The sequence below is a fragment of the Nocardia yamanashiensis NBRC 100130 genome (assembly GCF_001613325.1).
Lineage (GTDB): Bacteria > Actinomycetota > Actinomycetes > Mycobacteriales > Mycobacteriaceae > Nocardia > Nocardia yamanashiensis.
Genome location: NZ_BDCD01000008.1, coordinates 115,343 through 173,013, shown reverse-complemented (window position 1 = coordinate 173,013; position 57,671 = coordinate 115,343). Strand labels below are relative to the sequence as shown.

46 protein-coding genes (2 of these 46 running past the window's edge) are annotated in these 57,671 nt (G+C 69.1%); 19 read left to right on the top strand and 27 right to left on the bottom strand.

What is annotated here, in order from left to right; translation table 11 throughout:
• The 5 genes from NY1_RS42710 to sucC form a co-directional block, all read right to left on the bottom strand.
• On the bottom strand, nt 1-1,511 hold the 5' portion of the coding sequence (locus NY1_RS42710; protein ID WP_067710381.1) for a cell division protein PerM. The gene continues 85 nt to the left of window position 1, outside the view; only the first 1,511 of its 1,596 coding nucleotides appear in the window; the start codon lies at nt 1,509-1,511; its stop codon lies beyond the left edge, outside the window.
• Nucleotides 1,512-1,669: 158 nt separating this feature from the next.
• Nucleotides 1,670-2,632, bottom strand: a complete 963-nt coding sequence (locus NY1_RS43615; RefSeq protein ID WP_067710379.1) for a DUF5336 domain-containing protein — start codon at nt 2,630-2,632, stop codon at nt 1,670-1,672.
• 25 nt (nt 2,633-2,657) lie between these two features.
• The gene (locus NY1_RS08980; protein WP_067710377.1) at nt 2,658-3,644 is read right to left on the bottom strand and encodes a DUF5336 domain-containing protein; all 987 of its coding nucleotides are present in this window, start codon (nt 3,642-3,644) and stop codon (nt 2,658-2,660) included.
• Between the two features lie 295 nt (nt 3,645-3,939).
• The gene (gene sucD, locus NY1_RS08975) at nt 3,940-4,854 is read right to left on the bottom strand and encodes a succinate--CoA ligase subunit alpha (protein ID WP_067710376.1); all 915 of its coding nucleotides are present in this window, start codon (nt 4,852-4,854) and stop codon (nt 3,940-3,942) included.
• Nucleotides 4,855-4,869: 15 nt separating this feature from the next.
• Complete coding sequence (gene sucC, locus NY1_RS08970; protein WP_067710374.1) at nt 4,870-6,036, bottom strand: ADP-forming succinate--CoA ligase subunit beta; 1,167 nt, start codon at nt 6,034-6,036, stop codon at nt 4,870-4,872.
• 509 nt (nt 6,037-6,545) lie between these two features.
• Between sucC and NY1_RS08965 the strand changes: the two genes are divergently transcribed.
• Nucleotides 6,546-7,886 (top strand): M23 family metallopeptidase, encoded by a 1,341-nt coding sequence (locus tag NY1_RS08965; RefSeq protein ID WP_067710372.1) that lies wholly within the window; start codon nt 6,546-6,548, stop codon nt 7,884-7,886.
• Nucleotides 7,887-8,169: 283 nt separating this feature from the next.
• On the opposite strand, the gene NY1_RS08960 is transcribed toward NY1_RS08965, so the two are convergent.
• The 3 genes from NY1_RS08960 to pcrA all read right to left on the bottom strand — a co-directional run bounded on the left by NY1_RS08960 (nt 8,170) and on the right by pcrA (nt 12,307).
• Nucleotides 8,170-9,144: an aldo/keto reductase gene (locus NY1_RS08960; RefSeq protein WP_218028336.1), complete on the bottom strand. Its 975-nt coding sequence runs from the start codon at nt 9,142-9,144 to the stop codon at nt 8,170-8,172.
• 71 nt (nt 9,145-9,215) lie between these two features.
• Nucleotides 9,216-9,563, bottom strand: coding sequence for a hypothetical protein (locus tag NY1_RS08955; protein WP_067710370.1), 348 nt, complete (start codon nt 9,561-9,563; stop codon nt 9,216-9,218).
• Nucleotides 9,564-9,883: 320 nt separating this feature from the next.
• The gene (gene pcrA, locus NY1_RS08950) at nt 9,884-12,307 is read right to left on the bottom strand and encodes a DNA helicase PcrA (RefSeq protein WP_067710368.1); all 2,424 of its coding nucleotides are present in this window, start codon (nt 12,305-12,307) and stop codon (nt 9,884-9,886) included.
• A gap of 319 nt (nt 12,308-12,626) precedes the next feature.
• Between pcrA and NY1_RS08945 the strand changes: the two genes are divergently transcribed.
• Nucleotides 12,627-12,932 carry a chorismate mutase gene (locus NY1_RS08945; protein WP_067710366.1) on the top strand — a complete coding sequence of 102 codons (306 nt, stop codon included), beginning with the start codon at nt 12,627-12,629 and terminating at the stop codon, nt 12,930-12,932.
• Nucleotides 12,933-13,077: 145 nt separating this feature from the next.
• Here NY1_RS08945 and NY1_RS08940 read toward each other — a convergent pair whose 3' ends face one another.
• Nucleotides 13,078-14,529 carry an NAD-dependent succinate-semialdehyde dehydrogenase gene (locus tag NY1_RS08940; protein ID WP_067710364.1) on the bottom strand — a complete coding sequence of 484 codons (1,452 nt, stop codon included), beginning with the start codon at nt 14,527-14,529 and terminating at the stop codon, nt 13,078-13,080.
• Between the two features lie 226 nt (nt 14,530-14,755).
• Between NY1_RS08940 and pgi the strand changes: the two genes are divergently transcribed.
• Entirely contained in the window at nt 14,756-16,396 is a 1,641-nt protein-coding gene (gene pgi, locus NY1_RS08935) for a glucose-6-phosphate isomerase (protein WP_067710362.1), read from the top strand.
• Here the strand turns inward: pgi and NY1_RS08930 are convergent, their stop codons facing one another.
• Nucleotides 16,397-17,485: a hypothetical protein gene (locus tag NY1_RS08930; protein ID WP_067710360.1), complete on the bottom strand. Its 1,089-nt coding sequence runs from the start codon at nt 17,483-17,485 to the stop codon at nt 16,397-16,399.
• Between the two features lie 119 nt (nt 17,486-17,604).
• Nucleotides 17,605-20,286 (bottom strand): helix-turn-helix transcriptional regulator, encoded by a 2,682-nt coding sequence (locus tag NY1_RS08925; protein ID WP_084534790.1) that lies wholly within the window; start codon nt 20,284-20,286, stop codon nt 17,605-17,607.
• A 406-nt stretch (nt 20,287-20,692) separates the two neighbouring features.
• Between NY1_RS08925 and NY1_RS08920 the strand changes: the two genes are divergently transcribed.
• Nucleotides 20,693-23,794, top strand: a complete 3,102-nt coding sequence (locus NY1_RS08920) for a helix-turn-helix transcriptional regulator (protein ID WP_067710358.1) — start codon at nt 20,693-20,695, stop codon at nt 23,792-23,794.
• 3 nt (nt 23,795-23,797) lie between these two features.
• Complete coding sequence (locus tag NY1_RS08915; protein ID WP_084534789.1) at nt 23,798-26,485, top strand: helix-turn-helix transcriptional regulator; 2,688 nt, start codon at nt 23,798-23,800, stop codon at nt 26,483-26,485.
• Between the two features lie 16 nt (nt 26,486-26,501).
• Here the strand turns inward: NY1_RS08915 and NY1_RS08910 are convergent, their stop codons facing one another.
• From NY1_RS08910 to NY1_RS08885, 6 genes are all read right to left on the bottom strand, one after another.
• Nucleotides 26,502-27,698, bottom strand: a complete 1,197-nt coding sequence (locus NY1_RS08910) for an NAD(P)/FAD-dependent oxidoreductase (protein ID WP_067710416.1) — start codon at nt 27,696-27,698, stop codon at nt 26,502-26,504.
• A 90-nt stretch (nt 27,699-27,788) separates the two neighbouring features.
• On the bottom strand, nt 27,789-28,139 hold the full coding sequence (locus NY1_RS08905; RefSeq protein ID WP_067710356.1) for a DoxX family protein: 351 nt from the start codon (nt 28,137-28,139) through the stop codon (nt 27,789-27,791).
• A gap of 69 nt (nt 28,140-28,208) precedes the next feature.
• Nucleotides 28,209-29,591 carry a DUF1731 domain-containing protein gene (locus NY1_RS08900; RefSeq protein ID WP_067710354.1) on the bottom strand — a complete coding sequence of 461 codons (1,383 nt, stop codon included), beginning with the start codon at nt 29,589-29,591 and terminating at the stop codon, nt 28,209-28,211.
• Between the two features lie 61 nt (nt 29,592-29,652).
• Entirely contained in the window at nt 29,653-30,738 is a 1,086-nt protein-coding gene (locus NY1_RS08895) for a CaiB/BaiF CoA transferase family protein (RefSeq protein ID WP_067710352.1), read from the bottom strand.
• A 137-nt stretch (nt 30,739-30,875) separates the two neighbouring features.
• Nucleotides 30,876-32,498 carry an acyl-CoA dehydrogenase family protein gene (locus NY1_RS08890; protein ID WP_067710350.1) on the bottom strand — a complete coding sequence of 541 codons (1,623 nt, stop codon included), beginning with the start codon at nt 32,496-32,498 and terminating at the stop codon, nt 30,876-30,878.
• Between the two features lie 8 nt (nt 32,499-32,506).
• Nucleotides 32,507-33,232 carry a TetR/AcrR family transcriptional regulator gene (locus tag NY1_RS08885; RefSeq protein ID WP_067710348.1) on the bottom strand — a complete coding sequence of 242 codons (726 nt, stop codon included), beginning with the start codon at nt 33,230-33,232 and terminating at the stop codon, nt 32,507-32,509.
• 119 nt (nt 33,233-33,351) lie between these two features.
• On the opposite strand from NY1_RS08885, the gene NY1_RS08880 reads away from it, so the two are divergent.
• Nucleotides 33,352-34,113: a crotonase/enoyl-CoA hydratase family protein gene (locus tag NY1_RS08880; RefSeq protein ID WP_067710346.1), complete on the top strand. Its 762-nt coding sequence runs from the start codon at nt 33,352-33,354 to the stop codon at nt 34,111-34,113.
• A gap of 63 nt (nt 34,114-34,176) precedes the next feature.
• The gene (locus NY1_RS08875) at nt 34,177-35,475 is read left to right on the top strand and encodes a condensation domain-containing protein (protein WP_067710344.1); all 1,299 of its coding nucleotides are present in this window, start codon (nt 34,177-34,179) and stop codon (nt 35,473-35,475) included.
• Here the strand turns inward: NY1_RS08875 and NY1_RS08870 are convergent, their stop codons facing one another.
• The 3 genes from NY1_RS08870 to pdxR all read right to left on the bottom strand — a co-directional run bounded on the left by NY1_RS08870 (nt 35,476) and on the right by pdxR (nt 38,935).
• A complete protein-coding gene (locus NY1_RS08870) occupies nt 35,476-37,089 on the bottom strand; it encodes a carboxylesterase/lipase family protein (RefSeq protein WP_067710342.1) in 1,614 nt (537 codons plus the stop codon).
• A gap of 140 nt (nt 37,090-37,229) precedes the next feature.
• Complete coding sequence (locus tag NY1_RS08865; RefSeq protein WP_067710340.1) at nt 37,230-37,475, bottom strand: DUF2630 family protein; 246 nt, start codon at nt 37,473-37,475, stop codon at nt 37,230-37,232.
• Nucleotides 37,476-37,531: 56 nt separating this feature from the next.
• Nucleotides 37,532-38,935 carry a MocR-like pyridoxine biosynthesis transcription factor PdxR gene (pdxR, locus tag NY1_RS08860; protein WP_084534788.1) on the bottom strand — a complete coding sequence of 468 codons (1,404 nt, stop codon included), beginning with the start codon at nt 38,933-38,935 and terminating at the stop codon, nt 37,532-37,534.
• 135 nt (nt 38,936-39,070) lie between these two features.
• Here pdxR and NY1_RS08855 point away from each other — a divergent pair, with 135 nt between their 5' ends.
• Entirely contained in the window at nt 39,071-39,754 is a 684-nt protein-coding gene (locus NY1_RS08855; RefSeq protein ID WP_067710338.1) for a pyridoxamine 5'-phosphate oxidase family protein, read from the top strand.
• A gap of 2 nt (nt 39,755-39,756) precedes the next feature.
• On the opposite strand, the gene NY1_RS08850 is transcribed toward NY1_RS08855, so the two are convergent.
• Nucleotides 39,757-40,623, bottom strand: a complete 867-nt coding sequence (locus NY1_RS08850; RefSeq protein WP_067710336.1) for an Fpg/Nei family DNA glycosylase — start codon at nt 40,621-40,623, stop codon at nt 39,757-39,759.
• Nucleotides 40,624-40,694: 71 nt separating this feature from the next.
• Nucleotides 40,695-42,275 (bottom strand): CocE/NonD family hydrolase, encoded by a 1,581-nt coding sequence (locus NY1_RS08845; RefSeq protein ID WP_169815323.1) that lies wholly within the window; start codon nt 42,273-42,275, stop codon nt 40,695-40,697.
• Between the two features lie 277 nt (nt 42,276-42,552).
• Between NY1_RS08845 and NY1_RS08840 the strand changes: the two genes are divergently transcribed.
• Entirely contained in the window at nt 42,553-43,368 is an 816-nt protein-coding gene (locus NY1_RS08840) for an NAD(P)H-binding protein (RefSeq protein WP_067710412.1), read from the top strand.
• A gap of 3 nt (nt 43,369-43,371) precedes the next feature.
• On the opposite strand, the gene NY1_RS08835 is transcribed toward NY1_RS08840, so the two are convergent.
• Entirely contained in the window at nt 43,372-44,994 is a 1,623-nt protein-coding gene (locus tag NY1_RS08835) for an AMP-binding protein (protein WP_067710332.1), read from the bottom strand.
• A gap of 108 nt (nt 44,995-45,102) precedes the next feature.
• Nucleotides 45,103-45,867 carry a precorrin-6A synthase (deacetylating) gene (gene cobF, locus NY1_RS08830; protein ID WP_067710330.1) on the bottom strand — a complete coding sequence of 255 codons (765 nt, stop codon included), beginning with the start codon at nt 45,865-45,867 and terminating at the stop codon, nt 45,103-45,105.
• Between the two features lie 20 nt (nt 45,868-45,887).
• Here cobF and NY1_RS08825 point away from each other — a divergent pair, with 20 nt between their 5' ends.
• The 6 genes from NY1_RS08825 (at nt 45,888) to NY1_RS08800 (ending at nt 50,146) form a co-directional block, all read left to right on the top strand.
• Complete coding sequence (locus NY1_RS08825; protein WP_067710328.1) at nt 45,888-46,694, top strand: thymidylate synthase; 807 nt, start codon at nt 45,888-45,890, stop codon at nt 46,692-46,694.
• On the top strand, nt 46,691-47,185 hold the full coding sequence (locus NY1_RS08820) for a dihydrofolate reductase (protein ID WP_067710326.1): 495 nt from the start codon (nt 46,691-46,693) through the stop codon (nt 47,183-47,185). The genes NY1_RS08825 and NY1_RS08820 overlap by 4 nt, the downstream gene beginning before the upstream one ends.
• A 106-nt stretch (nt 47,186-47,291) precedes the next feature.
• A complete protein-coding gene (locus tag NY1_RS08815; RefSeq protein WP_067710324.1) occupies nt 47,292-47,618 on the top strand; it encodes a cupin domain-containing protein in 327 nt (108 codons plus the stop codon).
• Between the two features lie 128 nt (nt 47,619-47,746).
• Nucleotides 47,747-48,760 carry a Dyp-type peroxidase gene (locus tag NY1_RS08810; protein WP_067710322.1) on the top strand — a complete coding sequence of 338 codons (1,014 nt, stop codon included), beginning with the start codon at nt 47,747-47,749 and terminating at the stop codon, nt 48,758-48,760.
• Nucleotides 48,761-48,763: 3 nt separating this feature from the next.
• The gene (locus NY1_RS08805) at nt 48,764-49,561 is read left to right on the top strand and encodes a family 1 encapsulin nanocompartment shell protein (protein ID WP_067710320.1); all 798 of its coding nucleotides are present in this window, start codon (nt 48,764-48,766) and stop codon (nt 49,559-49,561) included.
• 57 nt (nt 49,562-49,618) lie between these two features.
• The gene (locus tag NY1_RS08800) at nt 49,619-50,146 is read left to right on the top strand and encodes a hypothetical protein (protein ID WP_067710318.1); all 528 of its coding nucleotides are present in this window, start codon (nt 49,619-49,621) and stop codon (nt 50,144-50,146) included.
• Here the strand turns inward: NY1_RS08800 and NY1_RS08795 are convergent.
• Nucleotides 50,143-50,754 (bottom strand): TetR/AcrR family transcriptional regulator, encoded by a 612-nt coding sequence (locus tag NY1_RS08795; RefSeq protein WP_067710410.1) that lies wholly within the window; start codon nt 50,752-50,754, stop codon nt 50,143-50,145. The genes NY1_RS08800 and NY1_RS08795 overlap by 4 nt on opposite strands.
• Nucleotides 50,755-50,904: 150 nt before the next feature.
• Between NY1_RS08795 and NY1_RS08790 the strand changes: the two genes are divergently transcribed.
• The 3 genes from NY1_RS08790 to NY1_RS08780 are packed head-to-tail and all read left to right on the top strand — an operon-like array spanning nt 50,905 to nt 53,334.
• Nucleotides 50,905-51,846, top strand: coding sequence for a metal-dependent hydrolase (locus tag NY1_RS08790; RefSeq protein ID WP_067710316.1), 942 nt, complete (start codon nt 50,905-50,907; stop codon nt 51,844-51,846).
• Entirely contained in the window at nt 51,843-53,006 is a 1,164-nt protein-coding gene (locus NY1_RS08785) for a hypothetical protein (RefSeq protein WP_067710314.1), read from the top strand. The genes NY1_RS08790 and NY1_RS08785 overlap by 4 nt, the downstream gene beginning before the upstream one ends.
• On the top strand, nt 52,939-53,334 hold the full coding sequence (locus tag NY1_RS08780; protein WP_084534786.1) for an NUDIX hydrolase: 396 nt from the start codon (nt 52,939-52,941) through the stop codon (nt 53,332-53,334). The genes NY1_RS08785 and NY1_RS08780 overlap by 68 nt, the downstream gene beginning before the upstream one ends.
• A 42-nt stretch (nt 53,335-53,376) precedes the next feature.
• On the opposite strand, the gene NY1_RS08775 is transcribed toward NY1_RS08780, so the two are convergent.
• Nucleotides 53,377-54,345 carry an alpha/beta hydrolase gene (locus NY1_RS08775; protein ID WP_067710408.1) on the bottom strand — a complete coding sequence of 323 codons (969 nt, stop codon included), beginning with the start codon at nt 54,343-54,345 and terminating at the stop codon, nt 53,377-53,379.
• 74 nt (nt 54,346-54,419) lie between these two features.
• Nucleotides 54,420-56,081 (bottom strand): MFS transporter, encoded by a 1,662-nt coding sequence (locus tag NY1_RS08770; protein ID WP_067710310.1) that lies wholly within the window; start codon nt 56,079-56,081, stop codon nt 54,420-54,422.
• Between the two features lie 159 nt (nt 56,082-56,240).
• Between NY1_RS08770 and NY1_RS08765 the strand changes: the two genes are divergently transcribed.
• Nucleotides 56,241-57,671, top strand: the 5' portion of a protein-coding gene (locus NY1_RS08765; protein WP_067710308.1) for a thiamine pyrophosphate-dependent enzyme. The gene runs 303 nt beyond the window's last position; only the first 1,431 of its 1,734 coding nucleotides appear in the window; its start codon is at nt 56,241-56,243; its stop codon lies off the right edge, out of view.

Here is a 57,671-nt window from a genome sequence, read left to right as displayed (position 1 = left end):
ACGGGCTCGTCGTCATCGTCGAGGAGTTCGCCGTCGAGTTCGATCATGCCGGAGCGATTCGTGTCGGCGTCGTCGTAATCGGCTCGGTCGTCGTAGTCGGTGGCAGCATCGTCGTAATCGTCATCCGCATAGTCGTCGTCCGCGTACTCGTCATCGGCGTAGTCGTCGTACTCGTCCTCGTAGCCGTCGTCGTAATCGTCGTAGGCGTCATCGGTGTCGTCGTAGCCGTCTTCGGAAGGGACGGTGCGGGTGGACTTCCGGCCGAGCAGGCCCAGCGCGCCGCCCGCGGCGGGGAGCAGGAACCAGCGGCCGCCGAGCATGCCGATGTAGCCGGCGACGGCCAGCCAGACGAAGGCCGCGGCGGTGGTGAGCAGGACGTCGGGGCCGATCCAGCCGAAGGTGCCGAGGTCGCCGCCGGCCAGCACGCCCAGTGCGGCGAGGAGGACGGCCGCGACGCCGGCCGCGGTCAGGGTCGCCCAGGGGGCGGTGGGCCGATCATCGCTCGCGCGAGCGCAATCCAGGCCGGTCAGGACGCCGACCGCGGCGGGCACGATGAGCAGGGCCAACCACCAGATCGCGACCGGGCCGGACGGGACGGCGGCGACCAGGGGGACGGCGGGCACGGGGGCGCCGTCGATGGCGAAGAGGCTGAGCGAGCCGGAACCGATGTGGACCTGGCCGCCGACCAGGACGCTGATCGCGTCGATCAGGACATTGGGCAGGTAGGCCAGGGACAGCAGGATCAGGCCGATGACACCGACGAAGTCGCCGGACGCGTGGAAGGTGTCGCCGATGCGCGACCAGTGCGCGAGGAACGAGACCACGGTGAGCACGCCCGCCGCGGCCAGCAGCCGGCCGATCGCGCGGACGCCCGCCTGCGCGCCGGGAATCACCCAGCGCGGCAAGGGCATCGGCAGCAGATAGGTGAATTCGCGCCAGTGCCGGGAGCCGATGCCCGCCACCGCGGCCGCCAGGTGCAGGGCGATCACCCAGGCGAAGGCGGACAGCGTATCGGGGGCTTGCAGCGGCGTGACCCCGGAGGCGTCGTCGGCCACCGCCAGGCAGACCGCGGTGATCAGCAGCGGGCCGCCCACCGCCGCGCCCGCGATCCAGCCCAGATCCGTACGCGTGCAATCCGGTTCGGCGGCGCGGGCGCAATCCCGCGCCACCAGCCAGAGGATGAATCCGGTCGGCACCAGCGGCCACAACCCGATGGCGGTCTTGCCGATCACCAGCGGAACCTGGTGCACCGCAAGCCAGCTCGCCGCGATCGCCCCCGAGGCCCCCGTCATGGCGCTGCCCGCCGCGAACAGCGTCCCGAACACCAGCACCACGATCACCAGCAGCGTCACCGCCGAGGCCCGCGCCGCCACGAACATCAGCACCCGGGCCCGATCCGGCGTCAAGGATCCGAACCCGCCCCCGCCCGCGCTCGCCCGCACCGGCTCGCGCGGCCGATCACGCGCATCGCTGTCGCTCAGGCGAACCAGGGACGTTCTGGAGGAGCTCATGGAAAACCAGCGTGGCAGCATCTCACAAACGAAAGGGTCAGGCGCGCCGCACCGGAAGGCGTTCCGCACGGCATCACAGCGGATCGGTCAGTCGAGCGAACCGCCCGGTCCGCTCCCCTGTCCGAGCGTATAGGCAACCCTGGTGCGCGGCGGACGGGCTAGTTGTTGTCCGTACCCGAACCGGATTGCGGCGCGGAGGTATCCGGCGGCGTGGGCGGAGCGTAGGGCGAGGACTGGTCGGGCGCGGCGGGTGCGCCGTAGCCCGGTTGGCCGCCGTAGCCGGGCTGGCCGCCATAACCCGGTTGACCGCCGTAACCGGGCGGGGGCTGGCCGAAATCGTGGCCGGGCTGCGGGTGGGCGCCGCTGTGGCCGTGCGGCTGCGGGGCGTAAGGCTGTGGCTGCGGGGCGGATTCGCCGAATTGCGGGGGCTGGCCGAACGGCGGGGCGGGCTGGCCGTAGGCGGGTTGCGCGTGCGGGCCCGAGGGGCCGCCGGGCTGCGATTGCGGGCCGGTCCAGCCGAAAGGCTGGGGCTGGGCGGGGGTGCCGTAGGGCGGCTGGCCGTAGCTCGGCGCGCCGTAGGCCTGCGGGGCGAAGGTGCGGGCGGGGGATTTGATGATGCCCAGTTCGAACAGCAGCACCACGACGGCCAGTACGGCTTGCACGAAGAGCAGGAAGATCAGCAGCCAGCCGCCCCACTTCATTTCGGTGTCGTCGTCCAGGGACTTCAGCACGTAGCAGAGGAAGCCGAGGAACCCGACCACGGTGAGTACGGCGACCGGTGCGGCCCATTTCTGTTGCGGCAGTATCGACAACGCCGCCAGCAGGCCCGCCGCCAGCGCCAGGCCGAGCAGCGCCGCGCCGCCCGGGGTATCGAGCAGATAGAAGTTGTAGCCGCCGGTGGCGATGCGGCCGCCGATGTCGTACGGCTTGCTCGCCAGATACGGCGCGAAGCCGAGCCCGAAGGCGATGAGCCCGAGGACCGCGACACCGAGGTTCAGTCCGAACGCCGGTCCGCGACCCCCGGCCGGCGGGGCGCCGAGACCAGGCCCCGCCTGCGGTGGAGTGATGCCATACCCGGTTCCCGGAACCGGTGGAGGTGAGCCTGGAACCTGGTACGACATCGGAGCTCCTTACGCGAGTAGGGAATTACTTGTCGTCCTGCCCGGGGCGGAAAGCGCGGGTGGCATCCGCGGCCGGATCGGAGTTCTGCTCGCCGCCGAACGGCTGCGCCGGCCGCTGCTGCGCGCCGAAATGCTGCGTGGCGTCGGCACTGCCGGGCTGCGGCTGCTGGCCGTAGGACTGGCCGCCCTGGCCGTATCCACCCGGCTGCTGACCGTAACCGGGCTGCTGGCCGTAGGTCGGCTGCGAACCGGTGCCGTATCCGGCCGACGGCTGCTGCTGCCCGTACGGCTGCTGCTGCCCGAAACCGCCGGGCTGCTGCTGGCCGTAACCGGGCTGACCACCCGGCTGCGGGGCCTGGCCGAAGGACGGCGCCTGGCCGGGCTGCTGCCCGAAGGCGCCCTGCTGGCCGAAGCCCTGCTGCTGGTAGCCCTGCGGACCGGTCTGGCTGAACGGCTGGCCGTAACCACCCTGCGGCGCGGCCGGTTTCGGCGCGGGCGGCTTGACGATGCCCAGCTCGAACAGCAGCGCGACCACCGCCGCCGCGGCGGTGATGAAGGCGAAGGCCACCAGAACCCAACCGCCACCGGCCAATTCGACATAGCCGGGCAGCGAGAAGGCCTGGAACAGCACGACCAGGAAACCGGTCACCGCAGCGGCGGCCGAGAGCGCGGTGTAGCGCTGCTTGGTCAGCAGCGACAGGCCCGCGATGAGGCCGGCCAGCAGCAGCAGGGCCAGCGGCGTGGTGCCGCCCTGCGAGAACAGGCTGGCACTGAAATCGATGTCGTCGAGGTTCTTCTTCTGCTTGACGAACGGCAGCAGACCCAACAGGAAGGTGATCACGCCCAGCGCGGCCACACCGATGGTCAGGAAGAACGGCAGGCCCTTGCCGGTGTCAGCCGACCCGGTAGCCGCGGTGGAAGCGCTGCTCGCCGGAGGCTGGCCGTAGCCGGAACCTGTGGGCGGCGTCGGCTGGGGCGCGTTGTATCCCGAGCCCCCGGTCGGGTATGACATGTCGTCGTCTCCTATCGAGTCGTTCACGAACCTCCATCGACGCTACTGCACTCGACGCCGCAGGTCACCACCAACCGCCCGCGCGCCGAGCGGCTCGAATGCGCCGAACATCACGGTTTGAACACCGTGCGACACGCCCACTTGATCGTGCGCCACAACGGATTCCGCACACCCGGTTCCGGGAACGAGAAAGGCCGCCTGTCGAAAACGACAGGCGGCCTTGAGCTTTCGCGTGCGAATCAACCCGCACGCAGGTTGTGTCCCGCTGCTGTCAGGCAGCGGGACACGAGAACCATCAAGCGCTGATGGAAGCCTTCTCGAGGATCTCGCGAGCCAGGGCGGCGGTCTCGGACGGGGTCTTGCCGACCTTCACGCCCGCGGCCTCGAGGGCCTCCTTCTTGCCCTGCGCGGTGCCCGCACCATCGGAGACGATGGCGCCGGCGTGGCCCATGGTCTTGCCCTCGGGCGCGGTGAAGCCCGCCACGTAGCCGACGACCGGCTTGGTGACATTGGCCTTGATGTAGGCCGCGGCCCGCTCCTCGGCGTCGCCGCCGATCTCGCCGATCATGACGATGAGCTTGGTCTCGGGGTCCTTCTCGAACGCCTCGATGGCATCGATGTGGGTGGTGCCGATGACCGGGTCGCCGCCGATGCCGATGGCGGTGGAGAAACCGAAGTCCCGCAGCTCGAACATCATCTGGTAGGTCAGGGTGCCCGACTTCGACACCAGGCCGATCGGGCCCTTGCCGGTGATGCTGGCCGGGGTGATGCCGACCAGCGACTCGCCCGGGGTGATGATGCCGGGGCAGTTCGGGCCGATGATGCGGGTCTTCTGACCCTTCTCCACGTTGTAGGCCCAGGCGTAGGCGGTGTCCTGCACCGGGATGCCCTCGGTGATGACCACGAGCAGCGGGATCTCCGCGTCGATGGCCTCGATGATGGCGTCCTTCGAGAAGGCCGGCGGCACGAAGGCGATCGAGGTGTCGGCCCCGGTCTTCTCCATGGCCTCGGCGACCGAAGCGAACACCGGCAGCTCGACGGTGTTGCCGTCCTTGTCGGTGTGGGTGACGGTGGTGCCCGCCTTGCGCGCGTTGACGCCGCCGACCACGTTGGTGCCGGCCTTCAGCATCAGCGCGGTGTGCTTGGTGCCCTCGCCGCCGGTGATGCCCTGGACGATGACCTTGTTGTCCTTGTTCAGGAAGATAGACATGTTGGTTCGTGTCCTTTACTTGGCCGCGGCCAGTTCGGCGGCCTTGTCGGCGCCTTCGTCCATGGTCTGGGCGAGAGTCACCAGCGGGTGGTTGAAGTCGGCGAGGATCTTGCGGCCCTCTTCGACCTTGTTGCCGTCCAGGCGGACGACCAGCGGCTTGGAGGCCGCGTCGCCCAGGGTCTGCAGCGCGCCGACGATGCCGTTCGCGACCGCGTCACAGGCGGTGATGCCGCCGAAGACGTTCACGAACACGGACTTGACCTGGGAGTCGCCCAGGATGACATCCAGGCCGGCGGCCATGACGGCGGCCGAGGCGCCGCCACCGATGTCGAGGAAGTTGGCCGGCTTGACGCCGTTGTGGTTCTCGCCCGCGTAGGCGACCACGTCGAGGGTCGACATGACCAGACCCGCGCCGTTGCCGATGATGCCGACCTCGCCGTCGAGCTTGACGTAGTTGAGGTCGTTCTCCTTGGCCTTGAGCTCGAGCGGATCGGTGGCGTCGATGTCCGCGAACTCGAGGTGGTCGGGGTGACGGAACTCGGCGTTCTCGTCCAGGGTCACCTTGCCGTCGAGGGCCAGGATCTCGTCGTTGGGGGTGCGCACCAACGGGTTGACCTCGACCAGGGTCGCGTCTTCCTTGATGAAAACTTCCCACAGCTTCTGGATGGTGACCGCCGCGGCATCCAGGATGTCGGCCGGCAGGTGGCCCTGCTCGGCAATGCTGCGGGCGAAGGCCAGATCCACGCCCTTGACGGCGTCGACCGGAACCTTGGCCAGGCGGTCGGGCTTGGTGGCCGCGACCTCTTCGATCTCCATGCCGCCCTCGACCGAGCACATGGCCAGGTAGGTGCGGTTGGAACGATCGAGCAGGAAGGAGATGTAGTACTCCGCCGCGATGTCCTTGGCCTCGGCGACCAGGACCTTCTTGGTGATGTGGCCCTTGATGTCAAGGCCCAGGATGTTGGAGGCGTGGGTGAAGGCGTCGTCCGGGGTGGCGGCGTACTTCACGCCACCGGCCTTGCCGCGGCCACCGACTTTGACCTGCGACTTGATCATCACAGGCTTGCCGATTTCTTCCGCGATGGCACGGGCGTCCTCGGCCGAGTCCGTGACGCGGCCCTCCGACGAAGGCACTCCGTGCTTCACGAAGAGTTCCTTCGCCTGATATTCGAAGAGATCCATGTACTCACCGTCTCGTCTGCGTTGTTGTGACAACGTCTTGGTTGGCGGCCCGTCGTCGGAGGCGGGTCGGGTCGGACTCTAATCAGTCACATGGAGCCGAAATCAGCCGCATACAGCCTAAGTGGCGCAGGTCACGGTACTGTCTCCGCTGCTGGTAGAGACCGCGTTTTTGCTACTCGCGAGTAGCTTGTTGGCCACGCGCCAGGTAGGACACACGAATCCCGGAGAGTGATACGGGGTACTACGGTTTGTAGTGGAACCGGCTCACTTGGTTACCCGGAGCACAGTGAGGAAATTCGTGCGCGCAAGGTGATGAATGTCACAGCAGCGTGTCGAACCGGGTCCATCGCTTGCTGACCCGCAATCGTTTCGTTACCGTCGATGCGGTCGATGTCACAACCCGGTCACGACAGGAGGACGGCAGGCTTGACGCAGCACAGCGCTCCGCAGGTGAAGAGCAGCTCCGCAGGCGCACCGCCGGCCTCACCGCTCTACTCGGGACAGATCGCATGAACGACGATTCCTTTCCCTCGCCCAATCGCGCCAAACATGGGCACCGTTATCGCGAGGATTCCGAGAACTACGGCGGGGCAACGCATTTCGGCGCTTCCGTGAATCACGGGCAGGGCACCGTGCATCAGTGGGACGCCCGCTCGTGGTCCGCTCCGGCCGATTCCGGCTGGGCAGCCGACGCCGATTGGCAGCAGCAGTCCGACTGGCAGGCGGGGCAATCCGACTACCAGGCCGCCCAGTCCGGCTGGGATGCGCAGGGGCAGTGGGACAACGCCGCCGCCGAATGGGACAACTCGGGCGCCGCCGCCGAGACCGGTTGGGACGATTCGCAGTCCGACTGGCAGGCCACCGAGACCTTCGCCGCGCCGACCGCCAATGGCTGGGCCGCGCCGAACCCGAACGCCTGGGCCTCCCAATCGCGTTCCAACTGGGACCCTTCCGCGGATCCCAGCCCCTCCGGCGATTACCGGCCGGTCTACAGCTTCCGCACCGCCTCCGGGGAAGAGCTCCGGTTCTCCGGTGACGGTGCGCGTCTCGATCACAGCGAGCCGGAAGCGGATGCCGACGAGGCCGCGCCGCGTTCCGGTGGCCGCCGCCGCGCCGCCGGTGGCGCGCACCGCCTGCCCGCTCCGCCGACCGCGCTCAAGGGCCGTGCCGCGGTGGTCGCCGTGGCCGCCGGTGCGGTGGTCGCGGCCGGGCACACCGGACTCGAATCCGCCGCATCGCCTTCCGACACCGTCGAATTCCAGGCCGCCGCGCAGGTCAAGGAGATCGCCTCGGCGGAGACCATCGGTCTCACCGAGAACGCTCCGGCCGGTGCGCCCCAGGTGCTGAATGTCGGCGCGCCCGTGGACCTCAATCAGTTCAACGACATTCTGCGCAAGGGTCAGCAGTACGCCGCCGACCTGGCCGCGCAGGAGGCCGCCAAGCTGCGCCCGCTGTTCATGAAGTTCACCAGCGGCAACTACACCTCCGGGTACGGCATCCGCTGGGGCGTGCAGCATCTCGGCGTCGACGTCGCGGCCCCCATCGGCACCCCGATCTACGCGGTCGCCGACGGCACCGTCCTGGAAGCCGGCCCGGCCTCCGGCTTCGGCATGTGGGTCCGGCTTCTACACGACGACGGCACCGTCACCATCTACGGCCACATCGACACCGCCACCGTCTCCCAGGGCCAGCGCGTCATGGCGGGCGACCAGATCGCCACCGTAGGCAACCGCGGCTTCTCCACCGGCCCGCACTGCCACTTCGAAGTCTGGCTCAACGGCGTAGACAAGATCGACCCCCTCCCCTGGCTGGCCTCCCGAGGCATCTCCCTCGGCGTACAGCGCGACTAGGCCCCTGAACACCCGAATTGCCCCGGACTCCATTGGAGTCCGGGGCAATTCACATTGTGTGGAAAAAGAAGTGCGGGCGCGCCGCAGTAGCGGCGCGCCCGCACAACGCCACGGAGAGGGGTGTCCGCGCGCGACAAGATGCGGCCGGGCGTCGCACACGCAGCACCAGATGGCCAGGTGTCGCACGACGGCACCACATGGCCGGGAGTCCCGGCCACGGGCACCACATGGCGGGGTGTCCCGCGCGCGGCACGATGCGGCCGGGAGTCGCACGCGGTTCGGGTCAGCGGCGGGGGTCTACGCGGTTGACCGTGTCGCCGTAGATGCGAGGGGAAGTGTCGCAGCCGGTTACGAAGTCGTAGGGGAAGCCGGGTTCGAAGGGGGCGGCGGCTTCCAGGGTGGCGACGGCTTCGGCGGGGAGGGTCAGGGCGGCTGCGCCGAGGCTTTCGGTGAGTTGGGTGGCGTTGCGGACGCCGATGATGGGGAGCACCGCGTGGGAGCGGTGGCGGGTCCAGGCGATCGCGACATGGGCTGGGGGGACGCCCAATTCGGCGGCTACCTTGTCGACGGCGGCGACGGCGGCTTGCTGGCGCGGGGTGCGCTGCGCGGGGTCGGTTCTGCGGCCTATATGGCCCGAGAGGGTGCCCTGGGCCAGCGGAGCCCAGGTGGTCACGCTCATGCCGAAAGCCTCGGCCATGGGCAGCAATTCGCGTTCGATATCGCGCCACAACAGGTTGTACGGGACCTGGAGTCCGGCGAACGGAGTCTGATTGCGGTACTGCGCAAGGGTATTCGCCTGCGCGACCACCCACGACGGTGCGTCCGAGATGCCGATGTGCAGCACCTTGCCCGCCCGCACCATATCGTCGAGCGCCCGCATGGTCTCCTCGATATGCGTGTGCCGATCCCAGATGTGCACCCAGTACACGTCGATGTAGTCGGTCCGCAGCCGACGCAGGCTCTGCTCGAGCGTCAGCACCAGGTTCTTGCGCTGGTTCCCACCGGCATTCGGATCCGCCGCATCCCGGGTCGGCGTGTACTTGGTCCCGATCACGAACCGGTCCCGATCCGTCAGCACCGACCCGAGCAGTTCCTCACTACGCCCGTACGACGCCGCGGTATCGATGAAATTCCCGCCCGCGTCCGCGAAAGCACCCAGCACCCGCCGATATTCGTCGGCCTCGTCCAGCACCATGGTCCCCAGCACCAGCTCGGAAACCCGCAACCCGGTCCGGCCGAACAGTCGGTATCGCATCATGCGATCCACTCTGCCGACCGCCCGCCGCGGGAGGGAGACCGCGACAGGGCCACCCTCGACGCGGGCGTGAATCAGGCGATTCTGCGCAATCCCGCCAGCATCCGCTTAACGTCGGCGGCGGATACGGCATAGTCCTGCTCGTCCTCGGCAATTCCCTCGTCGACCCAACTTCGTACCAGCGAAGCCAGATCGGTTCCACGCTTGGCCGCGATCTCTTCGGCCCGTCGACGCTGCCTCACGGTGAGCCGGACTGTCGTGACCACGAGGGTGTCCTCGGCGGTGTCCCGCACTGCGGCACGCGGAGGAAGAGCCGAATCCGCGTCGACGGACTCACCGAAGACAAGCTCGCCGGCCGCGGCAGCGGCAGCCAGCTCCTCGGCATCCGCTAGTTCGCGGAACTCGTTGTTTCGTGCGCTCATTGGTTCGCCTCCCAATCCTCGAACGCGGTCACCTGCTCAGGCGTCATTGGTGCAACGTAGACGATCTGATGATCGAATCCGCCCAACGGCCGAAGCACCACCAGTATCGGTAGTCCTTTGGGTGTACGGGTCCACACGGCTAGCCCGGTAGCGCCGTTTTTGGTCGAGACGGTTTGCACCCAGCGCCGCCGTCCGTCCAGAAGCGCCCTGATTACCGCATCGGTAGTCAAGCCACCGTCTAGGTTCATCGCTGCCGATTGCAGCCACTCTTAACCCATACACAGAGAATACAACTAGCATCTCCGCATGTCAGCGGCTTGTCAGAGTTTGGCGAGGGGGGCGTGCTGGGGCATCAGGCGGATGGTGCCGGCGGTGCCGAAATCGATGGTGGCGGTGGTGAGGGCGCCGATGCCGTCGGTGGCTATGACGCGGCCGAGGCCGTATTTGTCGTGGGTGACGCGGTCACCGACGGCCAGCACGATGTCGTTGTTGCGTTTGGCCGCACCGAAACCCGAGGGGGCGGGGCGGCGGTCACCGCGGACACCCGGGCGGGGTTCGTTCCAGCTTTCGCCGCGGGTCCAGTCGCGTTCCAGGCCGTCGCCCTCGCCGCGGCGGCGGAAACCGCGGCCGCCGGACTGCGACGGGGTGGGCTCCAGACGGCGCCAGTCCATCAGGTGGCCCGGGATCTCCTGCAGGAAGCGGGATTCGGGGTTGGAGACGGGCTGGCCCCAGCCGGAGCGGATGACCGCGCGGGAGAGGTAGAGGCGTTTGCGGGCGCGGGTGATGCCGACGTAGGCGAGGCGGCGTTCCTCGGCCAGTTCGGTCGGGTCGCCGAGGGCGCGCATGTGCGGGAACTGCCCGTCCTCCCAGCCGGTCACGAAGACCACCGGGAATTCCAGGCCCTTGGCGGTGTGCAGGGTCATCATGGTGACCACGCCGGAGCCCTCTTCGGGGATCTGGTCGGCATCGGCCACCAGCGAGACGCGTTCCAGGAAGGCGGCGAGCGAGCCGGGGTCCGGTTCGCCTTCGGCGGCCTCGGGCAGGATGCCTTCCGCGCGCGCCGCCTCGACATTGTTGCGCGCCTCGGAGCTGAATTCGCGGGCGACGCTGACCAGTTCGTTGAGGTTGTCCAGCCGCGCCCCGTCCTGCGGGTCGTCGGAGGCCTCGAGTTCGGCGCGGTAACCGCTGCGGTCCAGCACGGCCTCGACCACATTGCCCACATCCGGGAAGTCGAGATCCTCCTGCACCCCGGCGGTGCGGATATCGGCCAGGATGTCGAGGAAGTTCGAAATGGCGCGCTGCGAACGGGTATTGAGCAGCGCCACCTTGCCTTCGGCGGCATCGCGCAGCGCCTGGGCGAAGCCGATGCCGCGCTGTTCGGCGTGCACCGCCACGCAGGCTTCGGCACGATCGCCGATACCCCGGCGCGGGGTGTTGAGAATGCGGCGCAGGCTCACCGCGTCGTCCGGGTTCTCCAGCACGCGCAGATAGGCCACGATGTCGCGGACTTCCTTGCGCTCGTAGAACCGCACGCCGCCGACCACCTTGTAGGGCAACCCCATCCGGATGAAGATCTCTTCCAGCGCCCGGGAGTTGTTGTTGGTGCGGTAGAACACGGCCACGTCGGCGTAGTTGGCCTCGCCGGCATCGACCAGCCGGTCGATCTCACGAGCCACGAACGAGGCTTCGTCGTGCTCGTTGTCGGCCACGTACCCGACGATCAGATCGCCGTCGCCCTGATCGGTCCACAGCTTCTTGTCACGCCGGTTCTCATTGCGCGCGATGACCGCGTTGGCGGCGGTGAGGATGCGCTGGGTGGACCGGTAGTTCTGTTCCAGCAGAATCGTTTCCGAATCCGGGAAGTCCCGCTCGAACTCCTCGATATTGCGGATGGTCGCCCCGCGGAACGCGTAGATGGACTGGTCCGCGTCACCCACCACGCACAGCTCGGACGGCGGCACCCGGTCCTCGGAGTCCTTGGGCAGGTGGTACCCGACCAGTTCGCGCACCAGCACGTACTGCGCGTGGTTGGTGTCCTGGTACTCGTCGACCATGACGTGCCGGAACCGCCGCCGGTAGTACTCGGCGACCTGCGGATGCTTCTGCAGCATGGCCACGGTCTCGCCGATCAGGTCGTCGAAGTCCAGGGCGTTGGCCGCGCGCAGCCGGCGCTGGTATTCGCCGTAGACCTTGGCGACCAGGCGCGGCAGTTCGGCTTCCTCGGTCTCGGCGTCGGCGGCGGCCTGGTCCGGGTCGATGAGCTCGTTCTTGAGATTGGAGATGGCGGTGGCCAGCAGCCGGGGCGTGTACTTCTTGGCGTCGATGTCGAAGTCGCGGCTGATCATGCCGAGCAGGCGGCGCGAGTCGTCGGCGTCGTAGATGGAGAAGTTGGTGTTCAGGCCCGGAATCAGCGCGGCCTGGGTTCGCAGAATTCGCACGCAGCTGGAGTGGAAGGTGGAGACCCACATACTCGCTGCTCGCGGCCCCACCAGCCCGGCCACGCGCTCGCGCATTTCGGCCGCGGCCTTGTTGGTGAAGGTGATTGCCAGAATTTCGCCAGGTCGGACATTCCGGGCGGCCAGCAGATAGGCGATGCGACGGGTCAGCACCGCGGTCTTACCCGAGCCGGCGCCTGCGACGATGAGAAGCGGAGACCCCGAATGCACCACCGCCGCGCGCTGTTGCGGGTTCAGCCCTTCGAGCAACTGCTCGGTCTTCTGCGCGTCTGCCACCGTCGTGTTCATCGTCCATCCACGTTACCGACGCGCACCGACAGCCGTCGCAGCGGATCGCACAGGTGTCCGAATAATGCCGGTCTGGCGAACATCGGGTGAATCTGAGCGGGGAAAATACTCAGGAGATTCACAAACGAACACTTTTTGGTTTGACCATCCCACGTGGCAGACTCGTCCTGGTGACCGGCACTCGTGGGGGCGATTCACTCGAGTGCTCATCCGGGGGGAGAATGAAAGACTCAACAGGTCTGTTTCTTGGTGAGGAACCGATCGGTAACGGGTCGGGACTACCGGCCGATCGATGTTCGGGACCACGAGGAGTGAAAGCATGAGCATCTCGACTACGGGACAAACCGAGCCTGCCACCGGGGCGGACGCCGCCCTGCCCTCCGAAGCGGAGATCGACACGCTTCGCAAGGAGATCGACAAGCTCGACGCCGAGATCCTGGCCGCCATCAAACGGCGGACCGAAGTCTCGCGCATCATCGGCCGCACGCGCATGGCCAATGGCGGCCCCAAGCTGGTGCATTCCCGTGAGATGAAGGTGCTCGAGCGCTTCAGCGAACTGGGCCAGGAGGGTCACACCCTCGCCATGCTGTTGCTGCGATTGGGTCGCGGCCGGCTGGGCCACTAACCCCCTAGAACCACGCGGTACCTACGTTGACGCGCGGGTACCCCGCCCCAGGCCGCCCCGGGTGTGTAAACCCCGGGGCGGTTCTTCATTTCCGCCCACCGGCGAACAGGCCCGGGCGCGGCCGACCGGCCGCGCCCGGAAAGCCTCACGGCAGGGCGATGTACTTCGTGTCGAGATATTCCTCGATGCCCTCGAACCCGCCCTCGCGGCCGAACCCGGATTCCTTGACGCCACCGAAGGGCGCGGCCGGGTCGGAGATGACGCCGCGATTGACGCCGACCATGCCGGTCTCCAGGCCCTCGGCGACGCGCAGGGCACGGTCCAGGCTCCGCGTGTAAACGTATGCGACCAGGCCGAATTCGGTGTTGTTGGCGGCGGCCAGGCCCTCTTCCTCGGTATCGAAGCCGACGATGGGGGCGACCGGTCCGAACACTTCCTCGCGCAGAATCCGCGCCGAGGCCGGCAGATCGCTGAGCACGGTGGCCGGATAGAACCAGCCCGGACCGCCCGGAGCCTTACCGCCGAGCTTCACCTCCGCGCCCGCCGCGACCGCGTCGTCGACCAGCTCGGTGACGGTGTTCAGCTGGTCCTCGTTCACCAGCGGCCCGAGCGTGGTGGCGGGGTCGGTGCCGGGGCCGAGTTTGTATTCGCCCATGGCGGCCACCAGCTTCTCGGTGAACTCGGCGCGCACCGAGTTCTGCACGTGGAATCGGTTCGCGGCGGTACAGGCTTCGCCGCCGTTGCGCAGTTTGGCCAGCAGCGCGCCCTGCACGGCGGCATCGAGATCGGCATCGTCGAAGACCACGAAGGGGGCGTTGCCGCCGAGTTCCATGGAGGTGCGCAGCAGGCCGTGCGCGGACGCCTCGACCAGCTTCTTGCCGACGCCGGTCGAGCCGGTGAAGGTGAGCTTGCGCAGGCGCGGATCGGTGAGCAGCGGGGCGGTCACCGCGCTGGAGCGGCTGGTGGTGATGACCGACAGCACGCCGTCGGGCAGACCCGCCTCGCTGCACAGCTTGGCCAGCGCCAGCATGGTCAGCGGGGTTTCGCCGGCGGGCTTGACGATCATGGTGCAGCCGGCGGCCAGGGCGGGGCCGATCTTGCGGGTGCCCATGGCGAGTGGGAAGTTCCACGGGGTGATGGCCAGGCAGGGGCCGACGGGCTGTTTGTGCACCAGGATGCGGCCGGTCCCGGCGGGCGCGTGCTGATAGCGCCCGTGCACGCGCACGGCCTCCTCGCTGAACCAGCGGAAGAACTCCGCGCCGTAGCGGACCTCGTTGCGGCTCTCGGGGAGCGCCTTACCCATCTCGAGGGTCATCAGCAGCGCGAATTCCTCGGCGCGCGCGGTGATGGCCTCGAAGACCGCGCGCAGGATCTCCCCGCGCTCGCGGGCCGGGGTGGCGGCCCATTCGGCCTGCACCGCAGCGGCCGCGTCGAGCGCGCGCACGGCGTCCTCGGGACTGGCGTCGGCGACTTCGACCAGGGTCTCCCCCGTCGCCGGATTGTGCACCGGGAAGGTCTTGCCTCCCGTGGCATCGACCGGCCCGCCGATCCAGAGCTGCGTAGGAATGGACTCGAGTACTTCGCGTTCCGACACCATCCCGCCAGCCTATGCTCTGTCCGATTTCCCTACGCTTCGCTTCGGGAAGGCTCGCGGCCCTCATGTCTCGTTCTTCCCTCCCTCCGCTCCTCCGCTTCGCTCCCCCGCTCCGCTCAGTCCAGAACGAGACGGCCGCGAGCTTTGTGCGTCCTTCCCACCCGAGACAACCCGCGAGTTGGTGGTTGTTACCTGCGGGTCGCAGGAGAGGGTTGTACCCTCGGCGAACGTGAGCAGCGACATCACCGCATCGGCGGCCTGGCGGAAACTGCACGACCATCATGCGTCCATCGCGGGTCGGCATCTGCGTGAGTTCTTCGCCGAGGACACCGAGCGCGGGCGGGAGCTGATCGTTGGGGTGGGCGATCTGCACATCGACTATTCGAAGCATCGAGTGACGCGCGAAACCCTGGACCTGCTGGTCGAATTGGCGGAGACCGCCGGGGTGGCGGAGCGCCGGGACGCCATGTTCGCGGGTGCGCGCATCAATACCTCCGAGGACCGGTCGGTCGGCCATGTCTGGCTGCGGCGGCCCGCCGGGGGCAACCTGGTGGTGGACGGCGAGCAGATCGACGCCGAGGTGCACGAAGTCCTGCGGCGCATGGGCGAATTCACCGATTCGGTGCGTTCCGGCCAGTGGCGCGGCGCGACGGGTGAGCGCATCACGACCGTGGTGAACATCGGTATCGGCGGCTCGGATCTGGGGCCCGCCATGGTGTATCAGGGTCTGCGGCATTACGCCGACGCAGGCATCTCCGCCCGCTTCGTCTCGAATGTCGATCCCGCCGACCTGGTTTCGAAGCTCGACGGCCTGGATCCCGCCACCACCCTGTTCGTGGTGGCGTCCAAGACCTTCTCCACCCTGGAGACGCTCACCAATGCCACGGCGGCCCGGCGCTGGCTGGTGGCCGCGCTCGGCGAGGCGGCGGTGGCCAAGCATTTCGTGGCGGTGTCCACGCACGCGGATCGGGTGGCGGCCTTCGGTATCGACACCGCGAATATGTTCGGCTTCTGGGATTGGGTGGGCGGCCGCTATTCGGTCGATTCCGCCATCGGCCTGTCGGTCATGACGGTGATCGGCAAGGAGCGGTTCGCCGAGTTCCTGGCCGGAATGCACGCCGTGGACGAGCATTTCCGGACCGCGCCGCTGCACGCGAACGCGCCGGTGCTGCTGGGCCTGCTCGGCCTCTGGTACTCGGATTTCTTCGGCGCGGAATCGCGTGTGGTGCTGCCGTATTCGAACGATCTGGCGCGCTTTCCCGCCTATCTGCAGCAGCTCACGATGGAGTCGAACGGCAAATCGGTGCGCGCCGACGGCACCCCGGTCACCTCGTCGACCGGTGAGATCTTCTGGGGCGAGCCGGGCACCAACGGCCAGCACGCCTTCTACCAGCTGCTGCATCAGGGCACCCGGCTGGTGCCGGCCGATTTCATCGGATTCGCCCGTCCCACCGACGATCTGCCCACCATCGACGGCACCGGCAGCATGCACGACATCCTGATGAGCAATCTGTTCGCCCAGACCAAGGTGCTGGCGTTCGGCAAGACCGCCGAGGAGATCGCCGCCGAGGGCACCCCGCCGGAATTGGTGCCGCACAAGGTGATGCCGGGCAACCGCCCCTCCACCGCGATTCTGGCCCCGCAGCTGACGCCGTCGGTGCTGGGACAGCTCATCGCCCTGTACGAGCACCAGGTGTTCGTGGAGGGCGCGATCTGGGGCATCGACAGCTTCGATCAGTGGGGCGTGGAACTCGGCAAGCAGCAGGCGCTGGCGCTGGAGCCGCTGCTCACCTCGGCCGAAGCGCCGGAGCCGCAGGCGGATTCGTCCACCGACGCGCTGATCCGCTGGTACCGCGAGCACCGCGACTGATCACCAGTCGTCGATGGTGTACGGCTCCGGCTCCACCGCGGCGGGCGGGGTGTCCGGAGCCGGCGTCGAATCCGCCTCGGTGACAGCCGGATCCGGGTCCGCCGGCGGATGCGTCAGCACCCGGAACCCGGCGGCCAGCGCGGCGCTCAGCAGCACCCCCGCCAGCACGAACGCGAGACAGCCGGGGCCCAGCCGGACTTCGAGCAGTCCGCGATACAGGTATTCGTGCCGGTCCCGGTAGGTGGCCCAGTCGGCGGCGAGCACGTGCACGGCCGGTCCCAGCCCGACGCCCGCGAACAGCAGTGCGGCGGTGCGCAGTTCGGGCCGGGGCGTGGTCAGCCGGTACTGGCTGCCGATGGCGAGCAGCACGCCGGCCCCGCCCCAGACTCCCAGCCAGGGTAGATACACGTGCAGGCTGGGTAGCAGGTCCAGCGCGGTGAAGGCATCGACCCGGGTCTGGGTCTCGCCGAACGAGAACGGTGTCGGTTCCAGCCGGGTCCGCAGATAGCACTGGGTGAGAAAGGTGCCGGCCACGGCGGCCAGGACCCCGGTCAGCAGCAGCAACGCCAGCAGCCGATCGGATCGGGCCACGCGCGGGCCGACGCCGGAGCGCGCGCCGGTTCCGCGCGGCCGGTCCACCACGGCGGCCAGCACGCCCAGCACCCCCGCCAGCGCCGACACCCCGGCCAGAATCACGCTGACCCAGAAGCGAACCAGCAGTCCGGTCCGGTTCAGCTCCAGGCTCGAATCCAGTACCACCGACAGTTTCAGCCCCGCCCACAGGGCATTGCCGAAGAGCAGCCCGATCGCCACCGCCCCGATGCCGCGCACCAGGGTGGCCCGGAAGCGGCGGCGCCGTACCAGCGGAACCAGCAGCGCCCCCACCAGCAGAATCGCCCCACCGGGCGGCAGATAGATGAGCGCGTCCAGATACCAGGTCTGATACCGATCGCGCGCGTCGCCGAGCAGCATGGCGACCAGTTCGGCCAGCGCCAGGGTCGCGCAGAACACCAGCAGCGCGGCGAAGACCCGATCGACCACGGTTCCGGATTCGCCGGCGCGCCCGGGATCTTGGTGTGCGGTGACCATGGCCTCCCCCGAGGTGGCGATGCGGAACCCCCGTACCTACGGTTACCCGATCATTGTGAATCGAATCCCGCTGCGGTGGTGGCGGTTCCGCACGGCTCGCCAGGCGGCGCGCCCGGCGCTCAGGCCAGCCGCAGCCGCGCCAGCTCCACCCGATTGCTGACGCCGAGCTTGGGAAACGCCCGATACAGGTGGTGGCCCACGGTTTTCGGGCTCAGGAACAGCTGGGCGGCGATCTCCTTGTTGGTGGCGCCCTCCGCGGCCAGCCGCACCACCTGGAGTTCCTGCGGGGTGAGCAGCGCGACCACATTGTTCTCGGGTTCGGGCACGGAACCCTCACCCGCGGCGCGCAATTCCATCCGGGCGTGTTCGGCCCACGGCGTCATACCCAGCCGGTCGAAGGTCTCCAGGGCCTTGCGCAGCTGGGTGCGGGCCTCGGCCATCCGGCGTTCGCGGCGCAGCCATTCGCCGTAGACCAGCGCGGTGCGGGCGTGGTCGTACCAGCGTTCGGCGGTGGCGTGCAGTTCCAGCGCGCGGGCGAACAGCGCGCCGTCCCCGTTCAGCAGGGCCCGCGAGCCGCACACCAGACCGTCGGCCCACGGACTGTCGATGGCCTTGGCCCACTCCGTCATTTCGGCCAGGGCGGCGTCGGCGCGTCCGGGCTGCCGGGCGCGCACGGCCGCTTCGACGAGATCGGACAGCAGATCCAGCCAGTGCCCGCGCGCCTGCGACGGCAACTGGTGTTGCGCCTCGAGCCGTTCGAGGGCTTGTCCGTGCCGTCCCTGGCCGAGGTCGAGCAGCGCCAGCGCCCATTCGCAATGGGTGGCGTCGACGGCGCTGTGATCGCCGGTGGCGCTGCGCAGATTGCGTTCGGCCAGTTCGCGGCAGCGCTGTTCGTCGCCTTGCAGCGCGGCGATGAGCGCCAGGACGGCTTCGGCCCCGGCGACGCGATTGGGATGCCCGATATCGGTCGCGATGCGCACCACTTCGGCGGCGATCACCTCGGCTTCGCGCAGGCGCCCCAGAATGAACTCGGCGGTGGCCAGCGTGCAGCCGATGGTGGGCCACCAGCCGACCATGCCGCGATCACGCACCACATCGGACAGTTCGGTCAATTGCTCACGCGCGCTGACCATATCGCCGATCAGCGCGGCCTGGAGCGCGAAAGCCATGCGCAGCGAGATCATTTCGAGCGGCACCGCCGGCGCGAACGCGACATTGGCCCGGATCAGGGCGACGCCCTCGGCCAGATCGCCCTCCAGAATGGCCATTCCGCCGCGCAGCGCCGACAGCGGTATCGCCACCTGGTCCGCGGGCAGCGCCGCCAGCCGATCGTGCGCCACCACGCAGCTCGCGGCGTCGCCGGCGGTCCAGGCGATGCGCCCGGCCTCCACCAGCAGCCAGGAGGCCCGCGCCGGTTCGGCCTCGGTGACGTACCCGGCGGCGTCGAGCATGAGCTGATGCGCCCGGCGCAGCGAACCGAATTCGAATTCGATGAGTCCCCGCGTGCCCACCACCCGGGCCCGTTCGCTGGGGCCGAGCGGCAGCCGTTCGGCTTCGTCGGCGAGGCGTTGCGCGCGCTCGGTGTGCCCGCCGTACGCGGCGGCCTCGACGGCGAGCACCATGCGCCCGGCGCGGGCGGCCGGATCGGGGGTGAGCCGGGCCGCGCGTTCCAGGGCGACTGCGGCCGAGGCGTGCCCGGTGCGTTCGCGGGCCAGTTCGGCGGCGGCTTCCAGTGCGGCCGCGGCGGATTCGTCGGGTCCGGTGCTGGCGGCGGCGAGATGCCAGGCACGCCGGGCCGGATCGTCGGCGAGCACGGTGGCCAGGGCGGCGTGCACGGCGAGCCGCTGGGTGAAGGAGGCGGCGTGATAGGCGGCCGAGCGCCGCAGTGGATGCCGGAAGGTCACGGCCTGCCCGGTGATCACCACCATGCCGGCCTGTTCGGCGCGGGCGAGCGCGTCGGCGCCGTGCCCGAGCAGTTGCAGGGCGTGCAGCACCAGGCCAAGGTCGCCGCTCTCCTCGGCGGCGACCACCAGCATGGCGATGCGCGCGCCTTCGTTCTCCCGCCCGATCTGCTGTTCGTAACCCGATTGCAGCCGTACCGGCAGCGGCAGCGGTTCGGCGGGTGAGGCGTCCCGGTTCATGTGCGGGAATTCCAGCAGCGCCAACGGGTTTCCGGCGGCCTCGGCGAGCACCCGGTCGCGCTGGTCGGGGGTGAGGCCGGGCCAGCGGTCGTGCAGCAGTTCGGCGGCGGCGGTGGCGTCGAGCGCGCCGAGGCGCAGTTCGGGCAGTCCGCCGCAATCGAATTCGCGGCGCGCGGCGAAGAGCATGACGATGCCTTCCGCGCCGAGCCGGCGGGCGGCGAAGCGCAGCGCGTCTGCGGACGGGCGGTCCAGCCATTGGGCGTCGTCGATCAGGCAGAGCACCGGGCCGTCGGCGGAGAGTTCGGCGAGCAGGGTGAGGGTGGCGACGCCGATCAGGAAGCGGTCGGCGCCGTCCGAAGGGCAGAGCCCGAGCGCGCCGCCGAGCGCGCGATGCTGCGGATCGGGCAGATGGTCGATGCGTTCGAGGGCGGGGCCGAGCAGCATCTGCAGGCCCGCGAAGGGCAGTTCGGATTCGCTCTCGACGCCGGAACAGCGCAGCACCCGCCAATGCGGGCCGGCCAGTTCCCGGGCGTACTGCAGCAGTGCGGATTTGCCTTCGCCGGCTTCGGCGACCAGTGCCGATACGGCGCTGCGGCCCGCGGCGGCGGCATCCAGCAGGGTGCCGAGCTGCTGCATTTCGCGAAACCGACCGTACAGCACATCGACAACCTAAGCCCCTGGCCGGATCGGGAGCAAACGAAGGGAAGCGCGGGGCCCCGGAGGGATGTGCCTCCGAGACCCCGCCCGAGCGCTGCGGGGGTGCCCGCCGGTCCGGCGTCGCGGCGGTTGGGAACCGCGATGGGCCGAACCGGCCGACCAGCACTCAGTTCAGGGAAGCCGCCGCGACTTCCGCATCGGGCGGCCACGGTAGGCATATCCATTCGATGCGGCGTGAATCATCGGCGGCTTCGGTTCATGAGGGGAAGCGCCCCGGCGCGGCGTACTTACCCATATGACGATGCTGCGGGTTGAAACGTGGCGGGTGGTATCGGGCGAATGACCTAAAGTGAGGGACCAGGCAACAGGCGGAGAGCTACCGGGAGACGACCGAAACAGTTTGAGCACCATGCTTTACGGCCGGTCGGCGGAGCTGGGGCGGATCGATGCGCTGATCGCGGCGGCCGCGGACGGCCGGGGCGGGGCGCTGGCGGTGCTGGGCGATCCGGGCGAAGGGAAATCCGCGCTGTTGCGGCGCGCCGCGGAGCTGGTGGACGACTCCTGGCGGGTGCTGCGCTGCTCCGGGATCGAGAGCGAATCCGAATTGCCGTTCGCCGGGCTGCAATTGCTGCTGTACCCGGTGCTGGATCGGGTAGAGCAGCTGCCGGCGGTGCATCGCGACACGTTGCGCGGGGCGCTGGGGTTGAGCGCCGTGACGCCCATCGACCGGTTCATGGTGGGTCGGGCGACGGTGGCGTTGCTGGCGGAACTGGCGGCGGCAGGGCCGCTGCTGTGCCTGATCGACGACGCCCAATGGCTGGATCGGCCCTCGGCGGACGCGCTGCTGTTCGCGGCGCACCGGCTGGGCGGCGACCGGGCCCTGCTGATCTTCGCGGCCCGGCCGCCGTACGCCCCGCGGGTGACGCAGCGGATGCGCCTGTCGCCGTTGGATGCCGAGCAGTCGCGGGCGCTGCTGCGGGATCGCTTTCCCGCGCTGCTGCCGGAGCGGCGCGATCGGGTGCTGGCCGAGGCGGCCGGAAATCCGCTGGCGGTGCTGGAATTGCCGCGCATGGACCTCGACGCCCATCCCATCGGGCCGCTGCCGCTGCCGGATCGGCTCCGGCTCGGTTATCAGGATCAGATTGCCGCGCAATCGGAAACGGCCCGGCTGGCGCTGCTGGTCGCGGCGGCCGAGGAGACCGGCGACGCGCGGGTGGTGCGGGGCGCGCTGCGGCGGCTCGGGCTCGGCGACGAGGCGCTCACGGCGGCCGAGCGCACCTGCATGGTCTCGGTTTCCGGCGACACCGTGTCCTTCCGGCATCCGCTGAAACGGGCGGCGGCCTACCAGCTGGCCCCGTTCACCCAGCGCTTGGCCGTCCACGCCGCGCTGGCCGAAGCTCTGGCCGGCGACCCGGACCGGCAGGCCTGGCATCTGGCCTTCGCCACCGCCGCCCCGGACGAAACCGTCGCCGCCACACTGGAATCCGCCGCGGACCGGGCCTACGATCGCGCCGCCTATGCCGCCGCGGCCTCCGCTTTCGAGCGGGCCGCGAATCTCAGCCCGGATCGAATCCGGCGCGGCGCCCGGCGGATTCGCGCGGTAGAGGCGCTCGCCGACGCGGGCCGTCCGGAACAGGCGCTGGCGCAGGCCGATCGGATCGATGCGACCGCCCTGGATGTCGTCGACCGCGCCACTATGCGAAACCTGCGGGCCCGCATGGCCTTCGAATACGGGTCCATCGCCGCCGCCTACGAACTGTCGCTGGGCGCGGCCGACGAGCTCGCCGCCACCCATCCCGAACAGGCGGCGGTGGCATTGATGGATGCCGCCCGCGCGGCCTGGACCACCGGCGATCTGCCCGCCGCGCAGACGGCGGTGCGGCGCATGCGCGAGCTCCGGCTGGATACGGCGTGGGCACCGCTGCTGGCCGCCGTCGAAGGCCCGAATCTGTTGTTCACCGGGCAATTCGAGGCGGGCGCGGCGGCCATCCGGGCGGCGGTGGCGGCCTGCCGGGACCTGCCCGATCCGGCGCTGCGTTTCCTGCTGGCGCTGCTGGCCGCGCTCACCGGCGATACCGACGACGCCCACGAGCTGCTGCTCGAGGTCGCCGGGGCCTACACCGCGCGCGGCATGATCTGCCGTACGCCCGCCGTGCACGCCTCGCTGGCCACCACGCAATTGCTCCTCGGCCAGTTCGCCGCGGCGGAGGCGTCCTGCCTGCTCGCCGCGCAGACCGCGGAAGCGTCCTGCCTGGACGTCGGCCGGTTCAACGACGGCGGCGAACTCCCGAACCGGGTGCTGCACGCCGAATCGATCCTGGCCGTGCTCAATGCCATTCGGGGCGACGCGGACCGCTGCCGGGAACTGACCGAACGCCAGGCGCGGCGGGCCGAACGCGGCCGCAACACCATCGACGCCGCGCATTGCGAATGGGCGCTGCTGCTCCTGGATCTCGCCCAGGGCAATTTCGAGGCCGCCGTGCATCGCGGCGAAGCGCTCGGCACCGGTCCCCTGCGCCCCCTCGGCCAATGGCCGCACCTGCTCGCCGACCGCGTGGAAGCCGCTGTGCGCCACCGCACCCCGGACCGCGCCGCCGCACCGTATGCCGCTCTCGCCGCGTTCGCCGACGCCACCGGCACCACCTGGATCCGCGCCCTGCGCCTGCGCTGCCAGGCCCTGCTCGACGGTGACCCCGCCCGCTTCGAACAGGCCCTCGCCCTGCACGCCACCGCCGAACGCCGGTTCGATCACGCCCGCACCGAACTGCTCTACGGCGAATGGCTCCGCCGCAATCGCCGCCTCCTCACCGCCCGCACCCATCTGAGCTCCGCCTCGGTCACCTTCGAGCGCCTGCGCGCCCGCCCCTGGGCCGACCGCGCCTACGCCGAACTGTGTGCCGCCGGCGGCGTGCCGATCCGGGGCGAGCAGGGCGACGGTGCGAACAGCACTGCCGCCCAGCCCACATCGGAGTGGAACGAACTCGCCACCGTTCGAGGCGGATCCGGCGATACCCACGTCCCGAACGCCCCCGGCAGCCGAAACGCTCCGGATACCAACGGCCGCGGCCGGCGCGCCGCCGCCGCATCCCGGATCGCGGCCGTGCTCGACGGCGCAGGCATCTCCGAATCCCGGTCGGCTGACCGCGATGTCGACAATGATCCGCGCGGATGCGGTGCCGCGACCGGTCAACGCATCACCGCCATCCGAAAAGTACAGACCGGCTGGCTGTTTTCGCCACCGGCACCACGTCGCCATACACCCGGGAACCGGCCTGATCACACGGAAGCGACCGTTGCCACACGCGGAACAAGCGGTGTGCTGGACGTGTTGACGCCGCAGGAGATGCAGGTGGTGCGGCTGGCGGCGCGGGGCGCTACCAATAACGAGATCGGAGCGCGATTGTCGATCAGTCCTAAGACGGTGGGGCATCACCTGTATCGGGCATTCCCGAAATTGGGAGTGCGGAGCCGGGTGGAGCTCGCGCGGCTGGTGCCGATCGAGGAGGAGTAGTCCGTGGTGCGGCTTTACGGGCGGGATCGGGAAGAGGAACGGATCGCACGACTGTTGGCCGCGGGGATGGCGGGAGACAGCGGCGCGGTCGCGGTGATCGGCGAGCCGGGGGCGGGCAAGTCGGTGCTGCTGGAGCTGGCCGCGGAGGTGGCGGATCCGGCGTGGCGGGTATTGCGGTGTGTGGGGATGGAATCGGCGGCGCCGCTGCCGTATTCGGGATTGCGGCGCTTGCTGGAACCGGCGCTGGAGCTGCTGCCGGGACTGCCGCAGCCGCAGGCCCGCGCGCTGTCCGCGGCTTTCGGGCTGGATGCGGCGGAAGATCCGGAACGGTTCCTGGTGGGGCTGGCGACGCTGTCGCTGCTGGCCGAATTGTCGGCGCGAGGGCCGGTGCTGTGCCTGATCGACGATGCGCAATGGGTCGACCGCGCCTCACTGGACGCGCTGTTGTTCACGGCGCGCCGGCTGGGAGCCGAGGGCGTGGTGATGATCTTCGCGGGGCGGCCCGACTTCACCGCGCCGGGTTTGGAGGTGCTGGTGCCGCGCCGGCTCGACGCCGAGCAGACGCGGGCCCTGCTGGCCGAGCGGATTCCCAACCTGCCCTACGAGATCCGGGAGCGGGTGCTGGCCGAATCCGGCGGTAATCCGCTGGCCGTGCTGGAGCTGCCGGGGATGAATCTGGACGCGCCGCCGGTGGGTCCGCCGGAGCTGTCCGAACGGCTGCGATCGGGATTTCAGGAGCACATCGCACACCTGCCGGAACCGACCCGGCTGGCCTTGCTGGTCGCGGCGACCGACGAATCCGGGTCGCTGGGTTTGGTGCTGCGCGTGCTGGCGGCGCTGGGTTCCGGTGCGGAGCCGCTCGCCGACGCCGAACGCACCGGCATGATCACGGTGACCGGCCAGTCGGTGCTGTTCCGGCATCCGCTGGTGCGCACCGCGGCCTATCGCATGGCGGCCGAGCCCGACCGGATGGCGGTGCACGCCGCGCTGGCGGCGGCCTTGGACAGCGATCCGGACCGGCAGGCCTGGCATCTCGCCTTCGCGACCTCTACCCAGGACGAGAAGGTCGCCGCCGCACTGGAATCCGCCGCCCGCCGGGCCCGCGATCGCACCGGTTACGCGGCGGCCGCGAGCGCCTGGGAACGCGCCGCGCAATTGACCCCCGATCCGGCCGAACGCGGCCGCAGGCTCGTCTGCGCCATCGAAACAGCGTGGGACGCGGGCCGTTTCCAGCGCGTGCGCCGCCTGGCCGCGGCGGCGGAACCGTACACCCGGGAACCGGAACGCTGGTCGCGGATCGCGAAAATGCTGGGCAATATCGAATTCGACGTCGATGCCCTGCGCAATGCCTATCACCTGTTCACCGACGGCGCGGCCCGGATCGCGGAGCGGGAACCGGCATTCGCGGCCGTGCTGCTGCTCGACGCCAGCCGTGCCGCCTGGACCCTCGGCGATCCGGACGGCCTGCGCACCACCCTGGACATGCTGCGCGCGCTGCCGCCGGGCGCCGATCGCGATGTCATGATCGCCGCCGTGGACGGCACCCTGGGCCTCGACGAGCCCGACCCGTCCCGTGGGATCGCCCTGCTGCGCGGCAATTTCACCGCGCCGGCCCTGCGCGCCGAGTGCAATCCGAGCCTGCGTTTCTCCCTCGGCCTGCAGGCGCTGCTGGTGGGCGCGGTGGACGACGGCCGCGCCATTCTCACCGAGATCGCCGACGACTACCGCACCCACGGCCGCCTGGCCTGGCTGTCGGCTGTCGTATTGTCGCTGGCCGTAGTCGAATTCCTGGCCGGCTGCCTGCGCGAGGCGGAGGCGCTCGCCACCGAGGGGCGACGTCTGGCCCTCGATATCGATCAGCCCGGGCGGGTCGCCATGGCGGATTCCATTCTGGCGCTGGTGGCGGCCGTGCGCGGCGCGGAACAGCCTTGCCACGACCTGATCGCGAACGTGCGCGGCGCCGAGTCGCCCGAGGGCAATGCCCTGCACGACTCGCGCTGTGAGTGGGCGCTCGCACTCCTCGACATGGGTTACGCCCGTTACGGTTCCGCGCTGGACCGGCTGGAGGAACTGGATCGCGGGCCGATGCGCGGCCACGCCCAATGGCTGGTGGCGCACGCCGATCGTGTGGAGGCGGCCATGCGCAGCAACCAGCCGGAGCGCGCCAAAACCGCCTTCGAACGGTTGGAGAAGTGGGCGACGGCGCTGGACGAACCGTGGGCGGAGGCCCTGCTGCTGCGCGCCCGCGGCGTAATCTCCGGTGACGCCGCGGATTTCAGCCGCGCCCTCGAACTGCACGCCCGCCAGCACCGCTGGTTCGACCGGGCCCGCACCGGATTGCTCTACGGCGAATTGCTCCGCAAGCAGCGCCGATACGCCCAGGCCCGCACCGAATTGCGCGAGGCCTTCGAAGCTTTCGAACGACTCGGCGCGCGCCCGTGGGCCGAGCAGGCCCGCACCGAACTCCGCGCGGTCGGCGAATCCGCGGTGCCGGAGGCGGGTGTACGGACGGATGCGCTGAGCCCGCAGGAACTTCAGGTGGCGCGGATCGCGGCGGCGGGCGCGACCAACAAGGAGATCGGCGCCCGCCTGTTCATCAGTCCCAAGACGGTCGGGCATCACCTTTCGCGTGTTTTCCGCAAACTGGGTGTGTCGAACCGGGTGGAGCTGGCCCGGCTCGACCTGGGTTGAGCGCGAGGCGGTTTCGTCAATCGCGATACGGCTTGCGGGTCGCCCGGCCGCCTTTGGACATGCCGGTGGGGCGCAGCAGCCCGAACAGGCCCTTCATCTTCACGAAGGTCACCGGCGGGGTGGAGCTGACCCATTCCTTGTAGCGGACGGCCCACTTGCCGGTCAGGACGAACCGGCCCGGGGTGTCGTCGTGGTGGGTGAATTGGATGACCGCGTCGTGGCGGCCGAGGCTGACGGGCTGATGGAAGTAGCCGAACCGGAACGGCTTCGGGACGGCGCCGTGCAGCTCCCGGGCGATGGAATCGGCGGCGTGCGCACCGGCGGGAATACCGCTCTGACAGGTGCCGTGCACCGCGCCCCAGGGCTGGCGAATCGCGGCCGCATCGCCGACGGCGTAGATGTCCGGGTGGGTGATCGACCGCAGGGTGGGATCGACGGTGACGACACCCGCGGCGTCCGTACCGATTCCGGCTTCGGCGGCCAGCGCCGAGACCCGCACGCCGGTGGTCCACAGCGTGAGATCCGAAGGCAGCAGACCGGTTCCGCCGATCTCGACGGCATCCGGCAGCACCTTGGTGACGCGGCCGCTGCGCACCGTCACCCGGAGCCGGCCGAAAGCCCGATGCATGTGCGCCCGCGCCCGCGGACCCATCATGGCGCCCGGCTCCCCCGAACTGACCAGTGAAACCCGCAGCGCCGGATAGGCTTCCGCGAATTCGGTGGCGGCCTCGATGCCGGTGAGCCCGCCACCGCACACGGTGACCTGGCTGCCGTCGGGCAGTTCCGCCAGCTTCCGCGCCACCCGCGCCGCCTCCTGCGGGGAGTTCAGCGTGTACGCGTGCTGATCCGCGCCCGGGACGACCGCCGTGTCGGTGACGCTGCCGATCGCGTACACCAGGGTGTCGTATTCGATGCCGCGCACCTGCCCGAGGGTTTCGACCGTCACCCGCCGGGTCTCGGTGTCGATATTCGTGGCCGTCCCGCACACGAATTCGATGCCGGTGCCGTCCAGCAGCTCCTCGATGGGCAGGTCGGCGCTCGCGTGCCCCGCGGCCTGTGCGTGCAGGCGCAGCCGTTCGGTGAAGCGCGGCGAGGGCCCGACGACCGTGATGGCCACCTTGTCGTAGGCGCGCAAGCGGCGGGCCAGCCGGGTCGCGCAGGCCAATCCGGAGTATCCGGCGCCCAGCACGACCACGTGAAGCTCGAGGCTCATGATCTCTCCGTCGGTGAATCGGCAGCACATGTCGTACTACGGTTCAAGACGGTATTTCGAGCGGCTTTCCGGCGGTATCGGGCAGATGACCTAATGCGTGATCGCGAGCGCCAGCGTCCCGGCCGCCAGTATCAGGAACCCGATCGGGAATCCGATGTTCCAGAACACCCGCTCCTTGACGTGCGTGGCGACGGCCAACACGTAGAACACGGTGAGCCCGGCCGCCGCCGCGATCCCCACCTCCCGCATCCCGAGCAGCCCCGCCGCCAGTCCGAGCGCGCCCGCGCCCTTGGCCGTGGCGAGCAGCGGCAGCAGGGAACCCGGCACCCGGACCTCGGTCATGTTCGCGACGACGAACTTCGCGCGCGCGAAGTTCGCCACCGACTCGAAGGCATTGGCGCCGATGGTGAGCACCGCGACCACGATGTAAAGAATGGACATGCCCTCAGCCTCGCGAGGGCCGATCCATCGCGCCAATACCTGTGCTCATAACCGGCGGTTATGGAACTTTCAGCGCGGCAGCAGGTTCGCGAGCGCCTCGTCCAGCGTCGGATACCGGAACCGGAATCCCGCCTTCCGCAAGACCTCCGAGGTCGCGTACCGCCCCGTGAGCCCGAGCGCCGGATCCGTGCGCAAGAACACCGCGCCGATGGTGAGCGCCGGGGCCGGTGTCGGCGGCGACCACGGCCGGCGCAACCGCCGGCGCAGGGTGGCCATCAATTCCCGGTTCCGCACCGGGAAATCGGTGGCCGCCACCACCACCCCGTCCGGCAGACTCACCCGCGGATCCAAGCCCAGCGCGGCCCGCACGATGGCCAGCCAATCGTCGAGGTGAATCCAGCAGAACCACTGCCGCCCGTTCCCGACGCTGCCGCCCAGTCCCGCCTTGGTCAGCGCCGCAAGCCGTTTCAACGCGGGCGCGTCCGGATCCAGCACGATCGAGGTCCGCAGGATCGTGTGATGCGAGGTAGCGGCGCCTTCGAACGCCTTCTCCCAGGGCGCGGCCACCCCCGTCATCTGCGGCAACCCCGGGACCGGCAGCGGCGTGGTCTCGGTGCACCGCGTTTCCCCCGCGTCGGACCAAATAGCGGTGGTGCTGGCCTGAATCCAATAGTCCAGGGGCCGATCCAAGGTGTTCGAGGCCTCGACCAGCGCCCGTGTCGAATCCACCCGGCTGTTCCGCAGTTCGGCGATATTCCGCTCGGTGGGCCGGCAGTCCACCAGTTTGCCCGCCAGATTGATCAGCGCCGTCGGCCCCGGATTCCGCAGCGCCTCAACCCATTCCCCGACGGTCTGCCCGTCCCACACGAACTGCTCGTACGGCAGCGCGTCGTCCTTGCGCCGGGTGAGAATCCGCACCCGATGGCCCCGGCATGCCAGATCGGCCGCCAGAATCCGTCCCAAAGCCCCACTGCCTCCGGCGATGACCACTGTCAGCGCATCCGTCCCCGGTTCCAGCCCGGCCAACCGCGCCAAGCGCGTGAACGCGGTGTGCACATCGGTCTGGAAGTTGACCCCCGCCACCTGCCGGAAGACCGCGGCCGAAGGTCCCGAGAAGGTGAGCTCCTGCACCACCTCGGTCCCGCCGTCCCGAGGCGTCAGCACCCACCGCAATCGCATGGTCCCCGCCGGCTCCGGCTGCTCGACCCCGAGCTCCCGTCCCGGCACGAAGTTCGTGATCACGAACGGCTTCGCGAACCTCCTGTGCACCGCCCCCGCGACACGCCCGCCGGGCACATAGTCCCCCCGCGCGTCGACCGCGGGCTCACTACGCAGATCGACCGCGGCTACACCCGGATTCCATTCCGGCCAGCGCCGCGGATCCCCCAGCACCGCCCACAGACGCTCCGGCGGCAAGGCGATGAACTGCGTATACGTCGTTGTACGAGCCATACTCCGACGCTAATCCGCCACGCCGCCCACCCGGAAGCGTGGCCTTGCTCTCAGCGCGGCGCTAGGTCCAGACCTCCCCGATCGGGGTGATCTCGGTCGGCGCGGGTGCCGGGAGGGGCGGGACGGTGCGGGAGAAGCGCGGGGCCGGGGCGGGCTGGCGGATGCCGTCGAGTTCGATCAGCGAGCCGCGGGCGAGCAGGTGATCGTCCTGGGTCGCGTCGGCGAAGCTGCGGATGGGGGTGACGCAGGCGTCCTGGCCGTCGAAGATTTCCGCCCATTCGGCTTGGGTTCTGGACCGGAACTTCTCGGTGAAGGTCTTGCGCAGGACTTCCTGGCCGGCCGGATCCATCTGGTGCGGAAGGGATTCCGGGTCCAGATCGAGCAGGCGCAGCAGTTCGGCATAGAACTGGGGCTCGAAAGCGCCTACGGCCAAGTACTTTCCGTCGGACGTCTGATACGTGTCGTACCAGGCCATGCCGGTGTCGAGGAGGTTGGTGCCGCGGTCGTCGGACCAGTAGCCGCCTTGATTGAGAGACCAGATGGAGTGGGCGATGGTGAGGACGCCGTCGACCATGGCGGCATCGACCACCTGCCCCTGGCCGGAGCGTTCCCGCTCGTACAGGGCGGTGACGATGCCGAGCACGAGAAAGACCGAGCCGCCGCCGTAGTCGCCGAGCAGATTGATCGGCGGCACCGGGCGCTCACCCTTGCGCCCGATGCCGTGCAGCGCGCCGGTGAGGCCGATGTAGTTGATATCGTGCCCGGCCTGCTGCGCACGCGGACCGTCCTGGCCCCAGCCGGTCATGCGGCCGTACACCAGGCGAGGGTTACGCGCCTGGGCCACTTCCGGTCCCAAGCCGAGCCGTTCGGCCACGCCCGGCCGGAAGCCTTCGATCAGCACATCGGCCTTCTCGATCAGGGTCAGCACCGTCTCGATATCGGCGGGGTTCTTGAAATCGGCCTCCACCACCCGGCGGCCACGCATCTGCGCCCGCATCGGCCCGTGCCCGGACCGGTCGCCCGGCCGCTGCACCCGCACCACGTCGGCACCCAGATCACCGAGCATCATGCCCGCGTGCGGCCCCGGCCCGATGCTCGCCAATTCGATGACCCGGACCCCGTCCAGCGGTCCCTTCGTCGCGCTCATGCGGCAACCCCCTGAGAATTCTGCGGATATCCCAGAAGTAGAACACGTTGCAGAAATTGCCGCCACCGGCAGTTCGCCCGATTCCCGGGCGAACTTCTGGGCAGTCGGCCCAGGACGCGCCCGGGCCGACCGCGAACTCAGGAGACGTAGGCGCGCTGCAGGATCGCCTCGGTGTCGACGCCGACCGGCAGGGTGCCGAAGGCGATGCCCCAGTCACCGCCAAAACGGCTGCCGCAGAAGGCATCCGCGACGGCGGCGTGGCCGTGGCGGACCAGCTGGGCGCCCTGGAGCACCAGCGCCATCAGTTCGATGACGCGGCGGGCCCGGTACTCGATATCGGCGAAATCGGTGAGCTCCTTGCCGATTCGGTCGATGGCCTCGTCCAGGTAGCGGTTGCCGCCGCGGGCCAGGTTCACCTCGTTGAAGAACGCTTCCACCGTCTCGGGCTGACGGCCCATGGCGCGCAGCGCATCCAGCGCCGCCACATTGCCCGAGCCTTCCCAGATCGACATGAGCGGGGCCTCGCGGTAGAGGCGCGGCATGCCGGATTCCTCGACATAACCGTTGCCGCCCAGGCATTCCAGGGCTTCCGCGGCGTGCGCGGGGGCGCGCTTGCAGACCCAGTACTTGGTGACCGCCAGCGCGATCCGGCGCAGCGCGGCCTCCGCCGGATCGGTGGTGGCGCGGTCGGTGGCGCCGGCCAGCCGCATCATGACGGTGGTGGCGGCATCGGATTCGATGACCAGGTCGGCCAGCACATTGCGCATGGCGGGCTGGTCGATCAGCTTCTTGCCGAACACCTCTCGATGCCGGGCGTGATGCAGCGCGTGCACCACACCGGCGCGCATACCGGTGGCGGAACCGATCACGCAGTCCAGGCGCGTCATGTTCACCATCTCGATGATGGTCTTGACGCCCGCGCCCTCCGCGCCGACCAGCCAGCCGGTGGCGTTCTCGTATTCGATCTCGGAGGAGGCATTGGACTTGTTGCCGAGCTTGTCCTTGAGCCGTTGCAGGCGAAGGGGATTGCGGCTGCCGTCCGGGAGCACCCGGGGCAGCAGGAAACAGGACAGGCCGCCCGGGGCCTGCGCCAGGGTGAGGAACATGTCCGACATCGGGGCCGAGGTGAACCACTTGTGGCCGACGATCCGGTACGTGCCGTCGGGCTGCGGGGTGGCGGTGGTGGTGTTGGCGCGGACGTCGGAGCCGCCCTGCTTCTCGGTCATGGACATGCCGGCGATCAGGCCCGACTTGGTGGACGGTTCGCGCAGGCCGAAATCGTATTCGCGGGAGGTGAGCAGCGGCTCGTACTTGGCCGCCAGCTCCGGATTGTGGCGCAGCGCGGGAATCACCGCGTAGGTCATGGAGATCGGGCACATGTGCCCGGCGTCCACCACGCCCCAGGTGTAGAACTTGGCGGCCCGGGCGGCGTGCGCGCCCGGGCGATCGTCGGCCCACGGCGCACCGTGCAGGCCCTGCGCCACCGCCACATGCATCAATTCGTGCCAGTAGGGGTGGAATTCGACCTCGTCGACACGATTACCGAAGCGGTCGTGGGTGTGCAGCACCGGCGGATACTCGTTGGCCAGCAGGCCCCATTCCCGCGCCATGGCGCCGCCCGCCAGCACGCCGAGATCCCGGACCTCCTGCTCGGCCCAGCCCGCGCCTTCCCGGTGCAGGCCCTCGATCAGGGCGGGGTTGCGGGAATTGTCGAACGGGACGATGTCCGGCACCTGGTTGAACACATCATGGGTGTGCATGGGGACTCCTATTTCCGAGGCGGCCCGGCGGCATCGCCGGGCACGCCGAGTGCGCGCAGCGCGAAAGCGACGAGTTCGGGGACCACCGACTCGCTCTGTAGTTGTTCGGCCAGCGGCCCGACCAGCACCTCACCGATGGCGCCGACCAGCGCGGTGGCGCTGGTGCGCGGATTCTGCGGCGGCAGTTGACCTTTCGCCACGCCCTCGGCGATGGCGTGCTCGTAGATCTCGGCGAACGCGCGCCGGAAACGCAGGCGCTCGGTGTCCACCGCCGCGTCCACGGGCTCGGCCAGCAGCACGTAGGCGAGCTTCGGGTTCTTCAGCGCGCGGCCCGCGAAGGTCTCGACCGCGGCCGTAACCCGTTCGACGACACCGCGTTCCGCCGCCGGGACGCTCACCCACGATTCGTCGGAGGCGGGGCCACCGATCCGCGTCCCATCCTGGCTCTCGCCGGGGACGGCCTGGTTCTCGTCGGGGACGGTGCCGCCGCCCGCCACGGCGACCGCCGCGACTTCGCGGGTGACGACCTCGCGGAAGACGGCGGTGACCAGTTCGGCCTTGCCGCTGAAGCTCTTGTAGACGGTCCCGGTGGCGACGCCGGCCTCGGCGGCGACCGCCGCGACCGAGAGCCCGGCGTAGCCGTCACGGGAGAGCACGGTCATGGCGGCCCGCACGATCGACCCCGCCTGGGCGTCGAGGCGGGCCTGCACGGCGGGTGTTCTCCGGTAGGCCACGAAAGAAGTGAACCATAGATTCATTTCTTGACGCCAGCCCTCCCGTCGCCCACCACCACCCTCAACCGGGTCGCTGCGCGACGCTCCCCCAGATTCAATTTACGGCGTATGTTGAGCCGGTGAGCGTACGAGTGGAACGCAAAGGCCCCGTCTACACCGTCATCCTGCACCGCCCCCAGGCTCGCAATGCCGTGGACGGCCCCACCGCCGCGGCCCTCGCCGACGCCTTCCGCGAATTCGACGCCGACCCCACGGCCGCGGTCGCCGTCCTCTGGGGCGAGGGCGGCACCTTCTGCGCCGGGGCCGACCTCAAGGCCCTCGGCACCGAACGTTCGAACGCGGCCACCACGGACGGCGACGGCCCCATGGGCCCCACCCGCATGCAGCTGTCCAAGCCGGTCATCGCCGCCGTCTCCGGCTACGCGGTGGCGGGCGGTCTCGAACTCGCCCTGTGGTGCGATCTGCGAATCGCCGAGCAGGACAGCACCTTCGGCGTCTTCTGCCGCCGCTGGGGCGTCCCGCTCATCGACGGCGGCACCGTCCGCCTGCCCCGCATCATCGGCACCGGCCGCGCCATGGATCTGATCCTCACCGGCCGCGCCGTCACCGCCACCGAAGCACTCCAGATCGGCCTGGTCACCCGGGTCGTCCCGCCGGGCGAATCCCGCACCGCCGCCGAACAACTCGCCGCCGAACTGGCCGCCCTCCCCCAGACCTGCCTGCGCTCGGACCGCATGTCGGTGCTGGAACAGGACGGCCTGGAGGAACCCGCCGCCATTGCCAACGAGTTCCAGCACGGGCTGAAAGCCCTCTCCGACGGGGCGCTCGACGGTGCGGCGCGCTTCGCCTCCGGCGCGGGCCGCCACGGAGCCTCCGCCTAGCCGGCCGACGCCGCGGCGCTGGATAGCGCAATACCGGATACCGGCCGGTACGCTGCTCGGGCGATGAATCGGTTGAGCGTGGTGGACGAAATGTTCCTGCGGGCGCATCGGGGTATGGGCACTCCGATCGTGTTGCAGGGACTTTGGCGCACCGCCGAACCGGTCGAGACCGAGTTGCTGGCGCGAGTCCACGAGGCGCTGCGGCGCGGGCCGCTCGGCCGGCGCGTGGTGCGCTCGCGGGTGCCGGGAGCCCGGCCGCACTGGGTCGTCAACACCCAGGCGCACCCGCTGGAACTCCCCGTCGACCCGATACCCGCTGCCGCACTGCTGGATTGGGCCGATCAGCAGGGCGAAGACCTGAACCCGGAAGTCGGCCCCGGCTGGCGTCTCGCCGCCGCGCGCCTGGACGACGGCGGCTGCGTCGTCGCCCTGACCTGCTCCCACGCCCTGGCAGACGGCCGGGCGGTGGCACTGGCCGTCGACCACGCCCTGACCGGCACACCCCTGGCGGCGCCCGGTGCACCGCAATCGGATTGGGCCGACGCCCGCCGGCAATGGCGCACCGTCCTCGGCGGCACCGCACGCGCCCTACGGCGCGGCCTCCCGCCTCGTCCCACTCCGGTTGCCCCGCGCCGGGCCACGAATCCGGCGAACCACTACCCCGGCGCGGCATCGGCAATCGCGGCGGGTGGCGAGCGGTCCTCGTGGCGGGCGTCGGCGACTTCCAGTGCGGCGCTGCAGATTCCGGTGCGGGACTGGAATCGGGTGGCGGTGGCGCAGGGCGGGACTGCGAACAGCCTGTTCGTGTATCTCGTCGCGAAACTGCTGTGGAGCAGTGGTTTCGGCGAGGACACGATTGCCGCGAGCCTGCCGGTCGATACCCGCGACGAGCCGCGGGTGGACAATGACATGGCCATGACCGAGGTGGCGATCGAGCGCGCGGATACGCCGGCGACCTTGCGGCGCAAGGCGCGTGCCGCCTATGAGCATCGGATGACCAGTCCGGGTGGGATTCCGGAGGAGTTGCTGCAGGTCATTCCGGATCGATGGGCGTACGCGCTCGCGAAGGGCGCGGGTGAGCGGGACATTCTGTGCAGCAATATCGGCTGCCTGCCGGATTCGCTGCTGTCGCTCGGCCCGCACCCGTGCACGGGCGTCACGGCGCGCGCCATTCATCCGGGGCTGCACCGGGACCGGCTGCCGCGCACCCGCCTGTCGGGGTATCTGACGCGGATCGCCGACACCTACACGCTGGCGCTGGTCAGCCTCGATCCCGATGCGATTGCGGACTCGGCCGCCCTGACGGAGCTGGCGCGCGCGGGCTTGGCCGAGCTGGGGCTCGCACCGGTCGCGATCTGGTGATCACACCAGCGCCGGGATGTGCACCCCTTCCCAGGCGAGCCGCTTGGCCTGCTCCGGGTCGTATTCCACCCGCGCGGGATAGTCGATGATCATCGTCGCCCGCTCGGTCTCGGTGTAGGCGGGCCAGTTCGGCAGCGGAGATCCCTTGCGCGCGAACGACAACCAGTTCTCCTGGAACTGCTCCGACACCGCCCGGAACCCGCGCTGCCCGCCCATGGCGGTGAAGGCCCGCCCGAAAGCGGTCCCGGTCGCGCCGAACACCGGGATCAGATCCAGCGCGTGCGTGGCCCCGAACCCGGACACCCGCATGGCGCGCGGGGCGAAATCGAATCGATAGGCGTAGGTGGGCGCGAACCGGCTGTGCCCCGCCATGACCCGCACCGCGGGCCGCCAGAAGGTGAAGTCGCCGCCCATCCGGATCGCCACCCGCTTGGCCGGGAAGCCGGGATAGGCCGCCACCACCCGCGATTCGACGGAATCGGCACTGGCCGCCAGCGCCCGGTGCAGCCGCACGGGCGTGGTCGGCAGATGCTCGCCGAAGTTCGGGTAGACCGAGTCGTCCTCGCGGCTGCCGCCGGCCGCCTCGGGATGCCGGAGCAGCCAGTGCATGCGCTCGGCGGTGGTGGGCAGCGTGTCGTCCAGTCGGCTGAACAGGGTGCCTTCGTCGCGATTGGTGCCGATGATGAGCGGCACCCGGTGCGCGTCCCCGGCCATGATCGCGTCGATCGGCGCCTGCGGCAGGTATTCCCCGTCCACTGTCGGCGCGATCGGGAAGATGCCGGGCTGCTCGCGCAGGATCGCGTTCACCGCGCGATCCACGCCCCGCCGGATATCGTTCGCGCTCGCGGCCAGCAGCGTCGCGGCCTCCGCGCCGGGCGCGGCGCCCAGCCGTTCGGCGCAGCGCCGCGCGAACAGGTGCGCGTCGGCCTGGCTGATGCCCCAGTCGGCGGGCGGGCTCTGCGAGATGGCCCGGTGGAACAGTCCCGCGGCGGCCGGGGTGGCCAGCAGTGCGAGCACCGCGTGCGCCCCGGCGGATTCGCCGAAGATGGTGACATTGTCGGGGTCGCCGCCGAACGCGGCGATATTGCGCCGCACCCATTCCAGCGCCGCCACCTGATCGCGCAGGCCGAGGTTGGCGTCGAATCGGTGTGCGGGCGTGGAGAATTCGCTGAAGTCCACGTACCCGAACGCCCCGAGCCGGTAGTTCACCGACACCACGATCACATCGCCGCGCACCGCCAGCCGCGAGCCGGAATACAGTCCCAGCGCGGAGGTCCCGATCATGTATCCACCGCCGTGAATGAACACCATGACCGGTCGCGGCGTGGCCGACGGCGCATTGGGCGCCACCACGTTCAGCGTCAGGCAGTCCTCGCTCGTCGGCTGCTGGCGGCGCGGCCCGATCTGCGCCCCGCTGCGATGCTGCATTGCCGCGTAACCGAATTGGGTCGCATCGCGCACCCCGGTCCACGGTGTGACGGGTTGCGGGGCGCGAAACCTCAGCTCTCCCACCGGGGGTGCGGCGAAGGGAATGGACCGCCAGCGTGAAACGCGGCGGCCCCGGAGACCACGGACCATGCCGTCAGCGGTCTTGATATCAGTCGTTGCCACCATGGAAACCCTCATATCAGCCACCATCGGCTCGAAACCGGCCGATGCGTGTCGAGAAACATGGCGCCTCTTGCCACCATCAATCGATGGTAGACCCGGCGGCGGCAGCGCTCGCGGCCTTCGCCGCGGCACCGTCGGCGCGACTACTGCAAGTAACCCTCGACCTGCCGGACCGAGCCGGCCTGCGCCTCATCGGGATTGCGGCCCTGGTCGAGCCGGGCGCGCCGCTGGCGCAGCAGATCCCAGCACTGGTCGAGCTGGACTTCCAGCTCGGCGAGCTGGGCGCGTTCGGTTTCGGGGTCGAGTTCCCCGCTGGTGGTCTTCGAGCGCAGCTCGTGCTCGCGGTCCACCAGGTTCTTGATGCGCGCGAGAATGTCCTGGTCGCTCATGCAGCCTCCGCTCCGGTAGGTCGTCGCGCACCCGGTTCGAGGCCGGGTCCGCCTGCTCACCCGGTCCACTCTACGACCCGGGAAAGGACATCCCCGGCCAACCGGACCGCACGCGGCAGGTCCGCGCTCGGCAGGGCGGCGTAACCGAGCGCGATTCCGAAGGTGTGCCGCGGGCCGATGTGATGGCGGCCCAGCGCGTCCAGGTAGAGACCGGCGGCGCGGGCCGCGGCGACGGCGCGTTCCTCCTGTTCCGGCGAGGCCAGCGGCACCACGATGTGCGAGCCCGCGTCGTCACCGCGCACCTGCAGCCCGCGCCCGCGCAATTCCGCGACCACCAGCGCGCGCCGGGGCGGCATCTCCCGGCGCAGGCGGCGCAGATGCCGCGCCAGATCACCGCTGCGCGCGAATTCGGCGACCACCTGCTGGCCGGCGGGCGCCGGGGAGGTGCCGGTGAGTTCGCGATAGCCGAGCACCGCATCGGTGATGGCCGGGGCCGCGACCAGCCACCCCACGCCGAGGGTCGGGGTGAGGATCTTGCTCGTGGTGCCCAGGTGCACGACCAGGTCCGGCGCGAGCGTGGCGAGCAGGGGCAACGGCGCGGTGTCGTAACGCAATTCGCCGTCGTAGTCGTCTTCGATGACGAGCGCGCCGGTGCGGCGGGCGAATTCGATCAGCTCGATCCGGCGCGCGGCGGGCATGCGCGCGCCGATCGGAAACTGATGCGCCGGAGTGCAATACACCGCTTTGACGCCGTCCGGAAGCAGCTCCACCCGTAGTCCATCCCCGTCGACCGGTACCGGCACCAGCCGCATACCGGCCGCCCGCAAGGCCCCCGCCGCCCGTGAATATCCGGGATCCTCGATGGCCACCGCGTCCCCGGGCCGCCACAGCGCCGCCGCGAGTTCACCCACCGCCGCACTGGTTCCGGCGGTGGCCAGTACGGCGTTCCCGCTGCTGACCCCCAGCCCGCGGTGCCGCAGCAGGTGTTCCGCCACCGCCGCCCGATACTCCGGCTCACCGCCACGGTCCTTGCGCACCACCGGCATTCGATCCGACGCCGCCCGCCAGGCGCGCCGCCACGCTGCGGTGTCCAGGGTCTCGACCGACGGCGCACCGGCCCCGAGATCCAGCAGACCGGCCAGCGGATCCCGCCGCGAGGTGGTCCCGGCCGTCCGTTCCACCGGCGGCGGCGCAGCGGTCAGATATGTTCCCGACCCGTGCCGGCCGCTGAGCCACCCCTCGGCGTGCAATTGGTCGTAGGCGGCGGTGACCACGGTCCGGCTCACCCCCAGCCGCGCCGCCAGCTCACGCGAGGACGGCAGCCGATCGCCTCCGGCCAGCGCTCCGGTCGTCGCGGCCCGTCGCAAACCGTCCGCGACCTGCACGGCCAGCGGCGTGGCCGAGGTCCGATCGATGCCGAACGGCAGATCGTCTACCACGAGCGCGCGCGACTGCCGCATGAAGTGGACCTCCGTGAGTCGGCAAAACAAGCCACCTCAGCATGCCATTCGCCCAGGAGGCAGCCCGAAGTGGTCTGCGATTTTCACCAGGAATTGGCTATTCAACAATGCCATTCCGCCCGCGATGCTGGTCTCATGACCGAGCCAGCCCAGACCCGGCCCCCGCTGTCCCCCACCCCGCGCAGCAGCCTGACCCGCTCCAAGGAACGCGGCCGCACCGACCGCGCCGACCTCGAGGCGATCCTCGACGCGGGCCTGCTCTGCCACCTGGGCGTGGTCCTGCACGGCGCCCCGGTCGTCATCCCCACCACCTACGGCCGCGACGGCGACACCCTCTACCTGCACGGCTCCACCGGCGCCGGCAATCTGCGCGCCGCCATGCTCGGCGACGTCTCGGTCTCGGTCACCCACGTCGACGGCATCGTCTACGCCCGCTCCGCCATGCACTTCTCCATGAACTACCGCTCCGCCGTAATCCACGCCCGCCCAACCGAACTCACCGACCCCGCCGAACGCCTGCACGCCCTCCGCGTCATCGTCGAACACGTGGCCCCCGGCTCCTGGAACGACGTCCGCCCACCCAGCAAAAAAGAAATGGCCGCCACCACGGTCCTATCCCTCGACCTCACCGAAGCCTCGGTGAAAATCCGCACCGGCGGCCCCCGCGACGACGAATCCGACATCCACCCCGCCTCCGCCTGGGCCGGCGTCCTCCCCATGCGCCAGATCTTCGAGGCCCCGATCCCCTCCGACGACCTGGCTCCGGGCATCGCGATTCCGGACTACGTGAGCGCCCGCGCGGACGTGGTCAACCGCTAGCGCTACTTGAGCAGGCGGGACATGCGGCGGTCGGCGAGGATTTTGCCGCCGGTTTGGCAGGTGGGGCAGTACTGGAAGGACTTGTCGGCGTAGGCGACTTCGCGGATGGGGTCGCCGCAGACGGGGCAGGGTTCGCCGGTGCGGGCGTGGACTTGGAAGCCGGAGCGTTTCTCGCCTTTGAGGCGGGCGGCGTCTTGGCCTACCGAGCGTTCGATGGCGTCGGAGAGGGTGAAGCGCATGGCGTTGTAGAGGCGAGCGGTCTGCTCGGCGTCGAGGTTGCCGGCGTTGGCGAAGGGGGAGAGTTTGGCGCGGTGCAGGATTTCGTCGGAGTAGGCGTTGCCGATGCCGGCGATGAGCATCTGATCGGTGATGGCGTTCTTCACGCGCTGGGAGGTGCTGTGGATGATCTCGCCGAACTCGGTTTCGCTGACCGCCAGGGCGTCGGGGCCGAGTCTGGCGATGCTGGGGATGGAGAGCGGATCGCTGGTGACCCAGACCGCCATGCGTTTCTTGGTGCCGGCTTCGGTGAGGTCGAAGGCGGGGGTGGAACCGGCGGGGGTGAAGAAGTGCACGCGCAGGGCCAGCGGGCCTTTGCCGGGTTTGGGGGCGGCGGCGCTCGGTTCGTCGATCCAGCGCAGCCAGCCGCCCCGGGACAGATGGGTGATCAGCCAGATGCCGTCGCAGTCCATGCCGAGGTGTTTGCCCCAGTGGCCGACGCCGGTCACATCCCGCCCGGACAGTGCCGTGACCGGGGGATCGAAGGTTTTCAGCACGCTCAGCGCGGCGACATCGACGCGTCCCACGACCGCACCGACGGCATGCTCGGCCAGGAACTGCTCGAGCGCCACGATTTCCGGTAATTCGGGCACAAGAAGCAGCCTACCGACAAACAACGACAACCTCCGGTCTACGCGCAGCGGGTCGCTGACCCTGAACAGGGTCACCCGGTCACGGGCAGTTCGACCGTGGCGGGTGAGGCGAAAACCACGGTGCTGCCCATCGGGGTGGAGCTCTGGAACGGCACCGGGTCCTGGGAAGTGACGGTCAGGGTCAGGCGATGGCCCGGGGCGAGATTCCAATACGTCGGTTCGAGTTCCCAGCTCAGAGCGACGGGATCCGATGGGGTGAGGCCGTGCCGCGTCAACGGCCAGTAGGTGATGGCCCGGCCCATACCGTCCGGGCCTTCGTCGTAGAGGATGCCGATCAAGGTGAGGTCGGCGGTGGCGGGCGCGACCGTGAGGTTCAGGCGCGGGCGGCCGGAGACCACCGCACCCTGCTCGAACGGCGCGCCGCGCCACACCCCGGCCAGATTGCGATCCACTCCGTCCAGCGCGATGGCCGGGGAGAGACCGAACTGGGCGAGCGTGCCGGTCAGGTACGGCACCGCCGCCACCGCGCTGGTCGGCCCGGAAACCAAAGGCTGCGACCAGGTTTCGCCGGGATCGACGCCCATGACCCCGGTCGCGGGGGCCGACAGCGCCAGGGTGCGCGCCGCCTGCCGGGCCTGGGCGACCGAATCGAAAGTGACGTACGGGCCGGTGCTCGCGGGCTCGAAGGTGACGACCGGTTCGGCGTCGATACCGTTCTCCGCGCCGTTCACATAGTGGTCGAGCCAGCGAATCGCCCTGTCCCAGATGGGATTCGGCAAACCGACGATCTGCCCCGCCCCACCCCCGGTGGAATGGTCGCCGGGTTGCAGGAACAGCTTCTTGGGCCCGGTCAGCTCGTCGAAGAGCGAATACGCCGGATCCACCGGCAGCAGGCTGTCCTGCCAGTCGTGCGCGAGGAACACCGCGGTCCCATTGGCATTGAGCCGCGGCACCGCCCGCGCGAGCAGCCGCGCCGACGCCAGCGTGTCGAACGCCTGACCATTGCCGCGCAGGATGGTATCCAGCCCGCGCCGCACCAGTTCCGCGCTGAACCGGTTGGTCGACACCCCGGCCAGCGCGAGCGCGATCGGACCACCGGTTTTCGGAGTTCCGTTGGGCGCCAGCGCTTCCGCCGGATCGCCGGGCGGGGAATCGGCGACCAGCGCCTTGATCCGGGGATCGTGCGCCGCCGCCAGAATCGCCATCCCCGCCCCGTAGGAACCCCCGGCGATGGCGATGCGATCCGGGTCTACGTTCAAATTCGCGATGGCCCAGTCGATTACCGCGGAAGCGTCGGCGGCGTCCCGATCCCCCAGCAGATCCACTTCCCCACCGGAGAGATACATGCCCCGCGCCGTGTACTCGATGGACACGAAACTTTCGCCGGTCGAAAGCCGGTACGCCGAACCGAGACTGCCCATGGCGGGCATCCCCCACCCCGACGGTTGCAGCACCAGCGGGTTGCGGTGCACAGCCAGGTCGGCGGGCGCGGTGATGACGGCATTGAGCGAGACGCCGTCCGCACCCGGAATGAACATGGTGGTGGCCTGACCGCCCGGAATCGGCACGGCGGCGGCATCGCCGACGCCCAGCGCCGCCCCGCCCACCGCGAGCAGCAGGGCGGCCAATGCGTTCGAAAGTCTTGTCGCCATGGCCATCTCGCTCACCCGAGACCGAGCAGGTCGGCGATGACCAGCCCGAGATTGTGCAGCAGCGAGTTCGGTGTCATCAGGAGGTAGCCCAGCAGCGTGCCGGTGATATCGGGAGCGGGAAGGTCGTGCATGGTGCGCCTACTCGTCGATGGCCGTACTCGGCGGTCGAGAGGCCGCCGAGTGGCAAGAGCGTAGCTCCGATTGCTTGTTTCTGACTCGTTAAGAACGAAATCGCTCACAAATGAGCAATATTGAGCGATTCGGTAGCCTCGATCAGATGACGATCCTGGTTACCGGAGCCACCGCGAATATCGGCCGGAAAGTTGTCGATCATCTGATTGCGCAGGGCGCCAAGGATATTCGGGCACTCACCACCGACCCCGCGAAGGCAGCACTGCCTGCGGAAGTGCAAGCCGTCCGCGGCTACCTGCGCCGACTCGAAACCCTGCCCGCCGCTTTCGAAGGCGTGGAGCGAATGTATCTGGCGCCCGCGCCGGAGAACGTCGGCGAAGTGCTGGCCCTGGCGAAAGCCGCGGGGGTCCGGCACATCGTCGATCTGTCCGGCGAGCCCGAAAGCTGGTGGGGCACGGTGTGCACGGCCGTCGAACAGAGCGGCCTGGAATGGACGCACCTGTGGCCGGCCGACTTCATGGAGAACACCCTGATCTGGTCCCGGCAGATCCGGGAGACCGGCGAGGTGCGCGAACCCTGGCCGGACGCCGCCACCGCCCCCATCGCCATGGACGATATCGCCGCCGTGGCCGCCACGGCGCTGCTGTCCGACGGCCACTCCGGCCGCGCCTACCCGCTGGCGGGCCCCGAAATCCGCAGCCGCGCCGAGCTCGTCGAGCAGCTCGGCGCGGCACTGCGGCGCGATATCGGCTTCCGGCAATCCACTCGCGAGGACACCATCGCCGCGCTCGCCCCGACCATGGGCGACAACGCCACCTGGTACGTCGACAATGTCCTCACCGGTTACACCCCCGATCCGGAATCGCTGCCCATCACCAGCGTCCCGGACATCACGGGCCGGCCCGGCACCACGTTCGCGCAATGGGCGGCCGCGAATGCCGACCGGTTCACCACCGCCTGAGCGCTACACCGGTTCACCGGTCTCGAACTGCCGGCGCAGCAGGAAGCGCTGCACCTTCCCGCTGGGTGTCTTCGGCAGTTCGGGGAGGTAGTGGATGCGGCGCGGGTAGACGTGCGCGGCGAGCTTCTGCTTCACGAGTTGCTGGAGCTCGCCGGTCAGGTCGGCGTCCGGGGTGATGCCCGGCGCGGTGACGGCGATGGCGATCAGCACCTCGCCGCGCAATTCGTCCGGCACCCCGATCACCGCGGCCTCGGCGATCGAATCATGGCCGGTGAGAACGCTTTCCACCTCGAACGGGCCGATCCGGTAACCGGCCATGAGAATGACATCGTCGTCCCGCGAGGCGAAGGTGAAGTACCCGTTCGCATCCCGCGACGCCACGTCACCGGTCACATACCAGCGCCCGTCAGCGGTAAACCGAGCAGCGGACCGCTCCGGCGCATTGCGGTACCCGCGGAAGGTGAGCAGCGGACTGTCGGTCGCGATGGCCACCCGCCCCGCGGTACCGACGGCCGCGGGCTCATCCGATTCCAAGCCCAGGATCTCGACGGTGTAGCCCGGCATCGGATGCCCCATGGATCCCGTCTTGATCTCATCGATCAGATCCGGATGCCAGGCGTTGACCACCGTCATCCCGGTCTCGGTCTGCCCGTAGTGGTCCCGGATCTCCACGCCCAGCGCCTGTTTCGACCAGGTGATCACATCCGGCGTGAGCGGCTCGCCCGCCGAGGACAGGTGCCGCAACACAAGCCCGTCCGGCACGGGCGCGTTGCGCAGCGCGCGGTACACGGTGGGCGCGGCCGCGAAATTGGTGACGCCGAAATGCTGCAGCACCCGCCACGTCAGCGCGGGTTCGAAAGGCGCACACAGCAACAGGCTGCGCCGGCCGGTCGCCATCGGCGCGAGAATCGCGATGTAGAGCCCGTACGCCCAGCCCGGGTCAGCGATATTCCAGAACACGTCCCCGTCGGCGTAATCGATCCCGTATTCGAGATACATGACCACGCCCGCCATCCCGGCCAGCCGCATCGGCACCGCCTTGGGCGCGCCGGTGGTCCCCGAGGTGAACAGCTCGACCAGCACCCCGTCCCCGCCGATGGTCACGGATTTCGGTGCGGCACCGGTGTTTTCGAGCAGTTCCCCGAAGGCGATATCGTCACCGGCCGGCTCCCCCGTGGTGACGATTCGCCAGTCCCGCTCGGCCGGCAGATCCTGACTCGGTTCCAGTTTCGCCCGCTGCGCCCCATCGGTGATGACCAGCGTCGTGCCGTTCCCGTTGACCCGCATGGCGATCGCCCCGGGCGCGAAGGCGGTGAACAGCGGCACGTGCACCGCCCCGATCCGCCAGATCGCCAGCAGCGCCACCACCAGCTCCTGCGATTTGCCCATCAGGGTGGCGACCCGATCCCCTTCGCGCATACCGAGTTCCAGCAGCCCGGCGGCCACCCGTTCGGAGCGTTCCCGCAATTCCCCGAAGGTCACGTCCACGCTGGACAGATCGGGTTGCACGAAACTGAAGGCCACGGCGCCGGCGGGATGCCGATCGCACAGCAGTTCGGCCGCGTTCGCGTCCGCCGCACCGTATTCGTCGCGTAGTTGCCCGGCCCGTTCGATCGGGGTTGCCATGCCGTACCTCCCGCTGCACGCGGCGGGCCACCACGGTGTGACCCGCACAACACCATCGACCGACTATTGACGGTGCGCCAGTAGCAAGTCAAGGGCCGCGGCGGTCACCTATTTCGCGCGCCGCAGCAGGTAGATATCCATGATCCAGCCCTTGCGCTCGCGCAGGGCGGCCCGGCGGCGCACGATCCGCTGCTCCACCACCCGCAGCGGGCCCTCCACGATCACCTCGTCCGGCATCCCCAGATACGCGCCCCACCAGATATAGAGGTCGTCCCCCGGAACCTCGGTGAAGGAGGTGTCGCCGTCGAGCATGACCAGACTGGACTGCCCCGCGGCCAGACCTTCCTCGCGCAGCCGCCGCCCGGTGGTGATGTGCACCGGTTCGCCGATCTCGTGCAACACCATCCGATGCGCCGCCGCCAGCGCCTGCACGCTGGTGATCCCCGGAATCACCTGGTAGTCGAAATGGATGCGCTCGCGCTCCAGCACCCGTTCGACGATCCGCAGCGTGCTGTCGTACAGCGACGGATCACCCCATACGAGAATGCCGCCCACCCCGTCGGTCTCGGCGAAGGCCTGTTCCAGGAGCTCGGCCCGGCGCTCGTGCCAGTCCTCGACCACCCCGCGATAGGCGGCATCGGCCCCGCTGCCCGGCACCGTCCGGTCGCGCGGCGGATCGGCGATCTCGACCAGCCGGTGGGGCTGCGGCACATGCTCGGCCAGGATGGCCGTCCGCACGTCCACCAGCTCCTGCTTCTCGGCGCCCTTGCCGATGACGAAGAACACATCCACCTGGCGCATGGCCTTGATGGCCTGCACCGTCACCTGGTCCGGATCCCCCGCTCCGATTCCGATCACAAACAGCTTTCGCACGGTGCGTAAGCTTGCCAGGCGTGGAGAGCGCCCGAGACACCCAGTACGAGGACCTGCTCCGACTGGTGCTGGAGCACGGCACCCCTAAGGCGGATCGGACCGGCACCGGCACCCGCAGCATCTTCGGCCACCAATTGCGCTACGACCTCTCCCAGGGGTTTCCGCTGGTGACCACGAAGAAGGTGCATCTGAAGTCGATCGTGTACGAGTTGCTGTGGTTCCTGCGCGGCGATTCGAACGTGAAGTGGCTGCAGGAGCACGGGGTCAGCATCTGGGACGAATGGGCCGACCGCGACGGCGAACTGGGTCCGGTCTACGGCGTGCAGTGGCGGTCCTGGCCGACGCCGGACGGCACCCACATCGATCAGATCTCGCAGGTGCTGCAGACGCTGCGCACCGATCCGGATTCACGCCGGATCCTGGTGTCCGCGTGGAACGTCGCCGAGCTGGACAAGATGGCGCTGGCGCCGTGCCACGCCTTCTTCCAGTTCTACGTGGCCGACGGGAAGCTGTCCTGCCAGCTGTATCAGCGCAGCGCGGACCTGTTCCTGGGCGTGCCGTTCAATATCGCCAGCTATGCCCTGCTGACCCAGATGGTGGCGCAGCAGACCGAGCTGCTGCCCGGCGATTTCATCTGGACCGGCGGCGATGTGCACATCTACGACAACCATGTGGAGCAGGTGCGCGAGCAGTTGAGCCGGGAGCCCTACCCGTTCCCGAAGCTGAACCTGCGGCCGGCGCCGACGCTGTTCGATTACGCGTACGAGGATGTGGAAATCGTGGATTACCAGCATCATCCGGCGATCAAGGCGCCGGTGGCGGTGTGAGCCGTAGGGTTGGCCTGATCTGGGCGCAGACACCGGACGGGGTGATCGGGCTCGACAACACCATTCCCTGGCGAGTGCCGGAGGACATGGCGCACTTCAAGGATGTGACGTGGGGGCATCCGGTGGTGATGGGGCGGCGGACCTGGGATTCGCTGCCCGCGCGGTTCCGACCACTGGAAGGCCGCCGCAATATCGTCGTGACGCGGCAAGCCGACTGGTCGGCCGAGGGCGCGGAGCGGGCCGGATCGCTGGAGGACGCCTTCGAACTCGCCGGCGACGACACCGTCTGGGTGATGGGCGGCGGCGAGATCTACCGGGCCGCAATGCCTTTCGCCACCGAACTGCGAATCACCGAGGTGGACGCGGAGATCGACGGCGATTGCCACGCCCCGGGCATCGGTGCGGAGTGGCACGCCGATGAGGAACCGTGGCGGGAATCCAGCAAGGGTCTGCGTTATCGCATCCGGCGTTATACGCGCGAGAACCGATAACGCGGACGTTCCGCGTTCGCCAAAACCTGCATACACACCTGCCAAACAGCCGAATGGTTCGGACCTCGTCGGGCATACTCAGCGATATTCCGGCGAAAGGCAGTCCATGGACAAGAAATCGCTGACCGCGGTCGCTCGCCAGCAGCTCAAGCTGGCGGCTTCGGCATCGAGCGGACGCAGCTCCCTCACCATCTACGGGGGCCACACCCACAGCCTCCGGCAAACCGTGATCGCGCTGACGGCGGGGCAGAGCCTGGCCGAGCACGAGAACCCGGGCGAGGCGACCCTGCTCGTCCTCAACGGTGTTCTCACCCTCATCAGCGGCGCGAACGAATGGAAGGGCTCCGCCGGAGACCTGATCGTTATCCCGAACGCCCGCCACAGCGTGAAAGCCATTGACGACGTGGCGTTTCTGCTGACGGTCGCCAAGTAAGCGGGGCTTTTCGGGGGGGTTCGCCCCCCGAGCCCCGGAGGGCTCGAACCTCCCCCGCGAAGTGGGGATCGCAACACGTAGGCAACCGGGCAACCGGTCTGTCGGCCCAGCCCTCTAGGCTGGAGCCCATGGTTGAGCCACAGCCGCTTCTCGACCCGCTTTCGCCCGCCGCGATGTTCCTGGTCGCCACCATCGACGAGGGCGGTGAGGCGGCGGTCCGCGATCTGCTGGCAGACCTGCCCGGCCTGCGCCGCTCGGTCGGCTTCCGCTTACCCGGTTCCGGACTGGCCTGTATCACCAGCATCGGGTCCGCGGCCTGGGATCGCCTCTTCGCCGGACCGAAACCCGCGCAGCTGCACGAGTTCCCGGGTTATGCCGGTGAAAAGCACCAGGCCCCCGCCACTCCCGGCGACCTGCTGTTCCACATCAAGGCCGAAGCCCAGGACGCCGCCTTCGAGCTGGCCATGAAGATCGCCGAAAAGCTCTCCGGCGCAGCCACCATCGTCGACGAGACCGTCGGCTTCCGTTATTTCGAGCAGCGCGACCTGCTCGGTTTCGTGGACGGCACCGAGAACCCCGAAGGCCAGCTGGCCGCCGCCGTGGGCCTGATCGGCCCCGAGGATCCCGAATTCACCGGCGGCAGTTACGTCATCGTGCAGAAGTACCTGCACGACCTGGACGCCTGGAAGGCGCTCTCCACCGCCGAGCAGGAGCGCGTCATCGGCCGCACCAAACTCGACGACTACGAGCTGGACGACGCCGACAAGCCGCTCAATTCCCATGTGGCCGTGAACGATCAGGACGACAACGGCACCATCGTGCGCGCCAATATGCCGTTCGGCAGCGTGGCCGACGGTGTGTTCGGCACCTACTACATCGCCTACGCGGCCACCCCCGCGGTCACCGAGGGCATGCTCGAGCGCATGTTCCTGGGCAGTCCCGACGCCGCCTACGACCGCATTCTCGATTTCTCGACCGCCGTCACCGGCACGCTGTTCTTCACGCCGCCCAATGCCTTCTTCGACGCCCTCCCCGACGCGCCCGCTCCGGCCGCCGCGGTGCGGGAATCTTCGGAAAGCAATGGTGTTGGTATGTCATCGAACAACGGATCGCTGGGTATCGGCACTCTGAAAAGGAGCTGAGGCATGAACAACCTCCATCGCGAACTGGCGCCGATCACCTCCGAGGCGTGGGCCGCCATCGAGGAAGAGGCGACCCGTACCTTCAAGCGGCACATCGCCGGCCGTCGCGTGGTCGATCTGTCCGGGCCGCACGGCGCGGACTTCTCCGCGGTCGGGCGCGGCCGCACCACTGCCATCTCCGCTCCCGCCGAGGGCGTGCAGGCCCGCCAGCGCGTGGTGGTGCCGCTGGTCGAGTTGCGGGTGCCGTTCACGCTGTCCCGCGAGGAGCTGGACAATATCGAGCGCGGCGCGCAGGACGCCGATCTGGACGCGGTGAAGGACGCCGCCAAGAAGATCGCCTTCGCCGAGGATCGCGCCATCTTCGAGGGTTACGCGGCGGCCGGTATCGCCGGCATCCGGGCCAGCACCGATTGCGAACCGGTCAAGCTGCCCGGCGATCCCACCCTCGCGCCGGAGGCCGTCGCGCAGGCGCTGAGCAAGCTGCGGCTGGCGGGCGTGGACGGGCCGTACTCGGTGCTGCTGTCCGCCGATCTGTACACCGCGGTGTCGGAGACCTCCGACCACGGCCACCCGATCCGCACCCATATCGAGCGGCTCATCGACGGCGAGATCATCTGGGCGCCCGCCATCGACGGGGCGTTCGTATTGTCCACGCGCGGCGGCGATTTCGATCTCCAGCTGGGCCAGGACCTGTCCATCGGCTATCTCGCGCACGATGCCGAATCGGTACAGCTGTACTTCCAGGAGAGCCTGACCTTCCTGGTCTACACCGCCGAGGCCGCGGTAGCGCTCGAAGCGTAGTACCGCACCACCGGGTACGGTGTGTCCCGCAACACAGTGCGGGAGGGCGGTAGGCGAATGGTGCGTGCGGGTGTGGTGTCGGGACGCCGATCGGCGTTGTATCTGACCACCGCGGTGCTGACGACCGCGCTGATCTGCGGCGCGGTCGTCGCCCTGTTCAGCTTGAACCGGGTGTTCACCGGCCTGCTGCTGGGCCTGGCGGCCGGCGGCGCGCTGCTCATCCTGCTCTTCGGCCGCGATGTGCTGGTGCTGACCGATCAGCGCATCGAGCGCCGCACCCCGTGGCGGGCCTCGACCATCGATTGGGATCGGGTGGTGGCCGCGCGCTTCGCCCTGGACGAGAAGTCGCGCTGGTCGCTGGCGCTGGACCTGAACGGCGGCGACGAGCCGCATCAGGAACTGGTGCTGCTGTCCATCCCTCCGGTGGTGCGTCCCGTCGCGAACGCCTACGACATGCGGAAACGCGAGCAGGTCAATGAGATTCGGACCATGCTGCGGCAGAAGAAGATCCCGGTGACGATTCTCCCGGAGATCGCCGACGCGCTGGTGCGGCACTGGCGGATCGCGCCGCCGTCGGTCACCTAGCCGGCCGTCGCCTGCGCGAGAATGGCCGCGCCCATCCAGCGCCGCAGGTACCGGCGCAGTTCGGCGTCGGTGCGCGGCGGATGCCCCGGCGAGACGAAGAACGACTGCATGGTGCGCAGCACGAATTCGACCAGCTCGTGCAGTGATTCGTCGTCGTAGCCGTAGCTCTCCCAGTCGACGTCGAAGCGCCGGATCATGGTCATGCCGAAGGCCTGCGCCTCGTCGGAGGTGATGCCGTCCGGATCGGCCTTCGAATAGCTCGCCGTCAGCAGAATCCCCAGGTGCGGCGTCCGCCGCACCTCGGCCAGCGTGAAGACGGCGGCGTCGGTCATGGCGTCGGCCGGATCCTCGATCCCGCGCACCTGCGCGGCGAGCCGATCCAGGAATCCGGCGACCGAGGCGATGGCCGAGGCCCGCATGAGGGCGTCCGCGCTCGGGAAGTACCGGTACACCGTCTGCCGGATGACCCCGAGCGATTCGGCCACATCGGCGATGCTGATCTCCGCGCCGGTGCGGCCGATGAGTTCGACTGCGGCATCGACGATTCGGCGCGATGCCTCCTCGTCACTGTCCGGCGGACTGCCGCCCCACCCGCGCCTGCGTGCCACCGCCCGACCGTAGCAGGCGCCGCGCCGCTCATTTGCCACGGGATTCGCCCGCTACCTGCGCGATTGTAATCATACACTTGTACATAGCCATGTATGTTTGTATGGTCACCCGGAACCAGCCCGCCTCCGGAAGATGAGGTATCGCCGAAAATGACGGATCTTGTTGTGCGAAAGATGGATTTCGCGTTCGAGGACCACGACGTACCGTTCCTGTGGAACGAGACGAACCCGGCCTTCTCGAGCATGGCCAATGCGGTGTCGTTCCTGGCCATCGGTTTCGAGAAGATGATCGTGAAGATGATTCTGCAGTTGAAGCCGCAGATCACCGACCCCGAAGTCGCCGACGAGGCGGACGCTTTCATGCGGCAGGAGGGCCAGCATTCGGGCGCGCACCGCCAGCACGTGCGGGCGCTGATCCGGCGGTACCCGGGCCTGCAGGACACCCTCGACGCGGTGATCGCGGAGTTCGACGAGCTGACCGAGCACAAGCCGCTGAAGTACCGGCTGGCCTACACCGCGGATCTGGAGGCCACCTTCACCTCGGTGTTCAAGCTCATGCTCGACAACGAGGCCAGCCTGTTCCGGCCCGGCGACGACCGGGTGGCATCACTGTTCATCTGGCATTTCGTCGAAGAGGTGGAGCACCGCAGCTCGGCGCTGATCATCTTCGATTCGGTGGTGGGCAGCGATCTGTACCGGATGCGGGTCGCGCCGTCGATCTTCGCGCACGTGCTGAAGGTGATCCGGATCGCCTGCGCCGGCTTCAACGAGCATGTGCCGCTGGAGGATCGGCGGATCGACTCGCTGTCCATGTTCGGGACGTACCGCAACAAGAAGGCCCTGAGCAAATGGCTGCCGTGGCTGCGCACCCCCGATTTCGGGCCCATGACGCGCGCGTTCGACGACCTGCCGCTGGGTGAGCAGCTGATCGCGCTCAAGGGCATCATCCGCAGCCAGTTGCCGAAACACGATCCGGCGCACGAGAACCTGCCCGCCCTCGCGGACGTCTGGTTCGATCGCTACGCCGCCGGTCACGACGTCGCGCACTGGTACGCCACCGACGCGCTGCTCACCTCCGGAGCGAAATCATGAGCGAGCACTGTGCCACCACCTTCTCGGAACTCGCGACCCGCCTGGGCTTCTCGTGTGAGGAGGCCGGCGGGCTGATCGAGTTCCGCAATCCGTTCGGCTTGGAGAACTGGACGCTGCCGGTGCTGGAGCTCACGATCATCGTGGGCTCGATCCTGGCGCTGGCGCTGGCCGTCGTGCGGTGGCGCCGGTACGGCGATCCGACCAATCTGGCGCTGTGGTTCGGCGCGACCGCCTACCTGTTCATCATCGAACCGCCGCTGTACTTTCCGGCGGCCTTCGGTATCGAGGACCAGGTGGACACCATGTTCGCGCACAATGTGTTCACGGTGGACTTCCTGTGGGGCCGGCTGCCGCTCTACATCGTGGCCATCTATCCGTTCATGGCGACCGTGGCCTACGAAATCGTCCGCACCCTGGGCGTTTTCCGGCAGTACGGCGCGCTCGCCGGGGCGGTGTGCGTGGGCTTCGTGCATCACGCCTTCTACGAGATCTTCGATCATCTCGGACCGCAGTTGCGCTGGTGGGAGTGGACGACCACGAATCCGCTGAACCTGCCCATGTTCGATTCGGTGCCGACCGGCAGCGTGGTGGTGTTCGCGGCGCTGTGGCCGATGTCGCTCGCGTTCTGCGTGTACTGGATGGTGGGCCGGCACGCCGACGGCGGGCGGCGGCTCACCGGGCTCGAATTGACCTGGCGCACAATCGTGATCGGCCTGCTGGCCTCGGTCGGCACCTTCCTGCTGCCGCTTCCGGCGACCGTGTTCGGCGCGGGCAGCGATACCGTGCGCGGCGTGCTCTACGCGGCCGAACTGGTGCTCATCACGGTGGCCGCCGTTCCGCTGCTGTACCGGCAGTGGGTGCGGCTGCGCGCGGCGACCGGGGACGTCCCGCGCTACTCCGATCCGGTCATGCTCGGCTACAGCGTGCTGTACCTGGTCGTCTTCGCACTGCTGTGGGCCACCGCGCTGCCCGATTTCCTGGACGCCGTGGACGGTGTGACCAGCGCGGGCGATCCGATCGGAAATATCTGGTACGTCCTGGCTTGCTACGCGGTCGCCATCGCCGTCGTGGCGGCGGCCTACACTGTGCCGGGTGATTCGCACCGCGGCACTGGCACACATCCGGGACCGTCGTCTGTTGCAGACCCGGTCCACCGGTAAGGACGTCTTCTACATGGCGGGCGGGAAGATCGATCCGGGCGAGACCCCGGAATCGGCTCTGCACCGTGAGATTCGCGAGGAACTCGGGGTGGGCACGGTCGGGGTGACCGAGCTGGGGATCTTCGAAGCCGAGGCGTACGGGCACGCGCCCGGCACCCGCCTGCACATGACCTGCTATCTGGGTGAGCTCACCGAAGAGCCGCGGCCCTCCGGTGAGATCGCCGAACTGCGCTGGTTCACCCTGCACGAGTACGCGAACATGCCGCATGTCGCCCCGGGTTCGCTGCTGGTGTTCCAGCGGCTGCACGCACTGGAACTCATCGACTGAGGAGCGGTCTCACCCGCCCGCCGAGCCGCCTCGCCGTCGAGTTCAGTGCGCGTTCAACGCATCCAGGATCATCGGACGCGCATTGGCCAGGGCCTGCTGCCAGTAGGGCCAGGTGTGGGTGCCCGCGCCGAGTTCCACCCGGGCGCTGATGCCCAGCGCCGCCAGCCGGCTCTGGAAGATCTGGGACGCGGTCAGCGTCATAGCTTCCAAGCCCATGGCGTTCACGGTGTTGACGACCGTATTGCTCAGGTCGGCGGCGGTGGGGACGCCGTTCCCGGACCACACGTACATCGGTAGTCCGCGCAGCCTTTCGGCCTGTGCGACAGCGTCATTGCGGCTCCAGGCCGGGTTACTGCTCGGACCCCACATATCGTCCACGTTGAACCTGCCCTCGTCCCACATGGCCGCGCGCATGGCTTCGTTCCAGAGCGGGAAGGTCGGGTTCAGGTAGCCCGAGAAGGACCCGGCGAACTTGAACTGGTCACGGTGGTAGGCGGCGAGGATCATGGCGGCATTGCCGCCCATGGACGCGCCCACGATGGCGTTCCGGGTACGGGAGACGCCGAAACCCGCCAGATAGTCCGGCAATTCCCGGGTGAGGAACGTTTCCCACTTGTACGTGGTGGTCTGGCCGTTGGTACTGCTGGCGCGGTACCAGTCGGTATAGAAGCTGGAGTGCCCGCCGACGGGGAACACCAAAGTCACATCGTCGCCCGCGAATTGGCGCAGCGCGTCGGTGTCGGTCGTCCACTGGCTGTGGTCGCCGGGCGCGCGCAGCCCGTCCAGCACGTAGAGCGCCGAACTGCCGCCGCGCGCCGCCCACTGCACCTGGACCTTGATGTTCCCCATGCTGGAGGGCACCCACAGGTCCTGGGTGCCGCCCGATGGCGTCTGCTTGACCGGCGCGTGAACCGGTGCCGCCGAGGCGATCACGCCGCCCGAGGACAGCAGTAGCGCGCTGGCCAGCACGGTGACGGCCTTGCGCAGCGCGCGTTGTTTTCCGGACCGCATTGCGATGTCCACCCGGGTACCTCCCACCTTTCCCACAGGTTAAGGTACCGAACCCGCGCCAATCCTGTTGTGCCTCAGGGGGTATTACTCTTGGGCTCCGGCGTGTCACCCGGCTTTTCGATGGCCGCCACGGCCGCCGCGCCCTTGTTCGGAATGCGGGTGGCGGCGGCCAGGCCGATCAGCAGGAAGACGGCTGCGGCCAGCAGCGTGGTGCGGGTGGCGTCGGTGAAGCCCCTGGACAGCGCGTCCACGACCGCGGCGGCGCCGTCGTGCGCGCGCAGCCCGGCGATGGCCCCGCCCGCGGATTCCCGGGTGGCGGTCTCGGCGGCGTCGGCGGCCTTCTGCGGCAGATCCGGCACCTCGGCCAGGCGTTTGGCCAGATCCTGACCGAGCGCCGCGGACAGCAGCGCGCCGAGCACGGCGGTGCCCATGGCCGAACCGACCTGCCGCACCGTGCTCTGGGTGGCCGAGCCCTGGCCTGACTGCCGCGGCGGCACATCGGCCAGCACGGTGCCGGTCAGCTGCGCGGAGGCCATCCCGAGGCCGATGCCGTAGCCGACCAGCAGCACCGCCAGCCACCAGCCGGAGATGTGCGGGGTGACGAAGAGCGCGGCCGCCGCCACCGCGACCGCCTCGAAGCCCAGGCCGAGCTGCACCACCCGCACCGGCCCGTACTTGCGCACCAGCCCTTCGGCCACGCCGGCCGCCAGGAACGCGCCGACCGCCATCGCCGCGAGCACGTAACCCGCTCCGAGCGTGGACAATCCGAGCACGTTCACCATGAACAGCGGCAGCACGAACAGCAGACCGAATTCGCCGAGCGCGACCAGGAACGCGGTGATGTTCCCCCATCGGAAACTGGGGATATCGAACAGCGCCGGGTCCAGCAGCGCCGAGCGGCCGATCAGCATGCGGTGCTTCTCCCAGCGCAGGAACAGCACCAGCGCGAGCAGGCCGAGCGCCAGCAGCACCGGAATCGGCGAGATCGGGGCGGTGTCCGGCCAGGTCCAGCCGGCCAGCGGGAATTCCCGCAGCGGCTTCCACCAGCCGTAGGTCTGGCCTTCGATGAGCGCGAACACCAGCAGCGCGAAACCGGCTGCGCTGAGCAGGAACCCGTCCACGTCGAGCCCGGGCGCGGCCTTCCCCATGCGGGTCTCCGGCACGAACAGCACCAGGCCGATCAGCACCACGACGCCCAGCGGGATGTTCACGAGGAAGATCCACGGCCAGGTGTAGTACGTGGTCAGCCAGCCGCCGACCAGCGGGCCGATGGCGGCCACGCCGGAGATGACCGAACCCCACACCGCGAAGGCGATGATCCGGTCCCGGCCCCGGAAGATGGCGTTCATGGTGGCCAGCGTCCCCGGCATCACCCCGGCCGCGCCGATGCCCTGCACCACCCGGCCCAGGATCAGCGGCCAGGCGCTGGTCGCGACCGCCGACAGCACGCTGCCGGCGAGGAAGATCAGCACGCCGACGGCGAAGATATTGCGCCGCCCCAGGCGGTCCCCGAGCCGCCCGCTGGTGATCAGCAACGCCGCCAGCACCACCGCGTAGATGCTGGTGATCCATTGCGCCTGAGTGAAATTCAGGTTCAGGTCGTCGATGATGACCGGCAGTGAGACCGCGACGATGGTGCCGTCGAGCACCACCATGGAGAGCCCCAGCGCGAGGACTCCGAGCGCGATCCACTTCTTGCGCCCGAGTTCCGGAACTTCGGGCCCTGTTTCGGTCATCGATTGCTCCCACTTGCTCGAGGACAGCCGTCCAGAACCATGGTGCTGCACATTCGCCGACTTCTGAGAAAGGCTCGCGGAACCCGGTAGAGTCTACCGATAACCAGACATTTATGACGCTGCTACATGTTTGCTCTCCACTTTCACGAGAGGGGCACCATGGTCAAGAACGTCGCCGATGGCTTGTGGGAGATGCTGGTTTCCGCCGGGGTCCGGCGCTGTTACGGCATTGTGGGCGATGCCCTGAATCCGGTCATCGACGCCCTGCGCCGCAATTGGGAGATCGAATTCGTACACGTCCGCCACGAGGAGTACGGGGTGTTCGCGGCGGTCGCGGAATCGGTGCTCACCGGGCGGCCGGTCGCGGTCTGCGGCACCGCCGGGCCGGGCGTGACGCACCTGATCAACGGCCTGCTCGATGCCCGCAAGGAGGGCGCGGCGGTGATCGCGGTGGCGGGCGACAGCGAGACCAGCCTGCTGGACACCAGCACCGTCGAGGAATTGAACCCGTACAAGTTCTTCGATGCCGCCGCCCTGTACATCGGGCGGATCGTGAACGCGGGGCAGCTGCATCAGGTGGTGAGCACGGCGGTGACGGTGGCCATCGCCGATCGCGGGCCGACGGTGATCTCGCTGCCCGGTGACGTGGCGACCCATGACGCGCCGAAAACCGCGCTGCGCGTGGCCGTTCCATCGACCAAGGTGCCGCGCGCGGCCGACGAGGACCTGCGCGCCATGGCCGATCTCATCGACGCCGGGAGCAAGATCGCCATTTTCGGCGGTGACGGCTGCGCGGAGGCCGGGGCGGAGGTGCGGGAGCTGGCGTTCAAGCTGAACGCGCCGGTCGGCTACAGCCTCAAAGGCAAGCAGTGGCTGGAATACGACAATCCCAATGCCGTCGGCATGACCGGGCTGGTCGGGTACGGCGGGTGCTGGGAGGCGGTGAACAAATGCGATGTGCTGCTCATGCTCGGCACCGACTTCCCGTTCGCGAACTTCCTGCCGCACAGCAAGGTCAAGACCATTCAGGTGGATCGCAAACCCAAGCATCTGGGGCGGCGAATTCCCTTGGAACTGGCCGTCATCGGTGATGTGCGGACCACCGTGCAGGCTTTGCTGCCGCTGGTGCAGGCCAAGTCGAGCGATCGTTTCCTGAAGAAATGCGTCAAGGAGACCGAGCATTTCGTCGAACGGATGCAGCACTACGTCACCAAAGGCCCGGACCTGAAACCGATCCGGCCGGAATACCTGGCCTCGATCCTCGACGCGGAAGCGGCCGACGACGCGCTGTTCTTCGCCGACACCGGCACCGCCGTGATCTGGGCGGCCCGGCACATCCACTACGGACCGAACCGCCGCCTGTTCGGCTCGTTCTCCTGGGCGTCGATGGCCAATGCCTCCCCCAATGCCTTCGGGGCGCAGCTGTCCTTCCCCGGCCGCCAGACCATCGCCCTCTGCGGCGACGGCGGCTTCACCATGCTCGGCCTCGGCGACCTGCTCACCGAAGTGCAACGCAAAACCCCCGTGGTGCACGTCGTCCTCAACAACAGCATGCTCGATTTCGTCAATATCGAGCAGCAGGAAGCCGGT

Coding starts and splice junctions, on each gene's coding strand:
- sucD (WP_067710376.1), bottom strand. CDS start 4,854: ATGTCTATCTTCCTGAACAAGGACAACAAGGTCATCGTCCAGGGCATC.
- NY1_RS08965 (WP_067710372.1), top strand. CDS start 6,546: ATGAACGACGATTCCTTTCCCTCGCCCAATCGCGCCAAACATGGGCAC.
- NY1_RS08800 (WP_067710318.1), top strand. CDS start 49,619: ATGGTGCGTGCGGGTGTGGTGTCGGGACGCCGATCGGCGTTGTATCTG.
- NY1_RS08790 (WP_067710316.1), top strand. CDS start 50,905: ATGACGGATCTTGTTGTGCGAAAGATGGATTTCGCGTTCGAGGACCAC.
- NY1_RS08770 (WP_067710310.1), bottom strand. CDS start 56,081: ATGACCGAAACAGGGCCCGAAGTTCCGGAACTCGGGCGCAAGAAGTGG.
- NY1_RS43615 (WP_067710379.1), bottom strand. CDS start 2,632: ATGTCGTACCAGGTTCCAGGCTCACCTCCACCGGTTCCGGGAACCGGG.
- NY1_RS08805 (WP_067710320.1), top strand. CDS start 48,764: ATGAACAACCTCCATCGCGAACTGGCGCCGATCACCTCCGAGGCGTGG.
- sucC (WP_067710374.1), bottom strand. CDS start 6,036: ATGGATCTCTTCGAATATCAGGCGAAGGAACTCTTCGTGAAGCACGGA.
- NY1_RS08905 (WP_067710356.1), bottom strand. CDS start 28,139: ATGTCCATTCTTTACATCGTGGTCGCGGTGCTCACCATCGGCGCCAAT.
- NY1_RS08910 (WP_067710416.1), bottom strand. CDS start 27,698: ATGAGCCTCGAGCTTCACGTGGTCGTGCTGGGCGCCGGATACTCCGGA.
- NY1_RS08875 (WP_067710344.1), top strand. CDS start 34,177: ATGAATCGGTTGAGCGTGGTGGACGAAATGTTCCTGCGGGCGCATCGG.
- NY1_RS08930 (WP_067710360.1), bottom strand. CDS start 17,485: ATGGTCACCGCACACCAAGATCCCGGGCGCGCCGGCGAATCCGGAACC.
- NY1_RS08855 (WP_067710338.1), top strand. CDS start 39,071: ATGACCGAGCCAGCCCAGACCCGGCCCCCGCTGTCCCCCACCCCGCGC.
- NY1_RS08940 (WP_067710364.1), bottom strand. CDS start 14,529: ATGGTGTCGGAACGCGAAGTACTCGAGTCCATTCCTACGCAGCTCTGG.
- NY1_RS08785 (WP_067710314.1), top strand. CDS start 51,843: ATGAGCGAGCACTGTGCCACCACCTTCTCGGAACTCGCGACCCGCCTG.
- NY1_RS08980 (WP_067710377.1), bottom strand. CDS start 3,644: ATGTCATACCCGACCGGGGGCTCGGGATACAACGCGCCCCAGCCGACG.
- NY1_RS08815 (WP_067710324.1), top strand. CDS start 47,292: ATGGACAAGAAATCGCTGACCGCGGTCGCTCGCCAGCAGCTCAAGCTG.
- NY1_RS08945 (WP_067710366.1), top strand. CDS start 12,627: ATGAGCATCTCGACTACGGGACAAACCGAGCCTGCCACCGGGGCGGAC.
- NY1_RS08810 (WP_067710322.1), top strand. CDS start 47,747: ATGGTTGAGCCACAGCCGCTTCTCGACCCGCTTTCGCCCGCCGCGATG.
- NY1_RS08775 (WP_067710408.1), bottom strand. CDS start 54,345: ATGCGGTCCGGAAAACAACGCGCGCTGCGCAAGGCCGTCACCGTGCTG.
- pdxR (WP_084534788.1), bottom strand. CDS start 38,935: ATGCGGCAGTCGCGCGCGCTCGTGGTAGACGATCTGCCGTTCGGCATC.
- NY1_RS08865 (WP_067710340.1), bottom strand. CDS start 37,475: ATGAGCGACCAGGACATTCTCGCGCGCATCAAGAACCTGGTGGACCGC.
- NY1_RS08920 (WP_067710358.1), top strand. CDS start 20,693: ATGCTTTACGGCCGGTCGGCGGAGCTGGGGCGGATCGATGCGCTGATC.
- NY1_RS08870 (WP_067710342.1), bottom strand. CDS start 37,089: ATGGTGGCAACGACTGATATCAAGACCGCTGACGGCATGGTCCGTGGT.
- NY1_RS08900 (WP_067710354.1), bottom strand. CDS start 29,591: ATGGCTCGTACAACGACGTATACGCAGTTCATCGCCTTGCCGCCGGAG.
- NY1_RS08835 (WP_067710332.1), bottom strand. CDS start 44,994: ATGGCAACCCCGATCGAACGGGCCGGGCAACTACGCGACGAATACGGT.
- NY1_RS08845 (WP_169815323.1), bottom strand. CDS start 42,275: ATGGCGACAAGACTTTCGAACGCATTGGCCGCCCTGCTGCTCGCGGTG.
- pcrA (WP_067710368.1), bottom strand. CDS start 12,307: ATGAACACGACGGTGGCAGACGCGCAGAAGACCGAGCAGTTGCTCGAA.
- NY1_RS08955 (WP_067710370.1), bottom strand. CDS start 9,563: ATGAGCGCACGAAACAACGAGTTCCGCGAACTAGCGGATGCCGAGGAG.
- NY1_RS08960 (WP_218028336.1), bottom strand. CDS start 9,144: ATGATGCGATACCGACTGTTCGGCCGGACCGGGTTGCGGGTTTCCGAG.
- NY1_RS08895 (WP_067710352.1), bottom strand. CDS start 30,738: ATGAGCGCGACGAAGGGACCGCTGGACGGGGTCCGGGTCATCGAATTG.
- NY1_RS08890 (WP_067710350.1), bottom strand. CDS start 32,498: ATGCACACCCATGATGTGTTCAACCAGGTGCCGGACATCGTCCCGTTC.
- NY1_RS08840 (WP_067710412.1), top strand. CDS start 42,553: ATGACGATCCTGGTTACCGGAGCCACCGCGAATATCGGCCGGAAAGTT.